Genomic DNA, 56340 nt, shown 5'->3' on the forward strand with positions numbered 1-56340 from the left:
CCGCGCCGGGTCGCCGCGCTGCTCGGGCCGGCGCCCGCGGCGCACTCCCGGCCGCCCTCGGTGTTCACCGCGGCGGGCCTCGCCGCCTGGGCGGCGGCCGGCGGTACCCTGCTCTCGGCGATGTCGTCCGCGAACTCCGCGGTCACGATGGTCCTGCTGCTGAGCGCGGCGACCCCGCTCTGACCCGTACGCGGCTGCCGTTGCCGTACGCGGCCGCCGTGGCCCGAAGGCCTTCGCCCGGCGCCCTTCACGTGCCCGAAAAGTCGTGACAGAAGCCGCCCATTCATGGCATACGTCACATCTCAACTCGCCCTGGTAAGGCAAGGGTTCGGCAATGATAGGGTCAACGCCCACTCAACTCGTCGGCGCGGTGGGCTGTGCCGCCCCGGCCGCTGTCCTCCGCCTGTCTTACGGAGGCAGACCATGGGCACGCGGCGCACCAACCTTCCCGGTGTCGGTACACAGATCGACTTCACCACCGAGGCCGGACGGCACATTTCCGTGGTGATCCACGAGGACGGCCGCCGCTTCATCGGCTTCTACGACGTCGACGACCCCGATTCCTGCCAACTCTCGGTGCCGCTGTCGACGGAAGAGGCCACCGCGCTCGCCCACCTCATCGACCCCGCGCCGATCGACGCGGTGCGCACCGACGGCATCGACCTCGTCACCGAGCACATCCCGGTGACCTCGCGCTCCCCGTACGCGGGCCGGCTGCTCGGTGACACCGGGGCCCGTACCCGTACCGGCGCCTCCATCGTGGCCGTGCTGCGCAGGCACTCCGCGCACCCGTCGCCCGGGCCCGACTTCCGTTTCGCGGGCGGCGACACGCTCGTCGCCGTAGGTACCCGCGAGGGCGTGGACGCGCTCGCCGAGATCATTTCTGGAGGGTGACGTGCACGACACGACCGCACTGCTCATCGAACTGGGTGCCGTCATCCTCGGCCTCGGTCTCATCGGCCGGTTCGCCGGCCGGATCGGACTCTCGCCGATCCCGCTCTACCTCCTCGCCGGCCTCGCCTTCGGGCAGGGCGGGCTGCTTCCGCTGGACGCCAGCGAGGAGTTCACCATGGTCGGCGCCGAGATCGGCGTCATCCTGCTGCTTCTGCTGCTCGGCCTCGAGTACACCGCGTCCGAGCTGGTCACCAGCCTCAAGACGCAGTACCCCTCGGGTGCGGTCGACTTCTGTCTGAATGCGCTGCCGGGTGCGGCGGCGGCGCTGATCCTCGGCTGGGGTCCGGTCGGTGCCGTGGCGCTCGCCGGTGTCACCTGGATCTCGTCCTCCGGCGTGATCGCCAAGGTGCTCGCCGACCTCGGCCGGCTCGGCAATCGCGAGACCCCCGTCATCCTCGGCGTCCTCGTCATGGAGGACCTGGCGATGGCGGTCTATCTGCCGCTGCTCACCGCGCTGCTCGCCGGTGTCAGCCTCGCGGGCGGCAGCATCGCGCTGGTCATCGCGCTCGGCACGGTGGGCCTCGTGCTCTATCTCGCCCTGCGGCACGGCCGGTTGATCAGCAAGGCGGTCTCCTCGGACAACCCGGAGATGCTGCTGCTCGTGGTGCTCGGCCTGACGCTGCTCGTCGCCGGTATCGCGCAGGAGCTGCAGGTCTCCGCCGCGGTCGGCGCCTTCCTGGTCGGTATCGCCCTTTCCGGCGAGGTCGCCGAGGGTGCGCGCAAGCTGCTCACGCCGCTGCGTGACCTGTTCGCCGCGGTCTTCTTCGTCTTCTTCGGCCTGTCCACCGACCCGGCCGAGATCCCGCCGGTCGTGCTGCCCGCGCTGATCCTCGCGCTGCTCACCACCGGCACCAAGATCTACACCGGCTGGTTCGCCGCCAAGCGGGCCGGCGTCGGGCCCCGTGGCCGGCTGCGGGCGGGCGGCACGCTGGTCGCGCGCGGTGAGTTCTCCATCGTCATCGCCGGCCTCGCGGTCGGCGTGGAGCCCCGGATCGGCCCGATCGCCACCGCGTACGTCCTGCTGCTCGTCATCATCGGCCCGCTGGCGGCCCGTTGGACCGAGCCGTTCGGGCGCAAGCTGCTCAAGCTGGACACCAAGGGCGGCCCGGCCGGCGCGGCCAAGGCGCAGCCGGTGCCGGCCGGCGGCGACCCGCTGGCGAAGGAAAGTGCCGCGGGCGGTGCGCAGGCCGGCGCCGCGGAGCCTGCCGGTACGGAGTCCGGTGCGACGGAGGCCGTCGGCGGCGAGAGCGGTGCCGTGGAGTCCGCCCGTACCGACGGCGCGACCGCCGAAGTTGCCGAGGCCGCTGAGGCCGCCGAGATCGAGCGTGAGCTCGCTGCCGAGCGTGCGTCCGTGCCTTCCGTACGCGAGCAGGAGAGCGGCGGGGACCCGTCCTCGCCCTCGTCCTCGCCGTAGTCCTCCGCTTCCGGGTCGCCGGTGGGCGTTGTCCAGCAGCTACGGCCCTGGTGAAGCCGATGCTCGAAGTGCCCTGCGCCGCCTTCCGCTTGGAGGGCGGCGCAGGCGTTTTCGGCGCCTCCACGGATGTCACCCGCCGATGACACCAGGCATTAAGAACGCGTAAAGATTGCCGGATCACGGCAATGTGCCAGGGTGCCCCCGGATGTCAGGATGGACCCGCAACACCGGGGGACGAAGACCCGGATGCCGGATTGCGGAAGCGTGGCCCGGCATCCGGTTCTCCCTCGGGGGAACCGCAGGGGACGCTTCGCAGTCCCTACACACATGCATCACAGCGCAGCACGCACGACGGCCGAACCGGGGGGTGAAACCGCATGACCGACATCTTCGAGAGCGAGTTCTTCGATGCCGCACTCGGTTTCCCGGCCGCGCTGTTCACGGCCGCCCTCGTCGTGGTCATCTGCTTCTGGCTCCTGGTCCTGTTCGGTGTCTCCGAACACGACTCCTTCGACGGCGATGTGAACACCGATGTCGCGGGACTCGGGGGCGTCCCGGTCTCCGTCACCGTCTCGGTGGTCACCGTCGTCGCCTGGTGCCTGAGTCTCACCGGCTCCGTCCTGGTGGGCCGCAGTGCCGCGGAGGGGACGCTGCGCCAAGGGCTGCAGGCGGCCGTGCTCGTCGTCGCGCTGCTGCTCGCCTGGGCCGTCGCCCGGGTGCTGCTCCGGCCGCTGCGGCGCCTGTTCCCGGACGACCCCGAGCCGTCCCGGCTCGACTTCATCGGCCTCACCTGCACCGTGCGCACCTCGCGCGTGGACCAGTCCTTCGGGCAGGCCGAGGTCACCGCCTCCGACGGATCCGTCGCCCTCGTGCAGGTCAGAGTCGACCCGCACGCCGCGGACACCGGACTCACCGCGGGCAGCACCGCGCTGCTCTACGCGTACGACGACGACGGCGAGTTCTTCTGGGCCGCGCCCTACGACACGGAGCTCGACCCGCGCCGCGGCCCCGACTCCGGCCTCGGCGGCCCCGCGATCGGCGGACCGCCCACCGGGAGCCTCGAGTCCGTCCGCTCCCGCCCACCGCGAACCGGCCCCGGGCGGACCGGGTTCGGCCCGCCCGGCACCGAGCCGGTCTGACCGCGGCGTACCACCGCCACCGGCGGCCGGAGGTACGGAAGGCACGCCTTACGCGCCCCGCCTGCGGTGCGGACTGAGCCGGCGGCCGTACCCGAGCACCTGTCGCACCCCGTCACCTGTCGCACCCCGACAGCGATCCACCTTCCGCTCGAGTGAGGCGTCGCCCGGCGCCTCCGGCACTCTAGGACTTCCCATGGACGCCATCACCGTGGGCATCGGCGTGACGATCGCCGTTGTCCTGCTGCTAGTCATCGCCCTGTTGTTCACCGTCACCCGGCTCTTCCGCAAGGTCGAGCAGGGCAAGGCACTGATCGTCTCCAAGATGCGCAAGGTCGATGTGACCTTCACCGGTCAGGTCGTGCTGCCGGTGCTGCACAAGGCCGAGATCATGGACATTTCGGTGAAGACGATCGACATCGCGCGGACCGGCCAGGACGGCCTGATCTGCCGCGACAACATCCGCGCCGACATCCGCATCTCGTTCTTCGTACGGGTCAACAAGACCGTCGAGGACGTCATCCGGGTCGCCCAGGCCATCGGGACCGCCCGGGCCAGCGACAAGGCGACCCTGCAGGAGCTGTTCAACGCGAAGTTCTCCGAGGCGCTGAAGACCGTCGGCAAGCAGATGGACTTCACCGATCTCTACACCAAGCGGGACGAACTCCGCGACCGCATCATGCAGTTGATCGGCACCGACCTCAACGGCTACAGCCTCGAGGACGCGGCGATCGACTACCTGGAGCAGACGCCGCTCGCGCACCTGGACGCCACCAACATCCTCGACGCCCAGGGCATCCGGAAGATCACCGAGCTCACCGCCGTGGAGCACGTACGCACCAACGAGTACCAGCGCCACGAGGAGAAGGAGATCACCCGGCAGAACGTCGACGCCCGGGAGGCCATCCTCGAACTGGAGCGCCGCCAGGCCGACGCCGAGATCAAGCAGAAGCGCGAGATCGACACCGTACGGGCCCGCGAGGAGGCGGAGACCGCACGGGTCGTCGAAGAGGAGCGGCTGCGCGCCCAGACCGCGTTCCTCACCACCGAGGAGCGGCTCGGGGTGCAGCGCGAGAACCAGGCCCGTGAGGTCGCCGTCGCGGCGAAGAACCGCGAGCGGGTCATCGCCATCGAGAACGAGCGCATCGAGAAGGACCGCCAGCTCGAGGTCATCGCCCGCGACCGGGAGACCGAACTGACCCGTATCTCGGCCGACAAGGAGGTCGAGACGGAGCGCCGCGACATCGCCGACGTGATCCGCGAGCGGGTCGCGGTGGACCGTACGGTCGCCGAGCAGGAGGAGTCCATCAAGAAGCTGCGGGCCACCGAGGAGGCCGAGCGGCAGCGGCTCGCGGTCATCATCGCCGCGGAGGCCGAGGCGCAGGAGAACCTGGTCAAGGACATCAAGGCCGCGGAGGCCGCGGAGCAGGCCGCCTCGCACCGTGCCGCCGAGGAAGTCACCCTGGCCGAGGCCCGGTTGAAGTCCAGCGACCTGGACGCGCGGGCCAAGCTGCGGCTCGCCGAGGGCCTGCAGGCGGAGGCCGCGGCCGAGGGGCTCGCCCTGGTGCAGGTCCGCGAGAAGGAGGCCGACGCCATCGAGAAGGCCGGCCGCGCGGAGGCCGAGGCGACCGAGGCACGGCTGCGGGCCGAGGCGGCGGGAAACCGCGAGAAGGCGATGGCCGAGGCCGCCGCGATCGGCGAGAAGCTGAAGGCGGAGGCGGAGGGCCTCACCGAGAAGGCCGCGGCGATGGCTGCGCTGGACGAGGCGTCCCGTACGCACGAGGAGTACCGGCTGCGGCTCGAGGCGGAGAAGGACGTACGCCTCGCGGGGCTCGATGTGCAGCGGCAGGTGGCCGAGGCGCAGGCGACGGTGGTCGCGACGGGCCTGGAGAAGGCCGACATCTCCATCGTCGGCGGGGAGTCCGTGTTCTTCGACCGGATCGTCAACTCGATCGCGCTCGGCAAGGGGGTGGACGGGTTTGTGCAGAACTCGTCCACGGCGCAGACCCTTGCGGGGCCGTGGCTGGACGGGACCAAGGACTTCACCGAGTCCTTGACGTCGGTGCTCGGGTCCGTGTCCACGGGGGATGTGCAGAACCTGACGGTGTCGGCGCTGTTGATGAAGCTCATGAACGGTGGGGGTGCTGCGCAGGCCTCTCAGGTTCGTGAACTGCTCGACAAGGCGGGGCAGTTGGGAATTGCGGAGATGCCTCTGGCGGAGTTGAACGGGAAGGTTCCCGGGCCCTCCGTGGGATGACGTCCGGCCCATGGGGGCCGGGTTGAGCCGGGGCCGGAGCTGCCGCACGGGGGGCGGTGGGTCCGGCCCCTTGTCCTCAAACGCCGGACGGGCTCCAAAAGGATGTCCTCAAACGCCGGACAGGCTGAATTGTCGCCGAGGCAGGCCGGATCAGTCGGGCTTGAAGGTTGGGAGTACGCATCATGACCACCACCGTGGACGCCGGAACCTACGAGGTGTTGCGGGACCGGCTGGTTGCGCAGGCCAAGGAACTGGGCGGGCGTGCAAGTGAATTGAATGCGCGGCGGGTCGAGGAGTTCGGGTCCGCCGAGTTGAAGCTTGCCGGGACCGAGCGGCTGCGGACCGAGCACAACTCCGTGCCGCGGGACATCATCGCCGTCGGTGATGTGCTGCTCTTCGGCTACAACGTGCATGTGGGCGTCAGGCCCGAGACGACCGTCGCCGACGTGTTCGCGTTGCACGACCGGGAGTTGGAGCCGCTCGCGGCGGACGCCGTGCCCGGGCTGCTCGACGATGCCGCCTTCCGGCGGGAGTTCGAGGCGCTGTATCGCTACTACCGCGAGACGCGGCTCATGCAGCTGCGGCACGTGGACGGCAAGCTCCTCGCCGTCTTCCGCACCGGTGAGCGCGCCGCGGACATCCGGGTGCTGCGCTGGGCCGTCGACCCCGACGGCACGGCGACGTTCCTGGACGCCCGGGGCGAGCGCGACCATGTCTTTCCCGAATCGCACGACTTCGAGTGGACTCCGGCCGCCCGCGAGGACCATGTACTCGGCCGGCATCCGCACATCTCCATCGGCGGGGAGCTGTTCGTCTCCGCGGTCGGCGGATCGCTGACCGTCAAGCTCGACGACGACACCGAGACCGACGAGGGCATCCATGCCGAGCCGGTCGACGAGCCGCTGCAGTCCCTGGCCGACGCGAGCGTCGAGCACGCGCGCGTGGGGCCCCTGCTGTTGCTGCGGATCCTGCCGTACAAGGAGAAGCAGCACCGGTATCTGGTCTTCAACACCCTGACGAAGGGCGTCGTACGGCTCGACGGCATCGGGCAGGCCTGCCGGCGGCTGCCGGAGGACCAGGGCATCGTCTTCCCGGGCGGCTACTACATCGCCGCGACCGGTGCCGCCAAGACCTTCGACACCGACACGGACGGACTCGAGTACGAGCGCACCGTGCGCTCGCCGAACGGCGAGGACGTGCTGTTCGCGTTCCACGCCCGCGAGGCGGGACGCACCCTGCTGCTTCCGTACAACGTGATCCGCAAGGAGGTCGCGAGCCCGCTGACCTGCCACGGGTACGCGGTCTTCGACGACGGCACGCTCTACGTGCTGCGCGCCGGCGACGACGGGCCGGCCCGGGTGCATCCGCTGCAGGTCTGGCAGTCACCGTTCGTGTCCGACACCTTCGCCGCGGCCACCCCGGCCGGCTCCGGGCCGCTCGCCCGGATCGGCAACGCCGACCTGGTCCGCGGCATCTCCGACTGCCTGTCCGTGGCCCGTGCCGTCACCGAGACGACACCGACCGCGGAGGTGTACGAGGCGCTTGCGGGCTCCTGCGTACGGGCCCTCGACCAGTACCACTGGCTGTCCGACCCCGAGGCGGGCGGGCTGCTCGAGCCGCTGACCGGCATCCGGGACACCGCGCAGCAGGTGCTCGCCGAGTTCGAGGCCGTGCAGTCGCTGACCCGTGAGGCGGCGCAGGCGCTGGCCGAGGCGAACGAGCAACTGACCGCGCTGGTACGGCGGGTGCGCGGGGAGAGTCCGCGCAGCGCCGATGTGTGGGTGTCCCAGCTGACCGAACTGCGGCACGCGCAGGGGCATCTGCTCACCCTGAAGGAGATGCGGTACGCCGACGTCGAGCGCATCGAGGAGCTCGCGGAGGGCGTCGAGGGCGACATCGCGTCGACCGCGGGGCGCGCCATCGAGTTCCTGCGCCGCGAGGACGCCTTCGACGACCAGCACGCCGAGGTCGCCCGGCTCACCGAACAGGCCGCCGAACTCGCCACCGTCGCCGAGGCGGAGCCGCTCGTGGCCGCCCTCGACGAGCGCACCGAGGGCCTGCAGATCCTCACCGAGACGGTCGCCGGGCTCGACATGGGCGACGCCACGGTGCGCACCGCCGTGCTCGAGCGGATCGCCGAGGTGCTCGGCGGGGTCAACCGTGCCCGCGCAACCCTGGACGCCCGCCGCCGTGAGCTGCGCGGGCAGGAGGGGCGGGCCGAGTTCGCCGCCGAGTTCGCGCTGCTCGGGCAGGCGGTGACGGGCGCGCTCGCGGCGGCCGGTACGCCCGAGGCCTGTGACGAGCAACTGTCCAGGCTGCTGCTGCAGTTGGAGAATCTGGAGTCGCGGTTCACCGAGGACGACACCTTCCTCGCCGAGCTCGCGGACCGGCGCGGTGAGATCTACGAGGCATTCTCGTCCCGTAAGCAGACGCTGCAGGACGAGCGGGCGCGGCATGCCGAGCGGCTCGCCGGGTCGGCGACGCGGGTGCTCGACACCGTCACCCGGCGGGCCGCCACCCTGGAGGACCAGGACGCGGTCGCCACCTTCTTCGCCTCCGACCCGATGGTCGCCAAGGTGCTGCGCACCGCGGAGGAGCTGCGTGAACTCGGCGACCAGGTACGGGCCGAGGAGCTCGCCGGGCGGATCAAGTCCGCCCGCCAGGAGGCCACCCGGGCGCTGCGCGACCGCGCCGAACTGTATGCGGACGGCGGTGACACGATCCGGCTCGGCCGGCACCGTTTCGCCGTCAACACCCAGCCGCTCGACCTGACCCTGGTCCCGTCCGGCGACACCCTCGCCTTCGCCCTGACCGGCACCGACTACCGTGCGCCCGTCACCGACCCGGGCTTCGCCGAGACCCGCCCGTACTGGGGCCGTTCGCTGCCCTCGGAGACGGCCGAGGTGTACCGGGCCGAGCATCTGGCCGCCCGGCTGCTCGCCGAGCACGGTCACGAAATGCTCGCCGCGGCCGATCTGCCGGTCCTGGTGCGGGAGGCCGCGGAGGCGGCGTACGACGAGGGCTACGAGCGGGGGGTGCACGACCGGGACGCGACCGCGATCCTCACCACCCTGCTGCGGCTGCACGCCACGGCCGGTCTGCTGCGTTTCCCCGCGCGCGAGCGCGCCGCCGCGCAGCTGTACTGGGCGCACGGCACGAGCGAGGAGGAGCGGGCCGCCGTCACCCGGCGTGCGGTGTCGCTCGCGCGCGCCCGGGAGACCTTCGGGCTCGCGCCGGCGATCGACGAGCTGACGGCCGAACTGGCCGTGTCCATGCGGGAGTTCACGTCGGGTGGGCCGGTGGCCGCAGACGTGGACCTGCCGCTCGCCGCCGGCTACCTCTTCGAGGAACTCACCTCCGAGCAGGCCGGGTTCGTCTCCGGCGCACCCGCCCGCGCACTCCTCGACGGCTTCCGCACCGCCCTCTCCGACAAGGCCGCGGACTACGACGCCGACCTCGCGTCCCTGACCACGCTCGCTGCGCGTCGCCAGCTGGTCGAGGGCTGGCTCGCCTCGTACGCCGCGACGCTCGGCACCGCCCCGGATCCGGGTGATCTGGCCGAGGCGGCGGCCGTGGAGCTCTGCCCAAACCTCGAGCGGTACGCGCCCGACGCCCCGCTCACCGCGACGGTGGACGGACTGCTCGGCGCGCACCCGCGCGTCGAAGGCGGCCACTTGGCGGTCCGGGTCGACGAACTCCTCACCCGTACCGCCAAGTTCAGGGCCGAGGACGTGCCCGGATTCCGCGCCTACCAGCGGCGCCGCACCGAGGTGGTGGACGCCGAACGGCGCCGGCTCCGGCTCGACGAGTTCCGGCCGCGTGTCATGTCGTCCTTCGTGCGCAGCCGGCTCATCGACGAGGTGTATCTGCCGCTGATCGGCGACAGCCTCGCCAAGCAGATCGGCGCGGCGGGCGACAGCAAGCGCACCGACACGGGCGGTCTGCTGCTGCTCGTCTCACCGCCCGGTTACGGCAAGACCACGCTCGTCGAGTACGTGGCCGACCGTCTCGGCCTGGTCCTGGTCAAGGTCAACGGTCCGGCGCTGGGCCACGACGTCACCTCGCTCGACCCCGCGCAGGCGCCGGACGCCACCGCCCGCCAGGAGGTCGAGAAGATCAACTTCGCCCTGGAGGCGGGCAACAACACACTCCTCTACCTGGACGACATCCAGCACACGTCGCCCGAGCTCCTGCAGAAGTTCATCTCGCTCTGCGACGGGCAGCGCCGCATCGAGGGCGTGGTGGACGGCCAGAGCCGCACGTACGACCTGCGCGGGAAGCGGTTCGCGGTGTGCATGGCCGGCAACCCGTACACCGAGTCCGGGCAGCGTTTCCGCATCCCCGACATGCTCGCCAACCGGGCCGACGTGTGGAATCTCGGCGAGGTCCTCACCGGCAAGGAGGACGCCTTCGCGATGAGCTTCGTGGAGAACTCGCTGACCTCCAATCCGGTACTCGCCCCGCTCGCGGGCCGGGACCGCGCCGACCTCGACCTGCTCGTCCGGCTCGCCGAGGACGACCCGACGGCGCGCCGCGACCGGCTCACCCACGCCTACCCGCCCGCCGAACTCGACCGTGTCCTCGCCGTGTTGCGGCACCTCCTCGCCGCCCGCCGCACGGTCCTCGCGGTCAACGAGGCGTACATCGCCTCCGCCGCACAGTCGGACGCGAGCCGCACCGAGCCGCCCTTCCAACTCCAGGGCTCCTACCGCAACATGAACAAGATCGTGGCCCGTATCGACCCGGTCATGAACGACGAGGAACTGTCCGCCGTCCTCACCGACCACTACGCGGGCGAGGCCCAGACCCTGACCTCGGGCGCGGAGTCCAACCTCCTCAAACTGGCCGAACTGCGAGGCCGGTTGACGGCGGCTCAGGCCGAACGCTGGGCCGCGATCAAGTCCACGTATCAGCGCGGCCAGGCCCTCGGCGGCCCCGAGGAGGACCCGATGGTCCGCGCGGTCGCCGCCCTCGGCCTCCTCGCGGACCGCATCACCGCGGTCGAGTCCGCCATCACCCGCGCCGCGGACCCCCGCCACCTCCTCGCCAACCCGGAGGCGCGGCACGCAGCGGGCCGCGAGGCGCCGGCGGCGCGGAACGGGGTGGGGGCCGGGTAGGCGGGCTCGGCCGTGCATCTCGACTCCGCCGGAGGGTGTTATCTAGTGTACGATTTATCCATGACTGTGATGCCGATCAGTGAGGCGCGGAAGGTCTTCGGGCCGATCGTCCGCGCGGCCACCGTCCAGCGCGAACGCACCTATATCTCCGATCACGGCCAGACGTCCGCGGTCGTGATGTCCGTGGCCGATCTCGAGGACCTCGAGGACACCATCGCCGTGCTCGAGCACGAGCTCCGGCGTGCGCGCGGCGAGACGATCGACACGGTCCCCCTCGCCGAGGTGAAGAAGCAGCTCGGCCTGTGACCTTTGAAGTACGCCTCACCGTCAAGGCGCTGGAGCAGCTGGCCGGGTACATGGCCGAGGGCGACGCCGCCGGCCTCAAGGAACTCGTCGAGGCCATCGAGGCCCTCGCCGTCGATCCCACGACGGGGGTGCGCTGGGGCCCGTTCCACTGGCGCCTGCGCGTCGGCCGCTACCGTGCGGTGTACTCCTGGCAGGAAGGCCACTTGATCGTCCTCGTCGTCCACGTCGGCCGCACCGACGACGATCGCTAGCCGGCGCGGCGCTGAGGTGGACGCTGTCGCGTCTGAGCGTGGAGCCGGTCACCCAGTCCACTGCCGGGCAAGATCACGATCTTGACCTCCGACCCGGAGGACGTCGAACTCCTCACCACCGACCATCCCCGTGTGATCCTCGAGAAGGCCTGACCGCCACGGGAGGCGCAGGGTCAGTTCGGCGGGCCGGGGATCTTCTGCTTCCTGGTGTTCTGGAACGAGGCGAAGCGCCAGCGGTCCGCCTCCGGCTCTCGTACGGCCGTGAAGGTGACCACGGACTCGCTGTCCGCCATGCCGCCCGCGCTGACGACGAAGGCGACGTCGGGCGTGAGGAAGCGGACGGTCGCACCGTCACCGCTGCTGCCGTCGCCCAGTTTCGTGCCCTTGAGCGGCCCGGCGAACAGGAAGCGGTGCGACTCCTCGATCGCCTCGCGTCCACTGCTGTGGGACCCGAACCACGTCACGTAGTCGGCGTTCTCGGTGAAGATGTCGGCGTAGGCGGTGGCGTCACCCGCGTTCCATGCGTCGACCATGTCGTGCAACAGCTGCCGTATCTGACTCTCGTCGGACATCCGTGGGCTCCTTCTAGTCGGTCTGTTCGGCCTGTTCGGTCTGTTGAGGCTCTTCGGGCTGTTCCGTTCCGGGCATCGGCATGAGTTGTGCGAGGTCGTCCGGCCAGCTGAGCTCCCCGCTGTCCAAGTCGTCCAACAGGCCCCGCGTCCAGTCCAGTTCGGCCGCTGCCCGGCGCTGCTCGTACTCCAACTCGACCAGCAGTACGCGCGGCAGGCGCGCGCTGAGCGTCTGCAACTGCGCCTGGGCGGACGTGGATTGCCCCTCCAGGCCGGCGGCCCGCTCGGCCAGCGCCGCCCGTGCCCCGTCCACCGACAGGCATCCGATGAACGACAGGGCCGCGTGGAAGAGCGTCGCGTCCGGATCCGGCGTGGCAAGCAGCCGATGCACCCTCGAGTCGAGCTCCGCGCGCCCCTCGCCGGTCAGGCGGTAGGTGATCCGCTCCGGGCGGTTCCCGTCCCTGCTGGTCCCGGTCGACTCGATCAGCCCGTCCCGGACGAGCCGCTCGACCGCGTGGTACATGCTGCGCGGCAGCCCGGTCACGAAGTCCTTGTGCGTGTCCAGGATCAGCCGATGCATCTCGTACGTGTGCCGGGGGCCCTGGAGCAGCAGCGCCAGCACGGTCAGCCCCACGAGATCCCGATCAACCCTGCGCAGCTTTCCCACGCGACCTCCCTCGCTCATGTAGTGCAGTCTGCACTATAGCGTCCTGCATTACAAGGTCGAGCCGTTCGGCGATCGCCATAGTTCAGGAATAGTGAATGATCAGATCGAATCTTTTCGATGGACGTGGATGGTGTGCGCTGGCACGGTGGGTGGTGATGGTGGTCGGACCGCCATCGCCACCCGTTCGTCCAGTGCCGTCGGCTCGTATGCGTCGGCGGTCCAAGTCCTGAGGAATACATGGAAGTTGATACCGAGCCGCACGCCGGCCCCTCCGTAAGCGTTCGCACCCTCTCCGTCGCCCGTACGGGCCTCCGCACCCCCGCCCTCGTCGGCCTCGTGCTCGCCGTCGTCGCCACCGTCGTGTGGTCCGGCAGCTTCGTCACCTCGCGGGCGCTGCACGACACCGTGCCGCCCGTGCAGCACGCGTTCTGGCGGTGGATCATCGCCATCGTTGCGGTCGCGCCGTTCGCCGCCCGTGCGACCTGGCGCCAACGCCACGTGATCCGGCGGCACTTCGGCTTCCTCTCGCTCGCCGCGTTCCTCGGCGTCGCCGTCTACAACACCCTGGTGAACCTGGCCGGCACGACGACCCCTGCCGGCACCATGGGCATGATCATGGCGGCCTCGCCGGTCGTGATGGCCGTCGGTGAACGTCTGGGCGGTACGCGACTCGGCGCCCGCCGCGTCACCGGGCTGGCCGTCGCCTGCGCCGGTGTCCTGCTGCTCACCGCCGGAGGCGGCTCCGGCACCTCGCTCGGCGCGGGCGCCCTGTGGATGGCCGGCGCGGCGGTCAGCTTCGGCTCGTACAGCGCGCTGCTGCGTCGCAGGCCCGCCGAACTCAAGGGCTCCGTCGTCCTGTTGACCACCTTCGTGCTCGGCGCACTGATGCTCGCACCGGTCTACGCGCTCAGCCTCGCCACCCAGGGCGGCTTCTCCGCGACCCCCGGCACCGTAGGCCCTCTCCTCTACGTCGGCATCTGCTCCTCGGCCCTGGCGTTCTTCGCCTGGAACCGCGCCATCACCCTCATCGGCGCCGCCCGCGCGGGCCTCGTCTACTACCTGCAGCCGGTCTGCGTCACCCTCCTCGCGGGCCTCCTCCTCACCGAGACGACCGGCCCCCTCCAGTGGCTCTGCATGTCCCTGATCCTGGGGGGCGTGGCCTTCGGCTCAGCCACGTCGCCCACCCCGCGCCGTACCCGTACCTGAAATAGGTTGCCCAGGGGGCGCCGGTTGCCCAGGCTGCTGGAATGCGCTTCTCCGTGAACATCCCCAACTTCGGCGACTTCGCGGACCCCCGCAATGTCGCGACCGTCGCAGCCGCCGCCGAACAGGCAGGCTGGGACGGTCTCTTCGTCTGGGACCACGTCCTGCACCGCCGGCACGCGGGACGTCCTTTCGGCGACCCCTGGATGCTGCTGACCGCGGCCGCGCTCGCGACCTCACGCATCCGCCTCGGCACGCTGCTGACACCGGTGCCCCGCTACCGCCCGCAGGACCTCGCCCGCCGGGTCGCCACGCTGGACCAACTGAGCGGCGGCCGGGTGACGTTCGCCGCGGGCCTCGGCGGCCCGATCGAGGACGAGTACCGCAGCTTCGGCGACACCACGGAGCTCCGCCGCCTCGCCGAACGCCTCGACGAGGGCCTCGGCCTGCTGCGGCGCTTCTGGACCGGGGAACCGGTCGACCACCGCGGACCGCACTACGAGGTGCGGGACGTGGCCCTGCTGCCCGCCACCGTGCAGCGCCCCGGCCCGCCGGTCTGGATCGGCGGCTTCTGGCCGCGCCGCGCGCCGATGCGGCGGGCCGCACAGTGGGACGGCGCGGTCCCGCTCTTCGAGACGGCCCGCCACGGTCAGGCCCCTGACGTGCAGGAGGTGCGCGACCTGGCGGCTTACGTACGCCGCCACCGTACGGCCGGCCCGGAGCACCCCTTCGAACTCGTCCTCGGCGGCGCCAGCTCGACCGACCCCGCGAAAGCCCGGGACGTCATCGGCCCGCTCCACGACGCCGGCGCCACCTGGTGGGACGAACGCCACTTCGAAACGGGCCCCGACCTCGACCGCCTCGGCCCCGTCCTCCACCGCACCGAGGCGGGCCCACCGGCCCTCTGACGAGAAGGGCCGCAGCGGCGGCGACGAGTCGGCTTCAGGCCTGTTGCACGTGCGGTGGCGCTTCCGTCTCCGCGGAGGGCTCGCCCGTCGGGCGGAAGTCGAAGGACGGGTTCTCCTAGTCGAGGTCGATGACCAGTCGGGCGTCGAGGGCCTTGGCCAGGCGGTTGAGGAGCCTGAGGGGCGGGACGTTCCCGCCGCCTTCGATCGAGGAGATCTGCTGTTGGCTCATTCCCGCTCGGTGAGCCGTGGCGGACTGAGAAAGCCCGAGAGCCGCACGGCGGTCGTACACCGCCTGGCCGAGGGCGATCGCGTAACCGGCCTCGATGTAGGCCGCGGACGGTTCGACCTCTTCTCCGAGCAGCTTGCGGGTGCGGGTGGTCCGCCATTGGCGGTGGTTCATCGATGCTCCTTGGGGAGGCGGGGGGCCGGTCACGCCGGTTCCTCCCAGGACTGCCAGTCCAGGAGGCGGGCGCCGATCACCGCGGTCTGGAGGGTGTAGCGGTGGAGGGGGTCCGCGGGGTCGGAGCCGGTGAGTTGGCGGATGCGGTCGAGGCGGTACGTGAGGGCGCGGACGCTGAGGTTGAGGCGGCGGGCGGTCTCGGCGGCGACGCAGCCGGAGTCGAAGTAGGCGTTCAGGGTCTCCAGGAGCGGGCCGGGGCCGCCGCGGGCCTGGCGGAGCGGGCCGAGGGTGTTGCTCACCAGGTCCGCCATGGCCTGCCGGTCGCGGGTCAGTACGGGGTAGACGAGGAGCTCGGCGACGCGCAGCACGGGGTCGTCGAGGTGCATGCGGTCGGCGAGGTCGAGGACGCCGACGGCCTCCTCGTACGACTGGACGACGCCGCCGGCGCCGGGATGCGCCCGTCCGATCGCGGTCCGGCCGCCGTCCGTCGCGTCGTGCGCCTGCTTCGCGAAGTACGTCAGTACGTCCCCCTGGTCGCCCGGCGCGATGCAGATGAGGCGGCCGTCCTTCGTGGTCAGCAGGATGCTGCGGTCCCCGAACCGGCCGTTCAGGGCGGACTCGACGCGGCGGGCCACCGGGTCCGCCTCGTGGTAGCTGTCGGGGCCCTCCGCGACGGCGACGGCGTGCGCGAGGGAGAGACGCAGGCCGAAGCGTTCCGCGCGCTCCATCAGGCTGCCCAGGTCGCTGCGGCCGTGCAGCAGGTCGTCGATGAACTCGCGCCGGGACCCTTCCTCCTGCCGTACGGCGAGGTGCTGGGCGCGTTCGTAGCCCTCGGCGAGAGCGTCCACGGCCTGCTCGACCGCGGCCAGCACCCGGACCGCGGAGTCCGCGGCGGATGCGGCGGCCGGCCAGCTCTCGCGGGTCGCCGCGAGGTGCTGGCTGATCAGGGCGCGCAGGCTGTGTCCCGCCTCGGCGGCCTGTTCGCCGACGACTCGGCGGGCCTTGAGCTCCTCGCGGTTGAGGCGGCGGCCCGTACGGGCGACCTCCGCGAGCATGTCGGCGTAGCCGTCGAGGAATTCCTCGGGTATCTCCCAGCGTGGCATGGGGGACAGGATCCCATGGCACGGGAGGTGGGATCCCGGACGGCACCGAGGGGGTCAGGGCCCCGTACGGCAGGCCAGGATCCCGGACGGCTCGAGGACGGGCCCCGGACGCGGAACGCCCGAGCCAAGGAGCGCGAGGCCCACCGGACTCACCGCCCTCGCTGACGATCCACCGAGGCGCCTTGATCCGAATTGCCGCCCGAGGCACGCTCGTTGGGTGACACACGTACCCCCACAGCCGTACGGACGACTCGACCCGGGGCCCCTGCAGCCCACCGGCGGCCACATGGTCGTCTGCGGGGACGACGCCCTCGCCCAGCGGCTCGCCGCCGAACTGCGCGACGTCTACCGGGAGCGCGTCACCCTCGTCGTGCCGCCCGCGGAGCGCCGCCCGCCCATGCCGCTCACCGGCCGGGCCCGGGCGACCGCGCTGCTCGGGCGGATGTCGGCCGCGATGGGCCGCGGCGGGGCGAACGGCGACGATGCGCCCGAACGGCTCATCGAGGCACCGGAGTTGACCGACGAGGTGCTGCTCGACGCCGGAGTGGAGCACGCCGCCGCGCTCGCCCTCGTCCATGACGACGACGAGGCGAACATCCGGGCCGCGCTCTCCGCCCGCCGCCTCAACCCCCGCCTCGCGCTGGTGATCCGGCTCTACAACCGCAAGCTCGGCCAGTACCTGAAGGACCTCCTGGACCAGGCCGCCGTCCTCGCCGTACCGGACGGCGGAGGTGACGCGGACGGTCCGGACGGCCCGCGCCCGGACCCGCAAGGCCCTCCGCCCGCAGAGTCCGCCACCACGGTCCTCTCCGACGCCGACACCGCCGCACCCGCACTCGCCGCCACCGCCGTGGCCGGCACCAGCAAGGTCGTCCAGGCCGACGGACTGCTGCTTCGCGCCGCGGAGCGGCCGCCGCCGCGGCCGGGCACCGTCCCCGACCCCGGCCTGTGCACCCTCGCCCTGCTGTCGTCGACGAGCAACGATCCGCAGGGTTCGGAGGGCTCCGACGACAGCCGGGACGCACCCCAACTCCTGCCCGACGACGCGACGGTGGCAGCCGCGACGGACCGCGGCACCGTCGTCCTCGACGCCGTCACGCACGCCGGCCCCGCACTGCCCCCGGGCCGCCGGCGCGCCCGGCGCGGGGCGACGCTCTCGCAGCTGTTCTCACTGCGCCTGCGCTGGTCGCTGCTCGGCCTGATCGTCTCGGTCCTGGTGCTCGCGATGGCCTCGTCCTGGCTCACCGACGACCACCCGCTGCACGCCATCTATCTGGCCTTCCTGGACCTGTTCTCCATCAACGAGCCCGCCACCGAAGGCCCGTTGAGCCGCCAGATCCTCCAACTCCTCTCCGGATTCGTCGGGTTGTTGCTGCTGCCCGTGCTGCTCGCCGCGGTCCTCGAAGCGCTGGGCGCGTTCCGCTCGGCGTCGTCCCTGCACCGGCCGCCGCGCGGTCTGGCGGGGCATGTCGTCCTGCTCGGACTCGGCAAGATCGGCACCCGGGTGCTCGCCAATCTGCGCGAACTCGACATCCCCGTGGTGTGCGTGGAGGAGGACCCGGAGGCGCGCGGCATCGCACTGGCCCGCCGGCTGCGCGTCCCGGTGGTGCTCGGCGACGTCACCCAGGACGACGTCCTGGAGGCGGCCAAGGTGCACCGCGCACACGCCCTGCTCGCCCTGACCAGCATCGACACCACGAACCTCGAATCCGTCCTGTACGCCCGCACCCTCAAGCCGCGCCTGCGGGTCGCTTTGCGGCTGTACGACGACGAGTTCGCCACCGCCGTGTACCGCACCCTGCGCGCCGCGCACCCCGATGCGTTCACCCGCAGCCGCAGCGTCACCTCGCTGGCCGCGCCGTCCTTCGCGGCGGCGATGATGGGCCGGCAGATCCTCGGCGCGGTGCCGGTGGAGCGCCGGGTGCTGCTGTTCGCCGCGGTCGAGGTCGCGGGGCATCCGCTGCTCGAGGGGCACACCGTCGCGGACACCTTCCGGCCCGGCCACTGGCGGGTGATCGCCCTGGACTCCCAGCCGGCCGCCGATGGCCTGCCGGACCTGACCGCGGCCCCGTCCCCGTACACCGAGGAACCGCACGAACCGCGGCTGATCTGGGACATGCCGCCGGACCGCGTCCTGACCGCCCGGGACCGGGTCGTCGTGGCCGCGACCCGCCGCGGCCTCGCCGAGCTCCTCGGCCGCGGCCGCCACGGTCACCAACCGGACAGCGGCCCGCCGCCCCTCTGGCTGCGGGGCGGCGGGCCGTGAGTCGGTGGCTCGATCCGGTGAGTCGTCCGGTCCGTCAGACGGTCGTCAGACGTTGACGCCGAAGTCCTGGGCGATGCCGCGCAGACCGGAGGCGTAACCCTGGCCCACGGCACGGAACTTCCACTCGGCACCGTGCCGGTAGAGCTCGCCGAAGACCATGGCCGTCTCGGTGGAGGCGTCCTCGGAGAGGTCGTAGCGGGCGATCTCCTGGTTGTTGGCCTGGTTGACGACGCGGATGAACGCGTTGCGGACCTGGCCGAAGGACTGCTGGCGGGCCTCGGCGTCGTGGATGGACACCGGGAAGGCGATCTTCGCGACCTGGCCGGGCACGGCGGCCAGATTCACCTTGATCGACTCGTCGTCGCCCTCGCCCTCACCGGTGAGGTTGTCGCCGGTGTGCTCGACCGAACCGTCGGGGCTGGTGAGCTGGTTGTAGAAGATGAAGTGGCTGTCGGAGAGGACACGGCCGTCCTCGCCGCAGAGCAGCGCCGACGCGTCGAGGTCGTAGTCGGTGCCGGTCGTGGTGCGGACGTCCCAGCCCAGGCCGATCAGGACCGCGGTCAGGCCCGGTGCTTCCTTGCTGAGTGAGACGTTGCCGCCCTTGGCGAGGGAAACCCCCATGCTGATGTCTCCTTACTGACTCGGTGACGCAGTAACTCGTACCCGAAAAACTACAACACTGTAGAAATCCACCACCCGGCCCCCACAGCGTCGACGGGTCCCAGTATCCGGCTTCGTACCTGTGGGGGACGCCACTTCGGCCACAGCGGTTCACTCCCGGACGCGGGTCTGGCGCTCCATGCGTTTGCGCAGGGTGGCGAGGATGCGGGTCAGCAGACGGGAGACATGCATCTGCGTGACGCCGATCTCCTCGCCGATCTCGCTCTGCGTCATGTCCGCGACGAAGCGCAGCGCGAGGATGCGGCGCTCGCGCTCGGAGAGGGCGGCGATCAGCGGCTTGAGCGTGTGCAGGTCCTCGACCAGGGCCAGCTCGGGGTCGTGGTAGCCGATGTGGTCGGCGATCGTGTCGTCGAAGTCAGGGCTCTCGGCGGGGAAGTCGAGCGAGGTGGCGGTGTACCCGTTCGCGGCGGCGAGGCCCTCGGTGACCTCGGCGGGCTCGAGGTCGAGCCGGTCCGCGAGCTCGGCGGTGGTGGGCCGGCGCCCGTACCGCTGCTCGAGCTCCGCCGTGGCGCGGGCCAGGTCGATCCGGAGCTCCTGCAGACGCCGCGGTACGTGCACGGCCCAGGTGGTGTCGCGGAAGAACCGCTTGATCTCGCCGATCACGGTCGGCAGCGCGAAGCTGGTGAACTCCACACCCCGCTGCAGATCGAAGCGGTCGATGGCCTTGATGAGCCCGATGGTGCCCACCTGCACGACGTCCTCGTGCGACTCCGGGCGCGGGCGCAGACGGGCGGCCGCATAGTGCACCAGATTGAGATTGAGCTCGACCAGGCTGTTGCGTACGTACGCGAACTCCGGTGTGCCTTCCTGGAGTTGGCCGAGACGGGTGAACAGGCTCCGGGACAGCCGCCGCACATCGGCCGTGGCCGGCTGACCTGCGACGGAGTGGAGGCCGGCATCGGGCAGAGGGCGCCCGCCGGTATGTCGCTCGCTGCCGGATCCGGGTGGTCCTGGTCGCGCGGCCGCGGCGGTGGAGCTACTGCTGACCCGAGTCACCATCGTCTCTCCCGAGGGCAAGCGCGCCCTCCGGCCGAGAGCACGGCGTGGGCGGCACCTACCCGGGAGATCCCGTTACATGTCCGTGACTTGGCGACCAGTGCGGGCCGTCACAAGCCTGTGCGCTGCAGGGAGTGCTGAAGTCAGCTCTTCGGCGGGACGGGGCGGCAGAGGAATTCGCCGACCGCGGCACGGAATTGAGCGCCGTCGTCCACCCACGGGTAGTGCCCCGCACCGGCCTGTACGCGATACGTGCCGTGCCGGAACAATCCCGCGAGCTCGGCCACCGCCTCCGGCGGACTGTTCAGGTCGAACTCCCCGGCCAGCAGCAGCACCGGCACGTCGAGTCGCGCGAGCGCGGCACGCGTACCCTCCGGATCGAACGCGCCGTCCGCACCGAACCCGGCCACCGCCGCCGGATTGTCCGGCTGCCCCGCCGCGTGATGCGCCTGCGCCGCCCCGTCCCAACTCCCGTACCCGAAGGGCGCGATGGCGTCCCAGTCGGACCCCGCCCCCGCGGTGATCGCCTCGAGCGCGGCGTACGCGGCCGGATACCACTCCTCGCCCTCCCGCAGCCGCGCGACGGCCCGCCGCATCTCGCCGCTCACCGCGATGCCCACAGCGCGCAGGCTCGGGCACGCCAGCACGATCCGCCGCACCCGCTCGGGACGGCCGGCCGCGTACTGCATCACGAGATTGGCCCCGGCGGAGTGACCGAGCAGGTCGACGCGGTCGAGACCCAGGTGCCGGCGGAGCGCTTCGACGTCCTCCACGAGCCGGTCGCAGCGGTACGAGCCGGGGTCGTCCGGCACCGCGGAGCGGCCGGTGCCACGCAGGTCGAGGCGGACCACCGATGACGGTCCGCCGCGGCCGTCCGGGTCTCCGAGGCCCCCGAGATCACCCAGATAGCGCGAATCCATGGGTCCACCGGGCACGCACACGAGCGGCTCCCCGCCCCAGGGGTCCCCGTCCTCGAGGTCTCCGACGCGGTCGTAGGCGAGCCGCGTACCGTCGAACGCCTGGAACATGGTGGTGGTCATGCGGTGCATGCTTGCACGCCCGGCGGACCCGGCCGGCCCCCACAGCGAAGCCAGTTCGCCCAGCACCCGGGCCGCCGGCGCCGGATCCACCAGCCACTTCAGGTGGCTGCTGGGGAGGGTGCGGACGTCGTAGGGGTTGTCGGGAGTGAGCGCGTTCCCCTCGCGGATGAGCCGGTCCTGGAGGGCGGGCGGCATGCTCGTGTCGTACTCGAGCCGGACGAACGTCTTCGGGATGCGCCCCCAGGTGTCGGCCTGCGCACGGTCCGCCGAGGTGCCGACGTCCAGATTCTCGTCCGGCTGGAAGGTGTTGAGGAACGTCAGGAACTCGTCGTCCGTGCCGTCGGCGAGGAAGGCGGCCTTGGCCGCCTCCAGGAACCCCGGGTGGTTGGTGCGGAAGTTGGTGCGCAGCAGGCCGAGCCGGGCCGGATCGCCGGCGATCGCGGGGGCGAATGCCATGGGGTCGACGTCGGCCATCTCCGGCTCGGCGTAGTAGTCGCCCACGTCGAGGTCCACCGGGGCCCAGGCGCAGACGTAGACGAGCCGGTCGATCAGGTCCGGGCGGGCGTTGGCCGCGGCCGTCGCGGTGGCGCCGCCGCGGCTGTGCGAGACGAGGATGACCGGGCCGTTCCGCTTGGCCCGTTCCAGGATCCCGATCAGGTGCGCCGCGTTGTCCGCGAGCGTGACGCCCTTGATCGCGCCCGGCGCGGTGGCCAGACCCTCCGCGTCCTGCGGCGCCTGATAGGCCCGCGGGTACGTGGCCCCGAAGCCGTGCCCCGGCAGGTCGACGGCCACCGAACGGTGCCCGAGCAGGCCCAGTTCGGCCTGCAGCGGGGCGAAGGAGAAGGAGTTCGCGAACGCTCCGTGCACGAGGACGAAGGTCGGTTGCGACGACGACGGCATGCTGGATGCTCCCTTTCATGGCCCCGGGCGGGGGTGGACCTCGGGTCCCGGACGGAGGGCGGCTCGAGGGCGGCCCGGGGAAGCCCTCGTACCCGGGAAGCACGCTACGCACCAGATGATCATTCGCACACCGGTATGAGTCACTCCGTTTGACCGTTTCCGGAGGTCGTACGGCAGCTCGTACCCGTATCACCATCCGGCGCCGTCTTGTCACCGCCGACGGCCGCCGCTACTGTCACCACGCCTTGGTGCACGGGAAACCGGTGAAGAGACCGGTGCGGCCCTCGCCACTGTGATCGGGAAGTCCGGCTCCGGCCGATGCCGGGTCGCCCACCGCCGAAGTCCGGCGGGCGGCGGTCCTGCGGAGGCAGCCACTGGGTCCATTCCAGGACCCGGGAAGGCGGAGTCAGGGCGGTGTCACCCGTCAGCCAGGAGACCGGCCAAGGCGCGTCAACCATCCACGAGGTGCTGGAGAGGGTCTGTTGCGCCATGCACATAGCCGAGGGGTTCCTGCCCCCTGCGCACGCGGTCGCCTGGGGCGTCGCATCCGCGCCGTTCGTCGTCCACGGAGTCCGCTCGCTCACCCGTGAGGTCCGCGAACACCCCGAGAGCACACTGCTCCTCGGCGCGTCCGGGGCCTTCGCCTTCGTACTGTCCGCGCTCAAGATCCCGTCCGTGACCGGGAGTTGCTCCCATCCCACCGGTACAGGGCTCGGGGCGATCCTGTTCCGGCCGCCGGTGATGGCGGTGCTCGGCACCATCACCCTGCTCTTCCAGGCACTGCTGCTCGCGCACGGCGGACTGACCACACTCGGCGCCAACGTCTTCTCGATGGCGATCGTCGGCCCCTGGGCCGGCTACGGCATCTACCGGCTGCTGCGGCGGTACGACGTGTCGCTGATGGTCGCCGTGTTCTTCGCCGCGTTCGTCGCGGACCTGTCGACGTACTGCGTGACGAGCGTGCAGCTGGCACTCGCGTTCCCCGACCCGGGCAGCGGATTCCTCGGCGCGCTCGGCAAGTTCGGCTCGATCTTCGCCGTCACACAGATCCCGCTCGCGGTGAGCGAGGGCCTGCTCACGGTCCTGGTGATGCGGCTGCTCGTGCAGTCCAGCAAGGGCGAACTGACGCGCCTCGGCGTCTTTCTGACGGGCCGGAAGACAGCCGCCGCGGCGCAGACGCCGTCGGCCCGCACCGACGCCGAAGAGGAGGCGAACCGATGAAGCGCCATGCGAAGGTCAACGCCCTGCTCCTGCTCGCCGTGGCCGCCCTCGCCGTGATCCCGCTGCTCTTCGGCCTCGGCGACCACAAGGAGGAGCCGTTCGCCGGCGCCGACGCCGAGGCGGAGACGGCGATCACGGAGCTCGAACCCGACTACGAACCGTGGTTCTCACCGCTCTACGAACCGCCGTCCGGCGAGATCGAATCGGCCCTGTTCGCCCTCCAGGCGGCCCTGGGCGCGGGCGTACTCGCGTACTACTTCGGGCTGCGAAAGGGACGCCGGCAAGGGGAGGCGCGGACCGCGGCGAGGGCCGCCGATGGCTCCGTGGCGGATTCCGCGGGCTCGGTGGACGGCGAAGGGACGGCGAGCGACGGGGTCGCGGGACGCTCCGAGGGGCCCGCGGCGTCCGACGCGTCGCAGGCCTGACGCCGCCCGCGCGCGGCCCCGCACGCCATGCTCCCCATCGACGAGGCGGCGCACAGCAGCCGCTGGCGCCGCCGCCACCCCGTGGACAAGGCCGTACTCGGACTCGGCCTCACCGTCCTGGCCATCTCCCTGCCCCCGTGGCCGGGCGCCGCTCTCGTCCTCGTCACGGCCCTGACCACCCTGCTCGGCCCGGCCGCCGTACCGCCCCGCCGACTCTGGCGCGCCTACCGCGTACCCCTCGGCTTCTGCGCGACCGGCGCCCTGCCGCTCCTGGTCCAGGTCGGCGGCCCGGGCGGCTTCTTCGGCCTGGCCGAACACGGCCCGCAGCACGCCGCAGCGCTCCTCCTGCGCACCTCCGCCGCATCGCTCGGCGTGCTGCTCTTCGCGTTCACCACCCCGATGTCCGACCTGCTGCCCCGCCTGGTCAGGGCCGGGGTGCCGGCGCCCGTCGTGGACGTCGCCCTGGTCACCTACCGGATGAGCTTCCTGCTCCTGGACTCCGTACGGCACATCCGCGCGGCGCAGGCCGCACGGCTCGGGCACACCACGCGGGCGGCGACATGGCGTTCGCTCGCCGGACTCGGCGCGACCGCGTTCGTCCGCGCCTTCGACCGCGCGTCCCGCCTGCACCAGGGCCTCGCCGGCCGCGGCTACGACGGCACCCTGCGCGTCCTGGTCCCCGAGACCCGCATCTCACCCCGCTTCGTGACCACGTCCCTCGCACTCCTCGCGGCGCTCGTCACGCTCACTCTCCTCCTGCCGTACGTACTGGAAAGGCTGCTGCCGTGACCGGACCCGGCCACCGCCACAAGCCCGCACCCCCGCCCCTGGTCGCCCTCCGCTCCGCCTCCTTCGCCTACGAGGGCACCCCACCCGTCTTCGAGCAGCTGGACTTCGCCGTGCACGAGGGCCGGGCCTGCGCCCTGCTCGGCCGCAACGGCAGCGGCAAGACCACCCTGATGCGCCTGCTCAGCGGTGGACTCCGCCCGACGGAAGGGGAGTTGACGCTCGACGGCGAGGCCGTGCCGTACCACCGCAAGGGCCTGACCCGCCTGCGTACGACCGTCCAACTCGTCGTCCAGGACCCGGACGACCAGCTCTTCGCCGCCTCCGTGGCCCAGGACGTGTCCTTCGGCCCGCTCAACCTCGGCCTCCCCGACGCCGAGGTCCGCACCCGCGTCACCGAGGCCCTCGCCGCCCTCGACATCACCCCGCTTGCCGACCGCCCCACCCACCTCCTCTCCTACGGCCAGCGCAAACGCACCGCGATCGCCGGCGCCGTGGCGATGCGCCCCCGCGTCCTGATCCTCGACGAACCGACCGCGGGCCTCGACCCCGACGGCCAGGAACGCCTCCTCGCCACCCTCGACGCCCTCCGCGCCACCGGCACCACCATCCTCATGGCCACCCACGACGTGGACCTGGCCCTGCGCTGGGCCGACGCCGTCGCCCTCCTCACCCCCACCGGCCTGCACACCGGCCCACCCTGCGAAACCCTCGCCGACCCCGCCCTCCTGCGAGCCGCGGGCCTCCACCTGCCCTGGGGCATCGCGGTCACCCAACTCCTGCGCCGCCAGGGCCTGTTGCCCTCCGGAGCGGCAGGCCCGCACACCCCGGACGAACTCGCCGCCCTGATCCCGCGCCCGGACACTCCGACGACTCCGACGACTCCGACGACTCCGACGACTCCGAGGCGCCGATGACCGCCGGACTGCGGCGACTGCGCCGACCGCCGCGAGACGGCGGTCGGCGGGGTGCTGTGCGGGCGGGACGGAAATTCGGTCACGCTCCGGCGCCGATGGGATAACCTGTCCGGGATTTCGCGCGGCAGGACCACTGCCGCCCCACTCGGCGCGCTCGGCGTCGACACGCACCGCGTGCCCTGCCCGGAAGGAGGCGAGAGACATGGACCGTGCCGAATGCGTTGTGGCCATAGTTGCTTCCGGCCGTGTGCCTTCCCTCCTCTGCGGCGCGCGGTAATTCTTCGCTCTTCCCCCTTCTTGCTTCTTGTCCTCGGCATCCTCATCGTCTTGATCTTCCTGAGCTGCCGCGTCACGAGATGCCCAGGCCTGCTCGGTTCGTAGCCGCGCCGGCCGCGGGGCCGCGCGCCCGAAGACGGGCCCTTCTCCTGCTGGTCACCGTGATCTCCCGGCGCTCTGTGCCGCACGACCGGCAGGAGCGCCGGCGTGAGTGACACGCGGCTGGCGAGGCAGGCCCCGGGTGCTGTCCGCGGTTCCCGCTGCCCCCATCGCCATGCCGTGTCCCCGTGCTGCGTACACCGGCCCGTCGTGACCCCTGCGACCGTTCCCGGCCGGCTGTCCCCGACAGCGCCTCGACACGAAACATGCGTGATCGCCATGAGCAAGACGAGCAAGCTGAGCAGAACGAGCAAGCTGAGCAAGACACGTCCCGGAGGGGAATCCCTCCCGCCCACCTCTTCCACCCCTTCCACGGCCACGACTCCCGCACCGGACCCCGCGTCCGCACCGGACCCCAAGCGCTGGTGGGCCCTGGCCGTCATCGCCCTGGCCCAGCTGATGGTGATCCTCGACGGCACCATCGTGAACATCGCGCTGCCCTCCGCGCAGGACGCCCTCGGCATGTCGGACGCCGGCCGCCAGTGGGTGATCACCTCCTACACCCTTGCCTTCGGCGGGCTGCTGCTGCTCGGCGGCCGGATCGCCGACATCGTGGGCCGCAAGCGCACCTTCGTCATCGGCCTGGCCGGATTCGCCGCGGCCTCCGCCCTCGGCGGCGCGGCGACCGGTCCCGGGATGCTGTTCGCGGCACGCGCCCTGCAAGGCGCGTTCGCCGCGGTCCTGGCGCCCTCGGCCCTGTCGCTGCTCACCACGACGTTCACCGAACCCAAGGAGCGGGCCCGGGCCTTCGGCGTCTACGGTGCGCTGGCCGGCGGCGGCAGCGCGGTCGGCCTGATCGTCGGCGGCCTGCTGACCGAGTACCTGAACTGGCGCTGGTCCCTGTACGTCAACGTGCCCATCGCCCTGGCCGCCCTGCTCGGCGCACCGGCCTTCCTGCGCGACCGCTCCGGCCGCCGCGGCGGGCACCTGGACGTGCCGGGCGCGCTCCTCGCCTGCGGCGGGCTCGTCGCGCTCGTGTACGGCCTCAGCGAGGCCGAACCCCGCGGCTGGACCAGCCCGTCGGTGCTCACCCTGCTCGTGACCGGCGGGCTGCTGCTCGCCGCCTTCGTGTGGTGGCAGAGCCGCGCGGCGAACCCGATGCTGCCGCTGCACATCGTCAAGGACCGCGTCCGGGCCGGATCGCTCGCGACGATGGCCTTGGCCACCATCGGCATGTTCGGCGTCTTCCTGTTCCTGACGTACTACCTGCAGGTCGTCCTCGGCTACCCGCCGGTGCGCACCGGCCTGGCCTTCGTGCCGATCTCGGCCGGTATCGCCGTCGCCGCGGCCCAGATCGCGCCCCGCCTGCTGCCCCGCACGGGGCCGCGCATCCTGATGTCGTCCGGCATGGTCCTCGCCGCCGCCGGCATGGTGCTGCTCAGCCGCCTCACCGTGCAGGCGAGTTACGTCCCGCACGTGCTGCCCGCCCTGCTGCTGCTCGGCCTGGGCATGGGCCTGACCTTCATGCCGGTCTACGCGACCGCCACCGCCGGCGTGCCCGCACAGGACACCGGGGTCGCCTCGGCCGCCCTCAACACCGTTCAGCAGATGGGCGCTTCGCTCGGCACCGTACTGCTCAACACCATCGCCACCGGCGCCACCAGCCGCTACATCCACTCGCACGCGGACGATCCGGCCGGCGGCGCGAGCCTCGACGAAGGCATGGTGCACGGCTTCTCCGTCGCCTACTGGTGCTCGGCGGGCGTCCTGCTGCTCGCCGCCGTGGTGGCGGCCGTCACCGTACGGCCCAGGACGCCGCAGCCCGCCGGAAGCGACGCACCGGCCCGGCGAGCCGGGACGTGACCCGTCACCGCCGCCCCACCGTCGACCGCACCTCCCGAAGGACCCCCATGAAACCCCTGACCGAACACGACATCCGCACCTCCTTCGTCAACTGCTCGAAGGGCGAGGCCAAACGCCTCCCCCTGCCCAAGAACCTGACGGACCTCGACCACTGGGACGACCTGGACTTCCTGGGCTGGTTCGATCTCTCCGCGCCCGACCGCAGGTATCTCGTCGTCGAACGCGGCGACGAACTCGTCGGCCTGTCCCTGCGCTCCGTGTCCGGCAACCGCGGCTTCCTGCGCCGCAGCCTGTGCTCGCTGTGCCTGACCACCCATCCCGGCAGCGGCGTCTCCCTCATGACCGCCCCGAAGGCGGGCCGGGCCGGCCGCGAAGGCAACTCGGTGGGCCTCTACATCTGCACCGACCTGGACTGCTCGCTGTACGTACGGGGCAGGAAGAAGGCGGCACCGGGCGGGCGCATGGAGGAGTACCTGACCGCCGAGCAGCAGATCGAGCGCCTGCGGGGGAACATCGACACGTTCGTGGAGCGGGTCTTCCACTGAGCCGAGACCGGCAGCGGCCCGACGGCCATCGAGCAGAGCCCCGATGGCCGTCGGCGCCGAGCCGGCATCCGGCCACCGACGACGTCGGACTTATTACTCACTCCGCCAAGCGCTGCGCATCCCCGACCGCCGCCCGGACCTGCTCCAGCCACTCCTCACCGAGCCGCCGCCCGTCCGGGAACCGGTCCTCCCGATCCCACCGCCACACGGTCACGATCGCCGGCACCAGGATCCGGCAGACCCGCAGCAACTCCGCATCCACACCCGGGTAGTACGCCCCGACCTCCTCCGGCGCATGAGCCAGATCGAACTCGACGGGGCCCCGGCAGACCGTCTCCAGATCGATGAACATCGGCCCGTCCGCCGTGGCCAGCACATTCCCGGGATGCGGCTCACCGTGCAGCAACTGCTCCGCAGCCCCGCGCTCCTCGACGTACCGCCGCAGCGTCCGCAAGGTGTCCCCGAGCAGCTCCCGCCCCGCATCGTCCAGCTCCGGCGTACGACCACGATCGGCGACGAGCCGCTGCGCCGCCTCCACCCGCTCGGTGAAGTGCGGTGCAGCCACGTCCAGTTGACGCAGCCCGCCGTGCAACTGCCGAAGCGCCCCGGCATACGCATCCGGCGACACCTCCCGGCCGGCCTCCGCCCCCTCGTAGTACGTCCACAGCGTCACCACGAACCCGTCCCGCTCATGCACACACCGCCCACCCCGAGCATCGAGCCGCCCCACCACCGGACACCCGACCTCTTCCAGCCCCCGCGCAAGGCCCACCTCGAACTCCGCCACCTGATCCCCGAGGGGCGCCACCCGAGCCACCACATCACAGGGCACCAACCGCACGGTCAACTTGTTGGAGTCGTGCAACACCACCACGTCCCCCACCTCGAGCCCGACCTCCGAGGCGATCCCCTCCACCACGGCCATGGCCTGCTGTCCCGCATTCACCTGCATCCCTGACGAGCCTCCCACCTGGTCCATCGGCGCCTCCTGCCCGATTGTCGCCACGCACCTGCCGCTCAGGCATATACATATCGACGAGCCCACCACCCTTGCTGAACCGTATGCGCGACACCTCGGGGACGGTCTGCGGGAGCTGCGTTTCGACGTCGGCCACGACAGCGCGCGCGCTCCACGCTGTGTTCAGTCGTAATGCCTGAGGAAGGGAGAAGGCCGATGAACCACGCACGATGGAAGCTCGCTCGCGAACGCAAGATTGCAGAGGGCTACACGGAGTCCGCAGAGACAGAGGCCATGCGCGCCGAGATCAGGCTCGCCTTCGATCTCGGTCAGCTCGTGTACGACAGCCGCACCGAACTAGCGCTGTCCCAGGCCGAACTGGCTGACCGGGCAGGCATGTCACAGCCACAGATCTCCACCATCGAGGGTGGCGGCACCGTGCCGACCCTGCCGCTCCTCGCCCGGCTCGCCAAGGGCCTCGACGCCTCGCTCAACATCGCGATCGACAACGGCACGTCCACGTTCACCATCACGCCGCACACGGGCGCCGCGGCCTGAAATTCCCCGCCGTCGTAGGCCGAGGCTGCCACCTCTCGGACCACGGGACACCTCGCCGCCGGGTCAGGCCGCTGCGGCGGTACGGGGGCGCCGGGCCGTGCTGCAGGCGCGGCAAGTGCCCGGGGCGGGGGCGCGGAAGGCGCGGTCGCAGTCTTCGCAGTTCTGGAGTGGGGGTACGCCGGGGTGCGGCTCGGGTGGTGGTGGCGCCGGGAGGGGAGTCGCGCGGAGGCGGAAGGCGAGGATCGCGGCCGGGCGGGTGAAGAAGCTGGCCGGCAGGCGGTTGGTGAGTAACTCGGTGATACGGGCCGCGTCCACGCCGGCGTCGAACCACTCCGACACGGCGGGCGCGAGCCGCGCGGCCTCCGGCGCGGAGAGCACCAGGCGGGGGTCGGTACGGCGGAGGGCGGCGAGGACGGCGATGGCTCGGGGGTCGGGTGGGGGCGAGGGACGGCGGGGGCTGCGATCCGCTTCGTCGGTCCGTCGCGCGGGCTCGGGTGTTGCGCGCTCGGAATCGGGCTCGGTCGGCTCTCGCCTGTGAGGCGGCTCCGGCTCCGGCTCGGGATCCGGCTCGGGATCCGTGGTGGGTGCCACCGAGGCGGCCTCGCGCTTCGCCACCACCTCACCGCCCGGCACGTCGTAGAAGAACGTCCGCGTACGCACGCTCCCGTCGGGCATCCGCTCGCGCCGCCGCTCCAGGTAGCCGGCCGCCTCGAGCTCCCGCAGCGCCCGCGAGATCAGAATCTCGCCCTCGCTGAAGTGCGCACACAGCGCGCGGATACTGACGGGCGCCCCGTCCGGCAACGAGAGGATGTACGCCGCCACCCCGATCGTCACGGCACTTCCGCCGCGCTGCACAAGGGAGTTGGCGATGACGGTGAAGTCGGAGGTCAGCCGGCTCCGGACGTGAATCACCCCGGAGGACGGGCGTCCGTCGGACGGAGTGCGGGGCGCCGGACTGCCGGCGGGTGCGCGCAGGCGCGCGTTAGACTGCGAGTAAGCCATCGGGAAGGCTCTTCTTCCTGATCGGTCAGGCCCTCGTTCGGGATTGCCGTCCCGGCGGGGGCTGATTTTTTTCGGTTGTTGTGTGCCGTTGCGGCGATTTCAACCCTACGCACGGGAATCACCGGAAGACAGGAATCCGTCGGACGGATTACCGGGCGCCGGACACTCGGCGGGGGTGCGCAGGCGCGCGTTAGACTGCGGATCAGCCATTGGGAAGGGTCTGCTTCCTGATCGGTCAGGCCCTCGTTCGGGATTGCCGTCCCGGCCGAGGGCCGAAGTTTTGTGTGGTTGTGGGGAGTTGCTGCGGCGAACGTAGCCCTTCGCATGTGCCCGCGGCAAGCGGGTCACTCAGACGGGTGACGCGGGTCCGGAGGGTGGGTGGGAGGGCAGTTCTTTCCCAGGTTCTTTGGGGGACGTCGCGTACGACCGGGACGTGGTCCACCGGGACCCGGTGCCCCCAAAACCCGGTGCGCGACCGGGACTTGGTGCACTCAGCCCCGGTGGCCCGCCGCCCTCACCTCCCCGATGAACGCCTCCCACACACCGGCCGTGAACGTCAACACGACGCCGTCCGGCACCTTGCTGTCACGCACGGGGACGAGGCCGGGGTGGCCGTCGGCCACCTCCACGCAGTTGCCGCCCTCCTGATTGCTGTAGCTGCTCCTGCGCCAAGCGGCGGCGTTCAGATCGAGACGGGACTCTCGCTGCACGGTCGTTGTCCTCCATCACGGATCGGATCAGGTCGAGGGACATCAGAGGGGGCAACGATGCCGCCCGTAGTCGATCGTAGGAGACGGAAAACCTTCTGACTTCGTCTGGTTCCTCAAAGAGTTGGCCGTGATGAGCGCCCTCGGCGTAGGCGACCCTCGACCCGTCCGGGAGGCCGAGGACGGTGATCGACCCGCCCATCGCATCGTGCATCCCTTGGTCGAACGGCAGAACCTGCACCGTGACCCCGGGGACCCCAGCGGCGTCGATCAGCCGCTCCAACTGTCTGAGCATGACGGCGGCACCACCCACAGGGCGTCGAAGCACCGCTTCATCCAGCACGACCCAAAGCTCAGGCCTGTCCGCAGAGTTGAGCCGCTGCTGGCGACCCATGCGTGCTGCGACGCGTTGCTCCAGCTGGGCTTCGTTGTTCAGCGTCAGGCCGAAGCTCAGCACGGCGCGTGCGTACTCCTCCGTCTGAAGGAGCCCCGGGACCACGTGGGCCGAGTACTCACCGATCTCCACCGCCCGCTCCGAATGCTCCATGAACGCCCGCGACCAGTCCGGAAAGGACTCCCGGTACACGTACGGCCACAGCTCGACGAGGAGCTGGTCGCCGCCGAGCGCCGCGTCGAGCGCGCGGGCCAGCTCCAGGGTCGGCTTCGCGCCCGAGGCGCGCTCGATCTGGGTGATGCGCGTGGCCACCACGTGCGTGCGGCGGCCGAGTTCGGCCTGGGTCAGGCCCGCTGCCGTACGGAGTCGACGTACCCGCGCACCGAAGAGCGCGGCCATCGACCCGGCGCCCGCGTCATCTGCCTCAACTTCCTTGGCCAAAGCGTCACTTCCGACCTTACGAGGTGAACGGTAAGGCTCCCGCCCCTTCCGAGCGTAGGCCCGACGGCCGACGGTTGTGCACGGAACGTGACGACCCATGGACGGACGGATGCATCGTGCTCACACCCGCGCGCCTGCAGGCTCAATTCGCCTCTTCGCCGAGAGGAGCACGACTGGCCCGCCGCGCCGCAGTGCGTCAGCTGGCGACGTGGGGCCACCCGCCGGACTCGGACGTCGCGTGCGAAGTAGGGCTGGTGGTCGCGGAGTTGGCCGCGAATGCCGTGCAGCACGGACGCGCGCCCGGCCACCGTTTCGCCCTCTGCATCACCCACGACCCCGCGTCCACACTGATCCGCATGGAGATCGCAGACGCCACCGGCTCGCGCCTGCCACCCCTAGGCCCGCCGACACCCGCCTGCCCCACGGCCGAATCGGGCCGCGGCCTCACTCTCGTCGACACCCTCGCCACCCGCTGGGGTACGACCCCACGCGACCCGCTCGGCAAAACGGTGTGGGCCGAGATCCGCTACGACGCATGAGCGAGCGGCGCCCGACCACCGGCCGGAGGCCCGGTCACCGGGAGGCGGGGAGCTGGTCGCGTACCCATGCGGGGTCGGGGTTCGTATGCGGCTCGCCCTCGACGACGACCGTCGGCACCGTCTCGTTGCCGTCGTTGGCGGCCCTGACCTCCGCCGCGCCGTCCGGGTCCCGCCAGATGTTGACCCAGTGCAGCCGGCCGGCCTTGCGGCCGAGGCGGATGCGCAGTCGGAGGCAGTACGTGCAGCCGGGCCGCCAGTAGACGACGGGCCGGCCGTCGTCCGCGCTGCGGCGCCGCGCCTCGGCGGCGTCGACCGAACCGGGAAAGATCAGCGGCGAGTTGAAGACCGCGAGCACCAGGAACAGCACCAGAAGCGACACGGCCGTCCCGCCGTCCCCGCGGGCGAACAGCGCAACAGCAATGCCCACGCCACTGAGCGCGAGCAACATCGGCAGCATCCAGACACGCTTCACAATGCTGCAGCGTACCTACGGCTGCAGCCGCTGGTGGCTCCACGTACCGGCCTCATCGGTACGGTCGTACCGCAGACGTCGGTGCATGCGGTCCGGGCTGCCGTACCAGAACTCCACGCAGCGCGGCACGAGCCGGTAGCCGGTCCAGTCGGCCGGGCGCGCGATCCCGGCCCCGGCGGTGACCGCATCCTCCGCCCGCCGCCGAAGCTCCTGCTCGTCGACCAGCGGGCGGCTCTGCCGCGAGACGGCCGAGGCGGCCTGCGCCGCCGGCGGACGGTGGGCGAAGAGCTCGTCGGACTCCTGCGCGCCGAGCAGCTCCACCGAGCCCTGCACGGTGAGCTGCTGCAGCGTCTCGCGCCAGTAGAAGGTGAGCGACGCCCATGGATTGGCGGCGAGATCCTGCCCCTTGCGGCTGCCGGAGGAACTGGTGAAGATCAGTCCCCGATCGTCCGCGTCCTTGACCAGCAGGACCCGGCTCGACACCCGCCCCTCGGCGTCGGCGGTGGCCAGCACCGCGGCGTACGGCTCACGCACCTGCCGCGCGACGGCCGACGCCAGCCACTCACGGATGAGCCCGCCGGGCACACTCGGCGGCGCATCGAACTCCGGGAGCACGAGGCTCGCGTCCCCACTCAGGGTCTGCGCCTCCGCCGACTGCGCCGCATCCGCCATGAACAGCTCCCAGATCTCGAGACCACCCGTACGGCACGCAACCTACCCGGCGGGCGTGCCGGCGTACGACGCGGTCAGAGCCGCTGCGCGTCGGCGACTGCGGTCTAGACGCCCTTACCGGTACCGGGCTTGAAGTCCGGCAGGTCCTCGGTCGGGATCCCGTTCCGGATGCGGGCCGATTGTCGGCCGGGAGCGCAACGGACGCAAAGGGCGTGAAGGGTGTGAAGGGCGTGAATGGCGGCGTGAGGCTCAACCGTCCAGCCCCCGCAGGTACTTCGCGAACTTCTCCAAGCCGTCGATGTTGCGGGGGCCGCTGATGCCCTCGTTGTAGTCGAGGATGAAGAAGTGGTTCTTCTCGACGGCCGGGAGGTGCTTCGTGTGCGGGGACTTCTTCAGGAAGTCGATCTTCTTGGCGGCCGGTTGGTCGCCGTAGTCCAGGATCATGATGACCTCCGGCTCGGCCTTCGCGACGGCCTCCCAACTGACCTCGGTCCAGCGCTCGTCCAGGCCGGCGAAGATGTTGCGGGCGCCGGCCGACTTGATGATGTCGTTCGGCGGGACCTGGTTGCCGGCCGTGAACGGCTCGTCGGTGCCGGAGTCGTAGAGGAAGACGGGCAGTCGAGGCCCGGACGCGCCCTCCTCGGCCTTCGCCTCGACCGCGCGGACGCGCTTGCGCAGATCGCCGACCACCCGGTCCGCCCGCTTCTGCACGTCGAAGATGCGGCCGAGCCGGTCCAGGTCGGCGTACAGACCCTCGAACGGGGCCTTTTTCTCCGGGTACTTGGGGTAGTTGTAGCAGGACTCGGTGTGCATGAAGCTTTGGACGCCGAGCTTGTCGAGGATCTCCGGGGTGATGCCGCGCTGGTCGCTGAAGCCGGAGTTCCAGCCCGCGACGACGAAGTCGGACTTCGCGTCGACGACGATCTCCTTGTTCAGCAGGTCGTCGCTGAGCTTCTCGACCTTGGCGTAGTCCTCCGCCCAGGGGGACTCGGACACGGGCGGGTTCGCCGGCGGCATCACATAGCCGTGCACACGGTCGGCCAGGCCGAGCGAGAACAGCTTGTCGGCGCTCCCGCCCTCGTACGCGACGGCCCTGCGCGGCGTGCGGTACTCGACCTTCTCGCCGCAGCGCTGCACGGTGACCTTGCGATCGGCGGACTTGTCGCCGGAGCTCCCGGAACCGGAGTCCACCGATGCGCCGCAGCCGCTGAGGAGCAGGGCGCCGGCGAGGGCGGTGGTGAGAGCGGTGACGGTCGGAGTGGCGCGGAACGGCAGAGGGGATCTGGGCATGGGACGGGCCTTTCATGGCTGAGTACGAGAAGGAGGGAGGGAAAGGGGGAGAGCAGAGAAGAAGGGAGAGAAACAGAGAGAGAAGGGGGCGGTCCGCCTCAACCCCCGGTCGGTGTAAGCGAGTAGAGAAGCTGCGGATCCCCCGACCCGGGATGCGTCACGACCTCCGCCGACACCCCGAACACGTCCCGTACGAGACCGGCCGTGAGGACGTCCTCGGGTGCGCCGGAGGCCACGAGCCGGCCCTCGGACAGCACGCCGATGCGGTCGCAGGCCGCGGCCGCGAGATTGAGGTCGTGCAGGACGACGAGGACGGTGAGGTCGGCGCCGCGCAGGAAGGACAGGAGCTCCACCTGGTGGCGTACGTCGAGGTGGTTGGTCGGCTCGTCCAGGACCAGGATGCGCGGCTCCTGGGTCAACGCCCGGGCCAGCAGCACTCGTTGACGCTCGCCCCCGGAGAGCGAGAGCACTCCGCGTGCGGCCAGGTGGCGGATGCCGAGGCGGTCCATGGCCGCCTCGCACAGCTCGCGTTCGCGCGGTCCGAGTGCCGCGTTGCCGCGCAGGTGCGGGGCCCGGCCGAGGGCGACGACCTCCTCGACGGTGAAGTCCAGGTCCACGGCGCCGTCCTGCGTCATCGCCGCGACGAGCTGTGCGCTGCGGCGCAGCGAGAGCCCGCTCAGGTCGTCGCCGTCGATCCGTACCGCGCCCGCGCTCGGCCGCAGCGTCCGGTACACGCACCGCAGGGCGGTCGACTTTCCGCTGCCGTTGGGGCCGACCAGGCCGACGACGCCACCGCTCGGCACATCGAGGGACAGCTCGCTGACCAGGCTCCGCCCGTCGGTGACGACGGTGAGCCCGTCGAGTTGCAGATCCATCTCAACGGCCCCCGAACACATAGGACTTGCGGCGCATGAGCCCGATGAAGACCGGCACTCCGACCAGTGCCGTGATCACCCCGAGCGGCAGTTCGCGCGGCGCGGCGAGGGTGCGCGCCACCAGGTCGACCCACACCATGAACACCGCCCCGGCGAGCGGCGCGACGACAAGCACCCGGGAGTGGGTGGCCCCGACGACCATCCGCGCCAGATGCGGCAGGATCAGTCCGACGAAGGCGATCGCGCCGCTCACCGCGACCATCACACCGGTGACCAGGGACACCAGGACGAGCAGCAGCCGCCGGTGCCGGTCGGGCCCGATGCCCAGACTGGTCGCCGTCTCGTCACCGAGCGCGAGCAGGTCGAGGGCGCGGCTGGAGCGGTGCAGGAGTACGACACCGAGTACGACCACGGCCGTCACCAGGGGCAGCGCGCCCCAGCTCGCGGCGCCGAAGCCGCCGAGCGTCCAGTGCAGGATGGTGCTGGTCGCCTCGCCGTCCGGAGCGAAGTAGACGATGACGCTCATCACCGCCTGGAAGCCGAACGACAGGGCCACACCGGTCAGTACGAGCCGCAGCGGCGACAGCGCACCGCCGCGCCCCGCCGAGGCCGCGTACACCAGTACGGACGCCGCGAGCGCCCCGACGAAGGCCCCGACCGACACCGCGTGGATGCCGAGCACCGCGAGCCCGCCGGTCACCGTGACCAGGACCGCGCCGACCGACGCCCCGGAGGACACCCCGAGCACGAACGGGTCCGCGAGCGCATTGCGCACCATCGCCTGCACGGCCACCCCGACGGCGCTCAGACCCGCCCCGACCAGCGCGGCGAGCAGCACCCGCGGCGTACGGATCTCCCACACGATGCGGTACGTGGTGAGCTCGTCGGCGCCGATGCTGCCGCCGCTCAGCGCCGCCCACAGGTACCGGACGGTGTCCTCCGGTGCGACGACGGCGGCGCCGAGACCGATGGCGACCACGACGGACAGCAGGAGAAGGGCGCCGAGCACGGCACAGAGCGCGAAGAGGCGCGGGGGTGAGGCGAAGAACCGGCGGCGGGAGCCGGTGCGGGGTGCCTGGGCCGCCGGTGGCGCGGCGGTCGGCTCCGCGGTGACGGGAGGTGACATGGCGATGGGCCTTTCGGTCACGTACGTACGCTCGTTCACCCGGCCGTGACCGTGGCGGTCGCCGGGCCGGCCGCGTGCTGCCAGTCCATCCGGCACCAGGGCAGGGCGAGTTGGTCCTGTGAGGTGACGGTGAGCGGGGCGAGGTCCTCGACCGCCGCGGCCTCCCGGTGCCGGGCGAACACGCTGTCCACGTACCGGTGGCCGGTGTCCGCGGCGATGAAGACGGTGGTCCGCCCGGGTTCGAGACCGGCCTCCCAGCGGGCCGCGAGATATGCGGCGCCGGTGGAGAGCCCGGCGAAGACGGCGTGCCGGCGCAGCAGATCGACACTGCCGGCCAGTGCGGCCTCGAATGCCAGCCAGTGCACGGTGTCGTAGAGGTCGTGGTGGACGTTCCCGAAGGGGATGGAGCTGCCGATGCCGGCGATGATGATCTCCGGGTCGGCGATGTGGTCACTGCCGAAGGTGAGACTGCCGTACGGCTGCACCCCGGTGAGCCGCACGTCCGCTCCGGCCGTCCGCAGGCCTTCGGCGAGCGCCCCCGTGGAGGCGCCCGAACCGACGCCGCCGACCAGGGTGATCGGGTCCGTGCCGGTTTCGCGGCGGAGGCGTTCGGCGACGGCCCGGTAGCCGAGGTAGTGCACGGCGTCGTGGTACTGCCGCATCCAGTGGTACTCGGGGTGCTCGGCGAGGATCTCCCGGATGCGGGCGACCCGGCGCTTCTGGTCGAGGCCGAGATCGCTGCTGGGCTCCATCTGCTCGAACGTCGCGCCGAGCACCGCGAGTTGGGTGCGCAGTGTGTGGTCGACGGTGGTGGAGCCGACGATGTGGCAGTGCATGCCGTGCTGGTGGCAGGCGAGTGCGAGTGCGTAGGCGTAGATGCCGCTGGAGCTGTCGATCAGAGTGTCCCCGGGGCGTACCGCTCCGGTCTCCAGGAGGTGTTCGACCGCGGCGACGGCGGAGACGACCTTCATGGTCTCGAAGCGCAGGCAGACGAGACGGTCGTCGAGGCGTATCAGGTCCGGCCGGCCGACGGCCTGGGCGATGTGCTGATCCATGCGGGGACTCCTCGGGGCGGTCGGGCGGGCGCCGGGCCGGTCGTCGCGGCGGTGGCTTGGGTATGTGCGGCCGTTGGCTCGGCGGTTGTGCCGGCCGGCGGTTCGGCGGTTGTGCCGGCCGGTGGCGTGAAGATGCGGGTGACGGGCAGGCCCTCGTACTCCAGATCCCGGGTGCAGGCGCGGAGTTGATGCCGGAACGCGGGCGCGTGCGGGTCGAGGAGCAGCCCGGCGACCGACCCGCTGTGTGCGATCTGCACACCGAGGGCGCCGTGCCGCGCGGCGACCCGGGTGAGGGTGCCGAACTCGCCGTGCCGCAGGCGCTGTTGGCCCACCCGGGCGCTGGCCGTGGCCACCGCGCCGAGCAGTGCGGGGTTGCGCTGGGCGACGGCCCGGCGCAGCTGGCGGCGCAGCCGCTCGAAGTGCCGTACGTCGGCCCGGTCGTAGCGGGTTTCGGGCAGGGACAGGGTGTCCACCGGCGCCCCGCCGCCGAGCGCGCAGCCGACCACCACGATGGGCGGCAGCGCCTCGCCGAACACCTCGATGACCTGCCCCTCCCGCTGGGCGAACAGCTGGGGACGCCGGTCGTGCATCAGCGGATCGCAGGCCAGCTCGGCCCGGACTGCGAGCCGGGCGATCGCGGCGGGTGCGAGCCGCCGGCCGAAGGCGTCCGCCACGGCGCGCACGGAAGCGATGACATCGCTGCTCGAGCTGCCCATTCCGAGACCGAGCGGCACACCGGACCGGATCGTCAACCGGCCGCCGCACAGTGGCAGTTCGGGTTCCGTCGCGGCGAGCGCCGCCAGGGTGAGCGAGGCGGCGCGCAGCGCCTTCGTACGGTCGGCGGGCCGCACCTCGAGCTCGCCCGGCGCCCGGCCGGCGTCCCGTACGAACTCCGCCGAGCTGCCCGGCTCGCTCATCGGCAGCGTCACCAGACCGGGGCAGGGCCTGCCCTCTGCGTCCCGGAAGACGCCCTGCAGGATCTCGCCGTGGTGACAGGGGGCGTGACCGGTGCCGGTGCCCGTGGCGGCGGCGGACCGGGATGTCACGACCGGCCCCCGGCCGCCCGGTACCGGTACAACGGCGTGGGATCCGCGCTGAACTGCGAGAACGGAAAGGGCTCGGCGGACAGCGCGGTCACCCCGGCGCCGAGGAACTCCCGGGCCACGGCGGCACCGGACTGTGCATACACCACGAGCGGCACCCCGCGCTCACGGCAGCGCGCCAGGATCGTGTCGAAGCTGCCGTTCCCCAGCGTCATCCCGGTGGCGACGACGGCATCGGCGGTGTCGAGGACCTGCCGCATGTCGTCGGTGACGGCGTCGCCCCACTGCGTCGTCCGCAGGTTGAAGTCACAGGGCAGCGGCTCCCCGCCGCGCTCCCGGATCGCCGCGACCAGCGGATTGACCACACCGATCAGGCCGACCTTCGCGCCCCGCGGGGCGTCGATCAGCTCCGCGATCGCGGCGTCCCGGGCCACCGCCCTCACCTCCGGCGGCCCCGCGGGCAGCGTCACGGTCTCGGGATCCAACTCCTCGCGGTGCGGCCGGAGTTCGGCGAGATATGCATCGAGAGCGGCGATCCGCAGAGGGAGCGGGCCCTCGCGCAGCAGTACGTCGAGCGGGCTCCCGGAGGCGTCGCGGCACAGCTCGGGCCCCACCTCGCCCGCCTCGAAGGCGCAGGCGCCGAACGATCCGCCGAGCCGGACGAGCAGGTACTGGTTGAGATACGTCACGTCGCCGCCCGCGAGCCGGGTGCCGTGGTGCGCCCAGAACACGCTGGTGGCGGTCAGACCGGCCGGCTCCGGGCCGAGCCGGCCGGCGAGTGCGGTCCGGAAGAGGGCGTCGGTGCCGGCCGGTTGCGTATCGGGCGGTGCGGTCGGCGGCGGGGCGGTCCGGTCCAAGGGGTGCTCCTTGTGTGGTGCGGGGTGGGCGGGTCGGGGCCCGGGTGCCTGTCGTGCGGCGACCGAGCCAGAGGTACTGTAACGACAATCGTTTTCGATAAGCTACCCCGGGTCGCCGCGGGACCCGGGTGCGGCGCGGCGGCGGACGTCGCGGCGGAAACCTTCAACGGCCTTGTGCAGCAAGGCATTTGCAGGCCCGCGGCCCGACCGCGGGACCTGCTCCCGCACCTCCGGAATGTGATTCGCCGAACCCTCGACCGACCGACAGGAGCCCCGAACCGTGACAGCCCCACCCCCGCAGCTCCCGCCCCCGGACGCCCCGCCGCAGGCCCGTTCCGTACTCCTCGACGCCGCCTTCCTGCGCCTGTGGGCGGGCACGACCGCATCCGGACTGGCCACCTGGGCGCTGCCCTTCGTCCTCGGACTCGGCGTGCTCGAAGGCACCCTCTCGGCGTCCGGACTCGGCCTGGTCCTTGCCGCCCGTACGGGAGGGTTCCTGCTGGCCGTGGCGGTCGGCGGCGTACTGGCCGACCGCCACTCGCGCCGCGCCGTAGTCCGCTGGTCGGGACTCGCTGCGGCCGCCGCGGCGCCGGTACTCGCCGCGGGGCTCGACCACTCGCTGCCGCTGATGGCCGTGGCGGCGCTCGTCGCGGGCGGCGGCCAGGGCGCCTGCCGCCCCGCCTTCCAGGCGCTGACCGCCGAAGTGGTCGACGCCGACCGGCGCCAACAGGCCAACGCCGCCATGACGCTCGCCGTCCGGGTGACCACCCTCCTCGGCCCGTCCCTGTCCGCCCTGCTCGCCGTCGTCCTCGACGTGCGCGCGCTGCTCCTCGGCATCGGACTCGTCTGGCTGGCGGCGGCGCTCGTCCCGGGGCCGGGGTCGGCGGCACCCACCCCGGCGCACGTCCCCCAACGCTCTTCCCTGCGCGCCGAGTTCATGGAAGGCGTCCGCGAGGCCCGGCGGCACCCCTGGTTCGTGGCCGGGCTCGCCGCCCTCACCACGGTGATCGCCACCGGATACTCCGCGACCGGGGTCGCCCTGCCCCTGATCAGCCACGAGCGCTACGACAGCGGCGCGGTCCTCGCCGCGGCCATGACCGCGTACACCCTCGGGGCACTCGGCGGAGCGCTGATCATCGCCCGGGTGCGCCCGCGGGCGCAGGGCTGGTCCGCGCTGGCCGGCCTCGCGGTCTACGGCTTCGCTCCGCTGAGCCTGATACTTCCGGTGCACCCGGCGGTGATCGTGGCGGCGTACGCGCTCGCCGGCCTCGGCATCGAGCTCTTCAACGTCCCCTGGTTCACCGCGATCCAGCGCGAGGTCGCCCCCGACAAGCTGGCCCGCGTCTCGTCCCTCGACTTCCTCCTCTCGTACGGCCTCGCCCCCGTCGGCCTCGCCCTCATCGCCCCGGCCATCGACACCTTCGGACCCCGCCCGGTCCTGGCCGCCTGTGCCGCGGCCTGCTTCCTCGCCCCGGCGCTCGCTGCCCTGACGCCCACGGCCCGCCACTTCTCCCGTACGGGGGTGGGGGAGGTCGGCACGAAGGGCTGAGGTGCCCCCGGTCGCGGTGCACCATGGTCACTGCGCGCGGAGAGCGGGCGTACGGACTCATGCGGGGGAGCGGGTATGGAGGGCGGGCGGCGCAGGCTGCGGCATCGGTGGCGGAGTGCCGTCTGGTGGGCGGGCTGCGGGTGGGCGCTCCTGATGCTGGGGGTCATGGTGCGGATGGACCTCGTGGGGACCTCCTTCGAGCCGGATCCGCCCGCTCCCGGCCTCCACGAGTATGCGAGCTACGCGTTCGCGGGTCTGCTCGCCGCGTTCTGTGCACGTGCCGCACTGCGGGGCGTCGTGCTGCGTCCGGACGCTGTCGCGGTGGTGGGCCTCTTCCGCACCCGGCGCGTGCGCTGGCAGGACGTCGTCGAGGTCGAACTGGCGCTGCGTACCGGCGGATCGACGTCCGGCCGCTGGCGGGTGGCGCTGCGGCTCCGCGACGACACGGCCCGCTGGATACCGTCCTTCCTGCACGGCTCGATGCACCGCGGCAGCGAGGAGTTCCCGCCGCCCGGCGACCGCACCCGCTACGGCCAGGTCTTCCACCGCGCACCGCCCGACGCTCCCCGCGAACTGGCCCGGCTCCACCATGAGTTGCGCCTCGCCTGGCACGCCCGCACCCGGGCGGCGCCGGACGCCGGCTAGACCACGAGGGCCCCGCGGACGTGCTGTCCGCGGGGCCCTCGTCGTACGCCGTGACGGTCGACGGTTACGGCGCGAGGAGCAGGCTGTTCGTGCGCTCCTTGGCGGCGGCGTAACGCTTGGCCACGTCCTGCCAGTTGACGACGGCCCACATGGCCTCGATGAAGTCGACCTTCTGGTTCTTGTACTGCAGGTAGAAGGCGTGCTCCCAGGCGTCGAAGACCAGGATCGGGGTCGAGCCCTGGCCGACATTGCCCTGGTGGTCGTAGACCTGCTCGACGATCAGGCGGCCGCTGAGCGGCTCGTAGGCGAGGACGCCCCAGCCCGAACCCTGCGTCGTCGCCGCGGCCTTGGTGAGCTGGGCCTTGAACTTGGCGAAGGAGCCGAAGTACTCGGTGATCGCGTCCGCCAGCTCACCGACACCGTCGGCGGCGGTCGGCTCGCCGCCACCGCCGTCCTTCGGGCTGTTCATGTTGTGCCAGTAGATGCTGTGCAGGATGTGGCCGGAGAGGTGGAAGGCCAGGTTCTTCTCCAGGCCGTTGATCGAGCCCCAGGCGTCCTTGTCGCGGGCCTCCGCCAGCTGCTCCAGCGTGTCGTTCGCACCCTTCACGTACGCCGCGTGGTGCTTGTCGTGGTGCAGCTCGATGATCTGCGGATTGATCACCGGCTCGAGCGCCGCGTAGTCGTACGGAAGTTCCGGCAGCGTGTAGATCGCCAATTCCAACACCTCTGACGTTATTGCGAATGGTGTGCAGCTGCACGCTAACAGCAGCAAGAGGGGCGGGCGATCCGGCGCTGGACCTAGTTCGCAGGGCGCAGGGGGTGCATGGGGCGCGGTGCGGGCCGGTGCGTCGCGTCCGCGGGCTCAGGCGAGGGCGGCGACGAGCAGGGTGAAGGCGGCGAGGATGACGGCGACGCGGACGTAGTGCAGGCGGTCCCAGCGCTGCAGCTGCTGCTTCCAGTCGGCCGGCCGGTCGCCGGTGGTCCAGGTCTTGACGCGGTTGTTGATCGGGACGAGCAGCGCGATGGACATGATCACGCTGACGATCAGCAGGGCGCCGGCGGTGACGACGAGTCCGGTGCCGTCGCGGTCCCGGCCGGTGACGGCCCAGATCCCGACGAGGGCGAGCGAGCCGAAGTACCAGAACGGCATCACGGCGCCGCCCACCTTGGCCCCGTAAGTGCGGGCGAACAGGCCGGCGTCGCCGGGGAGTGCGTTGACCATCGGGTTGCTGAACGCGGGGACCGCGAATTCCACCCCCACCATCACGCCGACGACCACGGTGGTGAAGACCTCGAGTGCGGTGAGCATGATGGCGCCTCCTGGGATCTAGCAGTGCTAGCAGATGATGCGACGCTAGCACTGCTGTCGCTCGATTGTCTAGCAGTGCTAGGGTCGACTCATGTCGGTACAGGAACGCAAGCAGCGTGAACGGGCGGACCGAGAGCGCCTCATCGTCGCGACGGCCCGCGAACTCGCCGAGCAGCAGGGCTGGGACGCGGTCACCACGCGCCGGCTCGCCGAGCGCATCGAGTACAGCCAGCCCGTCCTCTACAGCCACTTCCGCGGCAAGCGCGAGATCATCGGCGCGGTGGCGCTCGAGGGCGCCGCGGACCTGGCGGCGGCGGTACGTGCGGCGGTCGCGCCCGCGGACGGACCGCGCGCCCGGGTCGGCGCCCTCGCCGGCGCCTACCTCGACTTCGCCGAGCGCAATCCGGCGGTCTACGACGCCATGTTCCAGCTCGAGGGCGGTCTCGCCTTCGCGCAGGAGGACACCCCCGAGCAGCTGAAGGACGCCTTCGCCGCTCTCCTCGAAACGCTCGGCGAGGTCGCCGGGGACGGGATCCACCCGGGCGTCTTCACCGAGGTGTTCTGGGCGTCCCTGCACGGCCTCGCGACCCTCACCCGAGCGGGCCGCCTGCCGCGCGAGTACACCGAGCAGCGACTGGACCTGCTGGTGGACCGGCTGAGCTCGATCTGAGCGGGCCGCGTCCGCAGCCCGGGGCGAGGGGAGCAGGCGCCGCGGCGGCTACCGGTCCAGATACGCCAGTACGGCCAGCACCCGGCGATTGTCCGTGTCGGACGGGGGCAGGCCGAGCTTCGGGAAAATGTTGCCGATGTGCTTGGCGACGGCCTTCTCCGTGATGAACAGGGCCTCCGCGATACCGGCGTTGGAGCGGCCCTGCGCCAGGCACTCCAGCACCTCGCGCTCCCGCTCGGTCAGCGAGTTCATCGGCTCGTCGCGGTTCTTGCCGGTCACCAGTTTGGAGACCACCTCGGGGTCCATCGCCGTGCCGCCGGAGGCCACCCGGTCGATGGTGGCGACGAACTCCGCGCCGTTCGACACCCGTTCCTTGAGCACATAGCCGACGCCCGAGCTGCCCGTGGACAGCAACTCACGGGCGTAAAGCGGCTCCACGTACTGCGAGAGCAGCAACACCGGCAGTCCCGGCTGCTGTTGGCGGGCGGCCACCGCCGCGCGCAGGCCCTCGTCGCTGAAGCCCGGCGGGAGCCGGACATCGACGATCGCGATGTCCGGCTCCTGCTCGGTGAGTTGGCGCTGCAGCTCCGGGCCGTTGTCCACGGCCGCCACCACCTCGTGGCCGAAGGCGCCGAGGAGGCGGCTGAGCCCGTCCCTCAGGAGGAAGTGGTCTTCGGCGAGGACAATGCGCACGGCAGCTCCATGGTCACCATGGTCGGGCCGTTGAGCGGGCTGCTCACGGCGAGGACTCCGTCGAAGGTGGCCAGGCGGCGCTCGATGCCGCGCAGCCCGGTGCCGGCGGTGATGTCGGCGCCGCCGCGGCCGTTGTCGGTGACGGTGATGCGCAGCATGCCGGCCTCGTGACGGATGTCGATCCAGCAGCGCTCGGCGCCCGAGTGCTTCGCCGCGTTCGCCAGGATCTCCGAGACCGCGAAGTACGCGGCGGACTCGACCGGAGGCTCCGGACGCGCCGGAAGGTCCACCTCGACCTCGGTGCGCAGCTGGCTGATCATCGCCAAGGAGCGTACGGCATCGCCCAGTCCGCGGTCGGCGAGCACCGGCGGGTGGATGCCGCGCACCAGGTCGCGGAGCTCCGCGAGCGCCTTGTTCGACGACTGGCGGGCCTCCACGAGCAGCGCACGTACCGCATCCGGGTTGGACTCGAGGAGCTGCTCGGCCGCGTCCAGGGTCATGCCCATCGCCACCAGGCGGGCCTGGGCGCCGTCGTGCAGATCGCGCTCGATGCGGCGGATCTCGGCCATCTGGGTGTCCACGGCGTCCGAGCGGGTGGCCGTCAGATGCTCGATCCGGCCGGCCATCAGCTCGGCGTCACTGGGTGCGAGGAACGCCCGCAGATAGCGCGAGTGCTGACGCACCGCACGCGGACCCGCCCAGAAGAACGCCAGCGGGAACTGCACGGCGCCGAGCAGCCCGGCGAGTATCGCCGTACCCACCCCGTCGACCGGGATGAACAGGTACCAGATGCTGTCCCAGGAGTCCGAGAGCTGCGCACCGAAGACCGCGGTGGTCAGACCCCAGATCCCGCTGAGTACGAGCAGCAGCGGACCGAAGGAGATCGCGCCGCCGACGATCGGGTCCAGGGTCACCCAGCGCCAGTCGCGGGCGATCTGGTTGTCCTTGTCGACGAGCTTGGTGCGCAGCGCCCGGCCCTGGTCCGCCGATGCGGGGATCTCCGGGTAGGCGGCGGGGATCTCCACCCCCGACCACTCGGCGGCCAGCGCCCGCTGCCGGTCGGCGAGGCTCCGCACCCGCCGTACCGCGCTCGGCATGAGCTTCAGTCCCAGCGGGCCGCTCAGCGTCAGATAGACGAAGAAGAGCCACAACGAGAGCCAGAACGCCCGGCACGACAGGCCCCACAGCACCAGCGACCGGCGGAACCCGACCGGACCGGAGGAGAGGGGAGCCGGCGCGGTGCCCGTACCTGAGCTGCTCCGCGGCACGCTGCCGGCGGACGGTCGCGTGGTGTCCATGAGGCCAACGCCTTTCTGTCTGGGGACGTTTCGGTGTGCGGGGCGTGGTTCGGCTGCGTCCGCATCGCCATTATGTGAGCTCGCCGGGCCCGGAGTCGGTGGTAGTAACTCCCCTCCGTACGGCGACGAAACTCCCCTCTTGTCCGGCGCCGGTGCGGGCCGCGGTCAGGGAGTCAGGCGCGACAGGGTGTCCGCGGTGCACACCGGGCCCGTCTCGTCCTCGGCCTCCACGCTCACCCGCATCCCGTAGATGCAGCCGCCGGGCAGCACGCGTACCGAGGTGAGCGTGCCGGTGCCGCGGATCCGGGTGCCCACCCTGACGGGGCGGTGGAAGCGGACCTTGTCCAGGCCGACCAGGATCGCCATGCTGATCCCCTCCACCCGGAAGAACGGGCGCATGATCTCCGGCAACATGCCGAGCGTCATGTAGCCGTGCGCGATGGTGGTGCCGAACTCGCTCTCCTTCGCGGCCCGTTCGGGGTCCGTGTGGATCCAGAGCAGGTCGCCCACCGAGTGGGCGTAGGCCGTCACATTGTCCTGGGTCACCTCGAACCAGCGGCTCGGTCCGAAGGTCTCGCCGTTCGCCCCGGCCAGCTCTCGGAGATCGTGGAAAGTCCGCATGGGGGTGCTGGGGTTGATAGTCCGCATGGGCCGATCCTGTGCGCCCGGCGGCGCCGGAACAAGCGCCGCCCGCCGCCCGGGGCCCTGCGGTCAGCGCGCGGTCAGCAGGTCGTCAGCGTGCCCGGCGAGTCTTGGCAGCAGGCCGAGCGGCATACCGCCGTGTCCGGACCCATCGGCTCCGCCCAGGACAACCGGAAGGTTCTGATGACGTCGATCGTCGCAGTCTCCAGCCATCTGCCCGAAACCGTGCCGCTCGCATCCCTCCAGGCGCAGATCGGTCTGAGCGATGTGCAGCTGCGGCGGTACGAGCGCTTCTACGGTCTCGCCGACGTGTGCCGCGACGAGGGCGCCACCGAGACCGATCTGCTGCGCCGGGCGGTCGGCAAGCTGGCCGAACTGCCGGGCCAGGAGCACCGGGTGCGGTACGTCCTGCAGGCGCGCACCATGCCGTCGCCGCTGCCGTATCCGCTGACGTCGCTCGGGCCGCTGCGGCAGGAGCTGGGCCTCGAGCACGCCCGTTCCTTCGTGGTCTCGCACCACGCCTGCGCCTCCGGGCTGCTCGCCGTGGACATGGCCGGGATGCTGCTCGCCGCGGACGGCGACCCGGACGCGCTCGCGCTCGTCCTGGCGGGCGAGAAGGCCTGCACGCACCGCACCCAGTCGATCCAGGACGTCACGGTGATGGGCGAGGGCGCCGTCGCGATGCTGGTGAGCGGGCGGGACCGCGGCCCCGACCGGATGCTGGGCTATGCGAGCCGGATGCATCCGCGGTTCCACTCCGACTTCATCCTCGCCGGCGAGAAGGCGAAGGACTTTCAGGAGCTGTATCTGCCGGCCCTGTGCGAGGTGATCGCCACGGCGCTCGACGAGGCCGGCTGCTCCGTCGACGAGCTGTCCCTGGTGCTCGCGCACAACGTGAACCGGCTGTCCTGGATGGGCGCGGCCAAGGCGCTCGGCATCCCGATGGAGAAGATCTTCCTCGACCTGGTGGGGGAGGCCGGGCACTGCTTCTGCGCCGATCCGTTCCTGAATCTGCAGCGGGCCTCGGAGCAGGGCCGGCTGCGGCCGGGCGACCGCTATCTGATGACCAGCGTGGGCCTCGGGGCGACCTTCTCGGCCATGGTCTTCGAGCACTGAAGCGTCCGGTGTCCCGCGCCGGACCGGGACCGCCCCTCCCGCACCGGACCGGCGACCGCCGCCCCGACATCCGCAGCACACCCACCCACTGACGAGGGTTCATCACCATGACGACACAGTCCGCCGGGTTCACCGACCGGCTCCGGCACGCCGTGACCGGCGGGGCCGGCACCCCGCTGGTCCTGCTCGGGAACTTCGAGGTCGAGAACCAGTGGGCGCGCGGCGAGCCCGCGCTCCCGCGGGTGGCCGCACACGCGGGCAGCGCCGTGGTGAACAGCATGGACGAGTTCGCGCTGCTGCTCGGCGGTCCGTACGACCACGTGGTGCTCAAGTCCGCGCCGGACGAGGGATACCGGCGCTATCTGGAGAGCCTCGGCCTGCGGCTGCCGACCGTGCACGTGGTGGCGCACGCCGATCCGCGGCGCACCGTCACCGAGGACGCGCTCGAGGACCCCGGCCTCATCAAGACCCTGGCCGGACTCGCGGCCGGTGGCGCCCGGCTGTCCGCGCACGGCGTCTCGACCGTGGAGGAGCGGCTCGCCGAGGCGACCGGCCTCGGCCTCGCGGCCCCGGACGCCGCACTGTGCAAGCGGGTCAACTCCAAGATCTACAGCCGTCGTGCCGCCGACGAGCTCGGGCTGCGCCAGGCGCGCGGCTGGGCCTGCGACACCCTGGAGGAACTGGCGGACGCGGTGCGGGGCGCGGGCGAGCTCCTCGCGTCCGGCCGGAAGGTCGTGGTCAAGGACGCCTACGGGGTGTCGGGCAAGGGCATCGTCGTACTCGACAGCGAGCAGCGGCTCGCACGGCTGCACCGGATGGCCGAGGCACAGGCGAAGCGGGCGGCGGCGGACGACGGAGCGGTGCGCACCTCGCTGGTCATCGAGGAGTGGGTCGCCAAGCGGTGTGACCTCAACTACCAGTTCACCGTGGACCGTTCGGGTTCGGTGCACTTCGACTTCGTCAAGGAGGCGCTGACCGAGGCCGGGGTGCACAAGGGTCATCGGATGCCCGCGCGGCTCGACGGCGCACAGACCGGCGAGCTGCGCGAGGCGGCCCGGTTGATCGGTGAACGCCTCGCCGCGGACGGCTACTTCGGCGTGGTCGGGGTGGACGCGATGGTCGCCCCTGACGAGAGCCTCTACCCGGTCCTGGAGATCAACGCCCGCAACAACATGTCCACCTATCAGTCCGTGGTGCACGACGGTGCGCGCCCGCTCGCCGGGCCGGGGCAGGTCGCGGTGGCGCGGCACTACCCGGTGCGGCTCACCCGCCCGTTCGGCTTCGACGAGATGCGCGGCGTACTGGACGGACTGCTGCTCGAACGGGGTCGTTCCGGCGGCCTGTTCGTGAACAACTACGCGACCGTGAACGCCGCCTGGGCGCCCGGTCCGCGGCCGGACGGTGCCGCGGCCGAGCCCTTCGAGGGGCGGCTGTACGGCGTGCTCGTGGAGGACGGCGCCGAGCGCCTGGACGCACTCGACGCCGACATCACCCGCCGGCTGGCGGACCTGACAGAACGGAGCGCGGCGTGAGCGTCGCTGGTGAGGTGCAGGGAATCGGTTTCGGCGAGCTCGCCGATCAGTTCGGTACACCGCTCTACCTGTACGACGGGGCGGAGATCCGGAGCCGGTTCGGGGATCTGCGGGAGAGGCTGCACGACCGTCTCGAGGTGTTCTACTCGCTCAAGGCCAATCCGAATGTCTCGGTCTGTGCGCTGCTGCACTCCTGCGGCGCGCGTGCCGAGGTGTCGTCGCTGACCGAGCTGGTCACCGCGCGGCGGGCGGGCGTCGCCCCGCAGGACATCGTCTTCCTCGGCCCGGGCAAGAGCCGCACCGAGATCGAGGCCTGTCTGGACGAGGGCATCCACGCCGTGGTGTGCGAGTCGCTCGGCGAGCTGGCCCTGATCGACGCGGTGGCGCGGGAGCGCGGTGTGGTCGCCCCGGTCGCGCTGCGGGTCAACCCGAGCTTCCAGGTGAAGGGTTCGGGGCTGACCATGGGCGGCAAGCCGCGGCAGTTCGGCATGGACGAGGAGCAGCTGTTCGCCGAGCGGGACCTGGCGGCCCGCCATCCCGGGGTGCGGCTGATGGGCGTACAGGTGTATCTCGGGACGCGCATCCTGGCCGAGGAGGCGGTCGCGGAGAACACGGCCCGCATCCTCGAGCTGGCCGAACGCCTCGCGAAGGACCTGGAGTTCGAGCTCGAGACGGTCGACGTCGGCGGCGGTCTCGGTATCGCGTACTTCGACAACGAGCAGGACCTGGACGTCGGCAAGCTGGCCGAGCTGGTCAACCCGATCGTGCAGGACTTCACCGACCGGCACCCCGACACCCGGATGATCATGGAGCTGGGCAGGTTCCTGGTCGCGGCGTCCGGTACGTACGTGACCCGGGTGCGGTACACGAAGACGTCGATGGGCGAGCGGTTCGCCGTACTGGACGGCGGGACCAACCACCACATGGCGGCCGTCGGCATCGGCAGCTATGTGAAGCGCAACTTCCCGATGGTGGCCCTGGAGCGGCCGGACGCGCCGGCCACCGGACCGTGGCAGGTGACGGGGCCGCTGTGCACCCCGAACGACCTGCTCGGCAAGAAGGTCCAGCTGCCCGATCTGCGACCGGGCGAACTGGTCGGCGTGCTGCGCTCCGGCGCGTACGGGCCGACCGCGTCGCCCGTGCACTTCCTGAGCCACGGCTATCCGGCCGAGGTGCTCGTCGACGGCGGGAAGCCGTATCTGATCCGGGTGCGGGACGACGCGGAGGCGATGCTCGCCCAGCAGCGTCTGTACGTGCCGGCCGCCGCCGGAGTCTGACCGACCCTGACCCCGGCACCCGAGCGGAGCCGGGAGTGACCCAACTGCGAGGAGACAGCAATGACCGAGACCACGGCCGTGGCGACCCCCGAGGCCAAGCACCTGGACGCCGTGCGCAGCGCGCTCGGCGAGGTCCTCAGCAAGGACCTGTCCGACGCCACCGAGGAGGTGCGCCTCTTCGACGAGCTGGGCCTGGACTCCTCCAGCGCCCTGGAGCTGCTCATCACCATCGAGGACATCCTCGGCGTGCAGTTCGACGCGGAGGAACTGGAGATGACGCACTTCGAGACGATCGGCTCGCTCGCCGCCTTCGTCGCCACCGAAGCGGGCGCGTAGGCATGTACCGTACGTCGGCGCCCCAGTGGCGCGACGGGGGAAGCACCACGTCGCACCGCGGTACCGCGGTGCCCCGCCTGGTGCGGGCCGCCTGGCGCACCGCGTCGGGGCCGGGGGAGGCGTACGACCCGGCGACGGTGCACGAGGACCATCTGCGCGAGGCCGCGGCACCGTACGGCGTGGAGTTCCGGCGTGAGCTGTTCGCCGGGACGGGCCGGCGCACCTCGGTGCAGCTGGCCGAGGCGGCGCTGAGCGGGCTGGGTCCGCTGCCGCCCGAGGAGGCGCCGGACGTGGTGGTGGTCGCGTACGCGACACCCGACTTCGAGCACGGTGAGCTGACGGCCGCCTATCTGAAGCACCGACTGCCCGGTGAACCACTGGCGTTCGCCGTTTCGGACCAGGGCGTCCTGGCGCCGTTCACCGCGCTGCGCGCCGGTATCGAGTACGCGCGCAGAGGCGGACTGCGGCGGGTGCTCGTGGTGATCGTGGACCAGAGTTCGCAGCCCTACGCGCTGCCGGAGGGCGACAGTCGGGCCGCCGAGCGGGACTCGGCGGTCGCGCTGCTCCTCGACTGGGACGCGGATGCGGACACCGCCCTCGGCGGCTGGGGCTTCGGTCCGGCGGAGTCGACCGAGCCGCCCGCCGGCCGGGTCATCCGGCCGCTGCCGGGGCTGCCCTGCACAGGAGTGTGGGCGGCACTGCTCGGCGACGGCGGGGCGACCGGCGGCACCGCCGTACTCGCGGACGCCGACGAGGAGCTCGGTCAACTGGCGTACTGCACGGTGGATCTGGAGGGGCTGAGGGCGGATGACGGCGCCGGCGGGAACTGAACGGCAGGACGCTCCGGGGCGCACCGACCCCCGGACCTACCGGGACGCCGCCCGGGAGGACGGCCTTGTCCCGGCGCTGACGCTGCTGACCCGGGCGCTCGAGCCCGGTGCGGTGCCGCGTGGGCCGGGAGGCCATGCGGTGCTGCCGCGGGAGGTCGTCGAGGAGGCGGGGGTGCCTGCCGAGTCCGCCGGTGCGGGGGCGGACCGGCCGTACGGTGCGGGGCGTTCGCTCGCCGGGGCGCTGGGACTGGCCGTACTCGATCCGCCCGCGGACCGGGAGCCGTACGCATCCCCGAATCCGGACGGGACGGCCGCACAGCCGCCGTGCGCCGGGACCGGCACGGGGACGGACTGGACGACCGGTCTTGCCTGGCTGCGCCTCGGCAGCTCCGAGGCGCTGCGGGACCTGTGTCTGAAGTGGCTCGCGGAGCGGGAGTCCGAGGGCTCGTCGCTGCTGATGAAGCAGATGGTGAAGGGCGCGCTCGCCGAGGTGCTCATCGAACAGCTCGAGATCGCGGCCGTCCTGGAGTCGGGGCCGTCGGCGCCGGTCGTGGAGCGGCTCCAGGAGCAGATCACCGGCGCGGACCGCGGCCTGCTGCGCCTGCTCGGCGCGTACGGCTTCACCGGCGACGGCCCGGGCCGGGACGCGTACGCCTCCGAGCTGCTCGCCGATGTGTACCGCGGCGCCGGCGACCGCGGGTGCGCCGGCCCGGACGCCGCCGAGGAGGGCGCCGGATGATTCGGGAGCTTCCCGACGGCATGGCCCGGCTGCGGGACCGCACCGCCTCCTGGGCGGGAGAGCTGCGCGCGGGCGCGCTCGGTCTCGACCGGGACCCGGAGGCGATCCGGGACCGTCTCGAGGAGCCCGCCGTACGGTTCCTGGCGGAGCTCGGCGGCGACGGACCGGTGACACCGGGGCGTGACACCCTCGAACGGGTGGTGGTGGCCGAGGAGTTGGCCCGCGGGGACGCGGGCGCGCTGCTCGCGTCGCCGGGGCCTTCGATGAGCGGTGTGCTCCTCGCGGTGCTCGGCAGCCCGGAGCAGCGCGACTGGTTCTACGGGCGGCTCGGCGAGCGGCCCACCTGGACGTGCTTCGCCCTGACCGAACCCGAACGGGGCTCCGCCATCGGCGAGATGAGCTCCGTGCTGACCCCCGACGGCGACGGCGGCTACGTACTGCACGGCACCAAGCGGTACGTGGGCAACGCGAGCCGTGCCGGGGTGGCCGCGGTGTTCGCCCGGGTGGCGGGGACGGAACGGCTCGGGGTGACCGCTGTTCTGGTGGACACCGCGGACCCCGGGTACCGGGCGCGGCCGCTGCCGATGCTCGGGCTGCGCGGGGCGCAGTTCTCCTCGGTCTCCCTGGATGGGGTGCGGGTGCCCGCGGACCGGGTGCTCGGCACCCATCTGTCGCCGGCCCGGCGCGGCATGTGGAGCATCGTGCAGGTCTTCAACCGGCTGCGGCCCAGCGTCGCGGCCATCGCGCTCGGCATCGCCAGGGCCGCGCACGAGTACGTCGGCGAGCAGCGCGGCACCCTGCGGGGCGCCGAGCGCGAGCGGTACGAGGAGCTCGGCCGGCGGATCGACGCGGCGCGGCTGCTCACCTACCGGGCCGCGGACGCCGTGGACGCCAGGCCGTCGGCCGGTCATCTCGGTTCGGCGGCCAAGGCGCGGGCAGCGGTGCTCGCGGAGGACGTGACCCGGTCGGCGCTCGGGTTCTTCGGCCCCGGCGCGCGGCTCGACCATCCACTGCTCGACAAGCTGGCGCGGGACGCGCGGGGCGTGGAGTTCATGGAAGGCGCGGGCAACATCCAGAAACTGACCCTCTTCCACGGTCTGCAGGCCGGGAAGGTCGGCCGGCCGTGACGGCGGGCGACTCGGTGGACGACTCGACGGGCGACTCGGCGGGCAGCTCGTCCACCGGGCCGCCGTCCTCGGTGGACGTCTGGCGCATCCCGCTCGGCCCCGGCGTGGACGACGCCACGCTCGGTGCGCTGTACGGACTGCTCGACGCCCAGGAGCGGGCCAGGGCCCGCGCGGCGAGCCGTCCGGATCTGCGCAGACACTTCGTCCTCTCGCACGGGGCGACCCGGCTCATCCTCGGCCGCAGGCTGGGGGCGGAGCCGGGTTCCTTGCGTTTTGTGCGGGGGCGTTGGGGCAAGCCCGAGGTCGCCGGTGCGGGTGCGGTCCGCTTCAGCCTGGCGCACTCCGGTGAGTTGGCCCTGGTCGCGGTCACCGGGTCGGGCCGGTCGGTGGGGGTCGACGTCGAGGCGTGGCGGAGCAGGGGCGGTGCCGGGCGGCTGGCCGCACGCTTCTTCACGCCGGACGAGCAGGAGCGGGTGACGGCTGCGGCGGACGCCGCCCGGGTCTTCACCCGGCTGTGGGCCCGCAAGGAGGCATGTGTGAAATCTGCCGGCGTACGTCTGGCGGACGGACTGCCGGTACGGGTCGACCGGCTCGGTGACGGAGCCGGCGGAACCGGGCACTCAGGCGGGACCGCGCACTCAGGCGGAACCAGTCACTCCGGCAGAACCGGGAAATCCGCGGATACGGAGGAATGCGCCGCCGTGCAATCGGCCGTGGTCACCGGACCGTGCGGTCCGGAGCCCGGTCCCTGGGCGCTCACCGATCTGGAATGGCCGGACGCCGGACATGCGGCGGCCGTCGCGCTTTCCGGGGACGGCGTGTTCCAAGTGGAATGCCACGACGTGTGGTTCGGCGAAGGCACCCGTGACGGGATTCGGATGCAATTGCATGACGGATGTGCCGCGGTGCGTCATCGTGGTTGCGCGGGGATGGCAAGTGGATAAAACTCCCCCTGTCCTTGGGGTACTTCTACCCGTGTGTGATCAACAGGCCGTGCATAGCGTTGAGTTCATCGGCAACTCGGACGGCGCGGAATCGGAAAGGAACGGCATTTCGTGAGCAGTAACGGCTTGATCACGCGGACGGCACGCTGGAGCGCGACGCATCCATGGTGGGCGATCACCCTGTGGGTGGTGTTCGTGGTCTGCGCGCTGGCGGCCGGCAGCGCCACGGGCACCCAGCGGGCCACCGATGCCGACCTGGCCATCGGACAGTCCGGACGAGCGGCGGAGATAGCCAAGGCCGGCGGGCTCGAGGACCGTGCCATGGAGAGTGTGCTCGTCACTCCCTACGAGGGCGAGAAGCTCGACCGGGCGGCGGCCGGACAGGCCGTCGAGGATGCCACGGCTCAGCTCCGCGAGGTCGACGGCATCGCCTCGATCGGCAAGCCGGTGCCCGCGCCCGACGGCTCGGCGCTGCTGGTCCCGGTGTATCTCGAGGGCGATTCGGAGACCGCGGACGCCCGGGTGCAGCCGTTGATCGACACCGTCGACGAGGTGCAGCGCGAGCACCACCGGGTGCGGGTGGAACTGGTCGGCGCCGCGTCCATCAAGGCCGGCCTCAACGAGATGCTGAACAAGGACCTGGCCAAGGCCACCGTTCTGAGCCTGCCCGTCACCCTGATCGTGATGGTGTTCGTCTTCGGCGCGATCGTGGCGGCCGGGGTCCCCGTACTGCTCGGCCTCTCCGCCGTCGCCGCCGGCCTCGGCCTGTGGGGTGTGGCGTCCCAACTGGTGCCGGACCCGGGCCCGGTGACCCATGTCATCGTCCTGATGGGCATGGCGATCGGAGTCGACTACTCCCTCTTCTACCTCAAGCGGCAGCGTGAGGAACGGGCCCTCGGCGCCGACAACGTGGACGCCATCCAGATCGCGGCGGCCACCTCCGGGCATGCCGTCCTGGTCTCCGGCACGGTCGTCATGGTGTCCATGGGGGCGCTGTATCTGGCGGGCCATGTCGCGTTCGAGTCGATGGCCACCGGTGCCGTCCTGGTCGTCGCCATCGCGATCGTCGCGTCGCTGACCGCGCTGCCCGCGCTGCTCTCCAAGTTCGGCCGCTACCTGGACAAGCCGAGGGTCCCGCTGGTGTGGCGGCTGACCGCGCGGACCGGCCGGCCGCGGCTGTGGTCGACGATGCTGAAGCCGTCGCTGCGGCACCCGGTGATCTCGCTCATCGTGTCGGTGGGTGTGCTGCTGCTCCTCGCGCTGCCCGCCCTCGACCTGAAGCTCAAGGCGACCGGCATCGACGACCTGCCGAAGTCCATCCCGGCCATGCAGGCCAACGAGCGC

Annotated in this window: 54 protein-coding genes, 2 pseudogenes and 1 riboswitch (1 of these 57 only partly in view); of the genes and pseudogenes, 31 read left to right on the forward strand and 25 right to left on the reverse strand. The window is 71.6% G+C overall.

The genetic code is table 11. The features are described from left to right. The 8 genes and pseudogenes from DY218_RS32360 to DY218_RS32395 all read left to right on the forward strand — a co-directional run. A pseudogene (locus DY218_RS32360) lies at positions 1–183 on the forward strand (M56 family peptidase); the annotation flags it as partial. Between the two features lie 240 nt (positions 184–423). Further along, positions 424–894, forward strand: coding sequence for a cation:proton antiporter regulatory subunit (locus tag DY218_RS32365; protein WP_128559756.1), 471 nt, complete (start codon positions 424–426; stop codon positions 892–894). Position 895: 1 nt separating this feature from the next. Further along, the gene (locus DY218_RS32370; RefSeq protein ID WP_233522011.1) at positions 896–2368 is read left to right on the forward strand and encodes a cation:proton antiporter; all 1473 of its coding nucleotides are present in this window, start codon (positions 896–898) and stop codon (positions 2366–2368) included. A gap of 377 nt (positions 2369–2745) precedes the next feature. Continuing rightward, positions 2746–3507: a hypothetical protein gene (locus tag DY218_RS32375; protein ID WP_233522012.1), complete on the forward strand. Its 762-nt coding sequence runs from the start codon at positions 2746–2748 to the stop codon at positions 3505–3507. 193 nt (positions 3508–3700) lie between these two features. Beyond that, entirely contained in the window at positions 3701–5761 is a 2061-nt protein-coding gene (locus tag DY218_RS32380; RefSeq protein WP_128559757.1) for an SPFH domain-containing protein, read from the forward strand. Positions 5762–5943: 182 nt separating this feature from the next. Beyond that, entirely contained in the window at positions 5944–10878 is a 4935-nt protein-coding gene (locus DY218_RS32385) for a DNA repair ATPase (RefSeq protein ID WP_128559758.1), read from the forward strand. Between the two features lie 60 nt (positions 10879–10938). After that, positions 10939–11184 carry a type II toxin-antitoxin system Phd/YefM family antitoxin gene (locus DY218_RS32390; RefSeq protein ID WP_128559759.1) on the forward strand — a complete coding sequence of 82 codons (246 nt, stop codon included), beginning with the start codon at positions 10939–10941 and terminating at the stop codon, positions 11182–11184. Then, positions 11181–11435: a type II toxin-antitoxin system RelE family toxin gene (locus DY218_RS32395; RefSeq protein WP_128559760.1), complete on the forward strand. Its 255-nt coding sequence runs from the start codon at positions 11181–11183 to the stop codon at positions 11433–11435. Before DY218_RS32390 ends, DY218_RS32395 begins: the two co-directional genes overlap by 4 nt. A 173-nt stretch (positions 11436–11608) precedes the next feature. Here the strand turns inward: DY218_RS32395 and DY218_RS32405 are convergent, their stop codons facing one another. Together DY218_RS32405 and DY218_RS32410 are read right to left on the reverse strand one after the other, a co-directional pair. After that, positions 11609–12007 carry an SgcJ/EcaC family oxidoreductase gene (locus DY218_RS32405; RefSeq protein WP_128559761.1) on the reverse strand — a complete coding sequence of 133 codons (399 nt, stop codon included), beginning with the start codon at positions 12005–12007 and terminating at the stop codon, positions 11609–11611. Positions 12008–12020: 13 nt separating this feature from the next. Continuing rightward, complete coding sequence (locus DY218_RS32410; protein ID WP_128559762.1) at positions 12021–12689, reverse strand: PadR family transcriptional regulator; 669 nt, start codon at positions 12687–12689, stop codon at positions 12021–12023. A gap of 219 nt (positions 12690–12908) precedes the next feature. Between DY218_RS32410 and DY218_RS32415 the strand changes: the two genes are divergently transcribed. Continuing rightward, the gene (locus DY218_RS32415; RefSeq protein WP_128559763.1) at positions 12909–13877 is read left to right on the forward strand and encodes a DMT family transporter; all 969 of its coding nucleotides are present in this window, start codon (positions 12909–12911) and stop codon (positions 13875–13877) included. A gap of 41 nt (positions 13878–13918) precedes the next feature. Further along, entirely contained in the window at positions 13919–14782 is an 864-nt protein-coding gene (locus DY218_RS32420) for an LLM class flavin-dependent oxidoreductase (RefSeq protein ID WP_128559764.1), read from the forward strand. A gap of 115 nt (positions 14783–14897) precedes the next feature. Here the strand turns inward: DY218_RS32420 and DY218_RS32425 are convergent, their stop codons facing one another. Continuing rightward, positions 14898–15182, reverse strand: a complete 285-nt coding sequence (locus DY218_RS32425) for a helix-turn-helix domain-containing protein (RefSeq protein WP_128559765.1) — start codon at positions 15180–15182, stop codon at positions 14898–14900. Positions 15183–15211: 29 nt separating this feature from the next. Then, on the reverse strand, positions 15212–16285 hold the full coding sequence (locus DY218_RS32430) for a PucR family transcriptional regulator (protein ID WP_128559766.1): 1074 nt from the start codon (positions 16283–16285) through the stop codon (positions 15212–15214). Between the two features lie 286 nt (positions 16286–16571). On the opposite strand from DY218_RS32430, the gene DY218_RS32435 reads away from it, so the two are divergent. Next, positions 16572–18551 carry an NAD-binding protein gene (locus DY218_RS32435; RefSeq protein ID WP_128559797.1) on the forward strand — a complete coding sequence of 660 codons (1980 nt, stop codon included), beginning with the start codon at positions 16572–16574 and terminating at the stop codon, positions 18549–18551. Between the two features lie 45 nt (positions 18552–18596). Here the strand turns inward: DY218_RS32435 and DY218_RS32440 are convergent, their stop codons facing one another. From DY218_RS32440 to DY218_RS32455, 4 genes and pseudogenes are all read right to left on the reverse strand, one after another. Then, on the reverse strand, positions 18597–19172 hold the full coding sequence (locus DY218_RS32440; RefSeq protein WP_128559767.1) for a TerD family protein: 576 nt from the start codon (positions 19170–19172) through the stop codon (positions 18597–18599). Between the two features lie 150 nt (positions 19173–19322). Beyond that, a complete protein-coding gene (locus DY218_RS32445) occupies positions 19323–20231 on the reverse strand; it encodes an RNA polymerase sigma factor SigF (protein WP_128559768.1) in 909 nt (302 codons plus the stop codon). A gap of 140 nt (positions 20232–20371) precedes the next feature. Further along, positions 20372–21277, reverse strand: coding sequence for an alpha/beta fold hydrolase (locus DY218_RS32450; protein ID WP_325052040.1), 906 nt, complete (start codon positions 21275–21277; stop codon positions 20372–20374). Positions 21278–21298: 21 nt separating this feature from the next. Further along, positions 21299–22168 (reverse strand): annotated as a pseudogene (locus tag DY218_RS32455) (alpha/beta fold hydrolase); the annotation flags it as partial. Between the two features lie 229 nt (positions 22169–22397). Beyond that, positions 22398–22627: riboswitch (cobalamin riboswitch) on the forward strand. Positions 22628–22657: 30 nt separating this feature from the next. Between DY218_RS32455 and DY218_RS32460 the strand changes: the two are divergent. The 6 genes from DY218_RS32460 to DY218_RS32485 all read left to right on the forward strand — a co-directional run bounded on the left by DY218_RS32460 (position 22658) and on the right by DY218_RS32485 (position 28300). Then, a complete protein-coding gene (locus tag DY218_RS32460; protein WP_128559769.1) occupies positions 22658–23389 on the forward strand; it encodes an energy-coupling factor ABC transporter permease in 732 nt (243 codons plus the stop codon). Continuing rightward, positions 23386–23814: an energy-coupling factor ABC transporter substrate-binding protein gene (locus tag DY218_RS32465; RefSeq protein WP_128559770.1), complete on the forward strand. Its 429-nt coding sequence runs from the start codon at positions 23386–23388 to the stop codon at positions 23812–23814. Before DY218_RS32460 ends, DY218_RS32465 begins: the two co-directional genes overlap by 4 nt. 27 nt (positions 23815–23841) lie before the next feature. After that, the gene (gene cbiQ / locus DY218_RS32470; protein ID WP_128559771.1) at positions 23842–24603 is read left to right on the forward strand and encodes a cobalt ECF transporter T component CbiQ; all 762 of its coding nucleotides are present in this window, start codon (positions 23842–23844) and stop codon (positions 24601–24603) included. Next, entirely contained in the window at positions 24600–25517 is a 918-nt protein-coding gene (locus DY218_RS32475) for an energy-coupling factor ABC transporter ATP-binding protein (protein ID WP_128559772.1), read from the forward strand. Before cbiQ ends, DY218_RS32475 begins: the two co-directional genes overlap by 4 nt. A 654-nt stretch (positions 25518–26171) precedes the next feature. Continuing rightward, positions 26172–27755, forward strand: coding sequence for an MFS transporter (locus DY218_RS32480; protein ID WP_233522013.1), 1584 nt, complete (start codon positions 26172–26174; stop codon positions 27753–27755). A gap of 47 nt (positions 27756–27802) precedes the next feature. Next, on the forward strand, positions 27803–28300 hold the full coding sequence (locus tag DY218_RS32485; protein ID WP_128559773.1) for an FBP domain-containing protein: 498 nt from the start codon (positions 27803–27805) through the stop codon (positions 28298–28300). Between the two features lie 97 nt (positions 28301–28397). Here DY218_RS32485 and DY218_RS32490 read toward each other — a convergent pair whose 3' ends face one another. Then, positions 28398–29252, reverse strand: a complete 855-nt coding sequence (locus tag DY218_RS32490) for a phosphotransferase enzyme family protein (RefSeq protein ID WP_128559800.1) — start codon at positions 29250–29252, stop codon at positions 28398–28400. Positions 29253–29474: 222 nt separating this feature from the next. On the opposite strand from DY218_RS32490, the gene DY218_RS32495 reads away from it, so the two are divergent. Then, complete coding sequence (locus DY218_RS32495; protein WP_128559774.1) at positions 29475–29816, forward strand: helix-turn-helix domain-containing protein; 342 nt, start codon at positions 29475–29477, stop codon at positions 29814–29816. Between the two features lie 63 nt (positions 29817–29879). On the opposite strand, the gene DY218_RS32500 is transcribed toward DY218_RS32495, so the two are convergent. The 3 genes from DY218_RS32500 to DY218_RS32510 form a co-directional block, all read right to left on the reverse strand. After that, positions 29880–30818, reverse strand: a complete 939-nt coding sequence (locus DY218_RS32500; RefSeq protein ID WP_128559775.1) for a hypothetical protein — start codon at positions 30816–30818, stop codon at positions 29880–29882. Between the two features lie 491 nt (positions 30819–31309). Beyond that, complete coding sequence (locus tag DY218_RS35535) at positions 31310–31447, reverse strand: DUF397 domain-containing protein (RefSeq protein ID WP_325052038.1); 138 nt, start codon at positions 31445–31447, stop codon at positions 31310–31312. Further along, entirely contained in the window at positions 31404–32318 is a 915-nt protein-coding gene (locus DY218_RS32510; protein ID WP_128559801.1) for a helix-turn-helix domain-containing protein, read from the reverse strand. Before DY218_RS32510 ends, DY218_RS35535 begins: the two co-directional genes overlap by 44 nt. Before the next feature lie 158 nt (positions 32319–32476). Here DY218_RS32510 and DY218_RS32515 point away from each other — a divergent pair, with 158 nt between their 5' ends. Next, positions 32477–32899 (forward strand): ATP-binding protein, encoded by a 423-nt coding sequence (locus tag DY218_RS32515; protein ID WP_325052039.1) that lies wholly within the window; start codon positions 32477–32479, stop codon positions 32897–32899. Between the two features lie 34 nt (positions 32900–32933). Here DY218_RS32515 and DY218_RS32520 read toward each other — a convergent pair whose 3' ends face one another. From DY218_RS32520 to DY218_RS32555, 8 genes are all read right to left on the reverse strand, one after another. Then, positions 32934–33371 (reverse strand): glutaredoxin domain-containing protein, encoded by a 438-nt coding sequence (locus tag DY218_RS32520; protein WP_199566926.1) that lies wholly within the window; start codon positions 33369–33371, stop codon positions 32934–32936. 15 nt (positions 33372–33386) lie between these two features. Then, entirely contained in the window at positions 33387–34043 is a 657-nt protein-coding gene (gene phzG, locus DY218_RS32525; RefSeq protein WP_128559778.1) for a phenazine biosynthesis FMN-dependent oxidase PhzG, read from the reverse strand. A gap of 249 nt (positions 34044–34292) precedes the next feature. Continuing rightward, positions 34293–35333 carry an ABC transporter substrate-binding protein gene (locus DY218_RS32530; protein WP_128559779.1) on the reverse strand — a complete coding sequence of 347 codons (1041 nt, stop codon included), beginning with the start codon at positions 35331–35333 and terminating at the stop codon, positions 34293–34295. 98 nt (positions 35334–35431) lie between these two features. Beyond that, positions 35432–36208 (reverse strand): ABC transporter ATP-binding protein, encoded by a 777-nt coding sequence (locus DY218_RS32535; protein WP_128559780.1) that lies wholly within the window; start codon positions 36206–36208, stop codon positions 35432–35434. 1 nt (position 36209) lies between these two features. After that, positions 36210–37334, reverse strand: coding sequence for a FecCD family ABC transporter permease (locus tag DY218_RS32540; protein WP_128559803.1), 1125 nt, complete (start codon positions 37332–37334; stop codon positions 36210–36212). 35 nt (positions 37335–37369) lie between these two features. Next, the gene (locus tag DY218_RS32545) at positions 37370–38389 is read right to left on the reverse strand and encodes a pyridoxal-phosphate dependent enzyme (protein WP_128559781.1); all 1020 of its coding nucleotides are present in this window, start codon (positions 38387–38389) and stop codon (positions 37370–37372) included. Then, complete coding sequence (locus tag DY218_RS32550) at positions 38347–39435, reverse strand: GHMP family kinase ATP-binding protein (RefSeq protein WP_128559782.1); 1089 nt, start codon at positions 39433–39435, stop codon at positions 38347–38349. Before DY218_RS32550 ends, DY218_RS32545 begins: the two co-directional genes overlap by 43 nt. Further along, entirely contained in the window at positions 39432–40289 is an 858-nt protein-coding gene (locus tag DY218_RS32555) for a Rossmann-like domain-containing protein (RefSeq protein ID WP_128559783.1), read from the reverse strand. Before DY218_RS32555 ends, DY218_RS32550 begins: the two co-directional genes overlap by 4 nt. 280 nt (positions 40290–40569) lie before the next feature. Between DY218_RS32555 and DY218_RS32560 the strand changes: the two genes are divergently transcribed. After that, on the forward strand, positions 40570–41838 hold the full coding sequence (locus DY218_RS32560) for an MFS transporter (RefSeq protein ID WP_407703715.1): 1269 nt from the start codon (positions 40570–40572) through the stop codon (positions 41836–41838). 165 nt (positions 41839–42003) lie between these two features. After that, positions 42004–42483, forward strand: a complete 480-nt coding sequence (locus DY218_RS32565) for a PH domain-containing protein (protein WP_158574181.1) — start codon at positions 42004–42006, stop codon at positions 42481–42483. Between the two features lie 64 nt (positions 42484–42547). Here the strand turns inward: DY218_RS32565 and DY218_RS32570 are convergent, their stop codons facing one another. Both DY218_RS32570 and DY218_RS32575 read right to left on the reverse strand, forming a co-directional pair. Continuing rightward, positions 42548–43198, reverse strand: coding sequence for a superoxide dismutase (locus DY218_RS32570; protein WP_128559785.1), 651 nt, complete (start codon positions 43196–43198; stop codon positions 42548–42550). A gap of 147 nt (positions 43199–43345) precedes the next feature. Then, the gene (locus tag DY218_RS32575; RefSeq protein ID WP_128559786.1) at positions 43346–43792 is read right to left on the reverse strand and encodes a DUF1772 domain-containing protein; all 447 of its coding nucleotides are present in this window, start codon (positions 43790–43792) and stop codon (positions 43346–43348) included. Positions 43793–43883: 91 nt separating this feature from the next. Between DY218_RS32575 and DY218_RS32580 the strand changes: the two genes are divergently transcribed. Further along, positions 43884–44462: a TetR/AcrR family transcriptional regulator gene (locus tag DY218_RS32580; RefSeq protein WP_128559787.1), complete on the forward strand. Its 579-nt coding sequence runs from the start codon at positions 43884–43886 to the stop codon at positions 44460–44462. A 48-nt stretch (positions 44463–44510) separates the two neighbouring features. Here the strand turns inward: DY218_RS32580 and DY218_RS32585 are convergent, their stop codons facing one another. The 3 genes from DY218_RS32585 to DY218_RS32595 all read right to left on the reverse strand — a co-directional run bounded on the left by DY218_RS32585 (position 44511) and on the right by DY218_RS32595 (position 47101). Next, complete coding sequence (locus tag DY218_RS32585) at positions 44511–45155, reverse strand: LuxR C-terminal-related transcriptional regulator (protein WP_128559788.1); 645 nt, start codon at positions 45153–45155, stop codon at positions 44511–44513. Further along, positions 45119–46453, reverse strand: coding sequence for a sensor histidine kinase (locus DY218_RS32590; RefSeq protein WP_128559789.1), 1335 nt, complete (start codon positions 46451–46453; stop codon positions 45119–45121). The genes DY218_RS32585 and DY218_RS32590 overlap by 37 nt, the downstream gene beginning before the upstream one ends. A 165-nt stretch (positions 46454–46618) precedes the next feature. Then, positions 46619–47101 carry a MaoC family dehydratase gene (locus DY218_RS32595; RefSeq protein WP_233522014.1) on the reverse strand — a complete coding sequence of 161 codons (483 nt, stop codon included), beginning with the start codon at positions 47099–47101 and terminating at the stop codon, positions 46619–46621. Positions 47102–47233: 132 nt separating this feature from the next. Here DY218_RS32595 and DY218_RS32600 point away from each other — a divergent pair, with 132 nt between their 5' ends. The 9 genes from DY218_RS32600 to DY218_RS32640 form a co-directional block, all read left to right on the forward strand. Next, positions 47234–48211 carry a 3-oxoacyl-[acyl-carrier-protein] synthase III C-terminal domain-containing protein gene (locus tag DY218_RS32600; protein WP_233522015.1) on the forward strand — a complete coding sequence of 326 codons (978 nt, stop codon included), beginning with the start codon at positions 47234–47236 and terminating at the stop codon, positions 48209–48211. A 107-nt stretch (positions 48212–48318) separates the two neighbouring features. Then, positions 48319–49743 (forward strand): preATP grasp domain-containing protein, encoded by a 1425-nt coding sequence (locus DY218_RS32605; RefSeq protein ID WP_128559790.1) that lies wholly within the window; start codon positions 48319–48321, stop codon positions 49741–49743. Beyond that, positions 49740–51020: a type III PLP-dependent enzyme gene (locus DY218_RS32610; RefSeq protein WP_128559791.1), complete on the forward strand. Its 1281-nt coding sequence runs from the start codon at positions 49740–49742 to the stop codon at positions 51018–51020. The genes DY218_RS32605 and DY218_RS32610 overlap by 4 nt, the downstream gene beginning before the upstream one ends. Positions 51021–51080: 60 nt before the next feature. Next, on the forward strand, positions 51081–51356 hold the full coding sequence (locus tag DY218_RS32615; RefSeq protein ID WP_128559792.1) for an acyl carrier protein: 276 nt from the start codon (positions 51081–51083) through the stop codon (positions 51354–51356). 2 nt (positions 51357–51358) lie between these two features. Then, complete coding sequence (locus DY218_RS32620) at positions 51359–52186, forward strand: hypothetical protein (RefSeq protein ID WP_233522016.1); 828 nt, start codon at positions 51359–51361, stop codon at positions 52184–52186. Continuing rightward, entirely contained in the window at positions 52164–52925 is a 762-nt protein-coding gene (locus tag DY218_RS32625; RefSeq protein ID WP_199566927.1) for a hypothetical protein, read from the forward strand. The genes DY218_RS32620 and DY218_RS32625 overlap by 23 nt, the downstream gene beginning before the upstream one ends. Further along, a complete protein-coding gene (locus DY218_RS32630; RefSeq protein WP_233522017.1) occupies positions 52922–54052 on the forward strand; it encodes an acyl-CoA dehydrogenase family protein in 1131 nt (376 codons plus the stop codon). The genes DY218_RS32625 and DY218_RS32630 overlap by 4 nt, the downstream gene beginning before the upstream one ends. Beyond that, positions 54049–54996 carry a 4'-phosphopantetheinyl transferase family protein gene (locus DY218_RS32635; protein ID WP_128559793.1) on the forward strand — a complete coding sequence of 316 codons (948 nt, stop codon included), beginning with the start codon at positions 54049–54051 and terminating at the stop codon, positions 54994–54996. Before DY218_RS32630 ends, DY218_RS32635 begins: the two co-directional genes overlap by 4 nt. Positions 54997–55107: 111 nt before the next feature. Then, positions 55108–56340 carry the 5' portion of an MMPL family transporter gene (locus DY218_RS32640; protein ID WP_128559794.1) on the forward strand. It continues 969 nt past the right edge of the window, so the window shows 1233 of its 2202 coding nt (coding positions 1–1233); its start codon is at positions 55108–55110; its stop codon lies beyond the right edge, outside the window.

Source organism: Streptomyces triticagri, from assembly GCF_003429565.1.
GTDB classification, from domain to species: domain Bacteria; phylum Actinomycetota; class Actinomycetes; order Streptomycetales; family Streptomycetaceae; genus Streptomyces; species Streptomyces triticagri.

Coding starts and splice junctions, on each gene's coding strand:
- DY218_RS32375 (WP_233522012.1), top strand. CDS start 2,746: ATGACCGACATCTTCGAGAGCGAGTTCTTCGATGCCGCACTCGGTTTC.
- DY218_RS32605 (WP_128559790.1), top strand. CDS start 48,319: ATGACGACACAGTCCGCCGGGTTCACCGACCGGCTCCGGCACGCCGTG.
- DY218_RS32595 (WP_233522014.1), bottom strand. CDS start 47,101: ATGCGGACTATCAACCCCAGCACCCCCATGCGGACTTTCCACGATCTC.
- DY218_RS32540 (WP_128559803.1), bottom strand. CDS start 37,334: ATGTCACCTCCCGTCACCGCGGAGCCGACCGCCGCGCCACCGGCGGCC.
- DY218_RS32440 (WP_128559767.1), bottom strand. CDS start 19,172: ATGGGGGTTTCCCTCGCCAAGGGCGGCAACGTCTCACTCAGCAAGGAA.
- DY218_RS32425 (WP_128559765.1), bottom strand. CDS start 15,182: ATGAACCACCGCCAATGGCGGACCACCCGCACCCGCAAGCTGCTCGGA.
- DY218_RS32465 (WP_128559770.1), top strand. CDS start 23,386: ATGAAGCGCCATGCGAAGGTCAACGCCCTGCTCCTGCTCGCCGTGGCC.
- DY218_RS32510 (WP_128559801.1), bottom strand. CDS start 32,318: ATGGCCGCGCTCTTCGGTGCGCGGGTACGTCGACTCCGTACGGCAGCG.
- cbiQ (WP_128559771.1), top strand. CDS start 23,842: ATGCTCCCCATCGACGAGGCGGCGCACAGCAGCCGCTGGCGCCGCCGC.
- DY218_RS32620 (WP_233522016.1), top strand. CDS start 51,359: ATGTACCGTACGTCGGCGCCCCAGTGGCGCGACGGGGGAAGCACCACG.
- DY218_RS32615 (WP_128559792.1), top strand. CDS start 51,081: ATGACCGAGACCACGGCCGTGGCGACCCCCGAGGCCAAGCACCTGGAC.
- DY218_RS32450 (WP_325052040.1), bottom strand. CDS start 21,277: ATGCACCGCATGACCACCACCATGTTCCAGGCGTTCGACGGTACGCGG.
- DY218_RS32530 (WP_128559779.1), bottom strand. CDS start 35,333: ATGCCCAGATCCCCTCTGCCGTTCCGCGCCACTCCGACCGTCACCGCT.
- DY218_RS32495 (WP_128559774.1), top strand. CDS start 29,475: ATGAACCACGCACGATGGAAGCTCGCTCGCGAACGCAAGATTGCAGAG.
- DY218_RS32460 (WP_128559769.1), top strand. CDS start 22,658: ATGCACATAGCCGAGGGGTTCCTGCCCCCTGCGCACGCGGTCGCCTGG.
- DY218_RS32365 (WP_128559756.1), top strand. CDS start 424: ATGGGCACGCGGCGCACCAACCTTCCCGGTGTCGGTACACAGATCGAC.
- DY218_RS32565 (WP_158574181.1), top strand. CDS start 42,004: ATGGTGCGGATGGACCTCGTGGGGACCTCCTTCGAGCCGGATCCGCCC.
- DY218_RS32385 (WP_128559758.1), top strand. CDS start 5,944: ATGACCACCACCGTGGACGCCGGAACCTACGAGGTGTTGCGGGACCGG.
- DY218_RS32575 (WP_128559786.1), bottom strand. CDS start 43,792: ATGCTCACCGCACTCGAGGTCTTCACCACCGTGGTCGTCGGCGTGATG.
- DY218_RS32630 (WP_233522017.1), top strand. CDS start 52,922: ATGATTCGGGAGCTTCCCGACGGCATGGCCCGGCTGCGGGACCGCACC.
- DY218_RS32420 (WP_128559764.1), top strand. CDS start 13,919: ATGCGCTTCTCCGTGAACATCCCCAACTTCGGCGACTTCGCGGACCCC.
- DY218_RS32485 (WP_128559773.1), top strand. CDS start 27,803: ATGAAACCCCTGACCGAACACGACATCCGCACCTCCTTCGTCAACTGC.
- DY218_RS32580 (WP_128559787.1), top strand. CDS start 43,884: ATGTCGGTACAGGAACGCAAGCAGCGTGAACGGGCGGACCGAGAGCGC.
- DY218_RS32480 (WP_233522013.1), top strand. CDS start 26,172: ATGAGCAAGACGAGCAAGCTGAGCAGAACGAGCAAGCTGAGCAAGACA.
- DY218_RS32545 (WP_128559781.1), bottom strand. CDS start 38,389: ATGGATCAGCACATCGCCCAGGCCGTCGGCCGGCCGGACCTGATACGC.
- DY218_RS32405 (WP_128559761.1), bottom strand. CDS start 12,007: ATGTCCGACGAGAGTCAGATACGGCAGCTGTTGCACGACATGGTCGAC.
- DY218_RS32535 (WP_128559780.1), bottom strand. CDS start 36,208: ATGGATCTGCAACTCGACGGGCTCACCGTCGTCACCGACGGGCGGAGC.
- DY218_RS32390 (WP_128559759.1), top strand. CDS start 10,939: ATGACTGTGATGCCGATCAGTGAGGCGCGGAAGGTCTTCGGGCCGATC.
- DY218_RS32445 (WP_128559768.1), bottom strand. CDS start 20,231: ATGGTGACTCGGGTCAGCAGTAGCTCCACCGCCGCGGCCGCGCGACCA.
- DY218_RS32490 (WP_128559800.1), bottom strand. CDS start 29,252: ATGCAGGTGAATGCGGGACAGCAGGCCATGGCCGTGGTGGAGGGGATC.
- DY218_RS32410 (WP_128559762.1), bottom strand. CDS start 12,689: ATGAGCGAGGGAGGTCGCGTGGGAAAGCTGCGCAGGGTTGATCGGGAT.
- DY218_RS32435 (WP_128559797.1), top strand. CDS start 16,572: ATGGTCGTCTGCGGGGACGACGCCCTCGCCCAGCGGCTCGCCGCCGAA.
- phzG (WP_128559778.1), bottom strand. CDS start 34,043: ATGGCGGATGCGGCGCAGTCGGCGGAGGCGCAGACCCTGAGTGGGGAC.
- DY218_RS32430 (WP_128559766.1), bottom strand. CDS start 16,285: ATGCCACGCTGGGAGATACCCGAGGAATTCCTCGACGGCTACGCCGAC.
- DY218_RS32500 (WP_128559775.1), bottom strand. CDS start 30,818: ATGGCTTACTCGCAGTCTAACGCGCGCCTGCGCGCACCCGCCGGCAGT.
- DY218_RS32380 (WP_128559757.1), top strand. CDS start 3,701: ATGGACGCCATCACCGTGGGCATCGGCGTGACGATCGCCGTTGTCCTG.
- DY218_RS32415 (WP_128559763.1), top strand. CDS start 12,909: ATGGAAGTTGATACCGAGCCGCACGCCGGCCCCTCCGTAAGCGTTCGC.
- DY218_RS32625 (WP_199566927.1), top strand. CDS start 52,164: ATGACGGCGCCGGCGGGAACTGAACGGCAGGACGCTCCGGGGCGCACC.
- DY218_RS32590 (WP_128559789.1), bottom strand. CDS start 46,453: ATGGACACCACGCGACCGTCCGCCGGCAGCGTGCCGCGGAGCAGCTCA.